Source organism: Sphingomonas naasensis, assembly GCF_004792695.1.
Classification (GTDB): Bacteria; Pseudomonadota; Alphaproteobacteria; order Sphingomonadales; family Sphingomonadaceae; genus Sphingomonas; species Sphingomonas naasensis.
The window spans coordinates 112,354-168,335 of the sequence record NZ_SRXU01000005.1; the positions used below are offsets into that span (position 1 = coordinate 112,354).

Annotated in this window: 57 protein-coding genes (2 of these 57 only partly in view); 22 read left to right on the plus strand and 35 right to left on the minus strand. The window is 67.9% G+C overall.

Translation table 11 applies throughout. The features are described from left to right. The 13 genes from E5A74_RS12465 to E5A74_RS12525 all read right to left on the minus strand — a co-directional run. Positions 1-14, minus strand: the 5' end (the start) of a protein-coding gene (locus E5A74_RS12465) for a tail tape measure protein (protein WP_135985403.1). Its footprint begins 565 nt before the window's first position; 14 of the gene's 579 nt are visible here — the first part of the coding sequence; its start codon is at positions 12-14; its stop codon lies beyond the left edge, outside the window. Then, positions 7-207: a phage tail assembly chaperone gene (locus tag E5A74_RS12470; RefSeq protein ID WP_135985405.1), complete on the minus strand. Its 201-nt coding sequence runs from the start codon at positions 205-207 to the stop codon at positions 7-9. The genes E5A74_RS12465 and E5A74_RS12470 overlap by 8 nt, the downstream gene beginning before the upstream one ends. Then, positions 207-518 carry a gene transfer agent family protein gene (locus tag E5A74_RS12475; RefSeq protein WP_135985407.1) on the minus strand — a complete coding sequence of 104 codons (312 nt, stop codon included), beginning with the start codon at positions 516-518 and terminating at the stop codon, positions 207-209. The genes E5A74_RS12470 and E5A74_RS12475 overlap by 1 nt, the downstream gene beginning before the upstream one ends. Next, entirely contained in the window at positions 515-922 is a 408-nt protein-coding gene (locus E5A74_RS12480; RefSeq protein ID WP_135985409.1) for a phage major tail protein, TP901-1 family, read from the minus strand. Before E5A74_RS12480 ends, E5A74_RS12475 begins: the two co-directional genes overlap by 4 nt. Before the next feature lie 10 nt (positions 923-932). Beyond that, positions 933-1,334 (minus strand): DUF3168 domain-containing protein, encoded by a 402-nt coding sequence (locus tag E5A74_RS12485; RefSeq protein ID WP_135985411.1) that lies wholly within the window; start codon positions 1,332-1,334, stop codon positions 933-935. Then, positions 1,331-1,552, minus strand: a complete 222-nt coding sequence (locus tag E5A74_RS12490; RefSeq protein WP_135985413.1) for a hypothetical protein — start codon at positions 1,550-1,552, stop codon at positions 1,331-1,333. Before E5A74_RS12490 ends, E5A74_RS12485 begins: the two co-directional genes overlap by 4 nt. Beyond that, complete coding sequence (locus tag E5A74_RS12495; RefSeq protein WP_135985415.1) at positions 1,549-2,103, minus strand: head-tail connector protein; 555 nt, start codon at positions 2,101-2,103, stop codon at positions 1,549-1,551. The genes E5A74_RS12490 and E5A74_RS12495 overlap by 4 nt, the downstream gene beginning before the upstream one ends. A 56-nt stretch (positions 2,104-2,159) precedes the next feature. Beyond that, positions 2,160-3,218, minus strand: a complete 1,059-nt coding sequence (locus E5A74_RS12500; RefSeq protein ID WP_135985417.1) for a phage major capsid protein — start codon at positions 3,216-3,218, stop codon at positions 2,160-2,162. A gap of 93 nt (positions 3,219-3,311) precedes the next feature. Further along, positions 3,312-3,686 (minus strand): HK97 family phage prohead protease, encoded by a 375-nt coding sequence (locus E5A74_RS12505; protein ID WP_135985419.1) that lies wholly within the window; start codon positions 3,684-3,686, stop codon positions 3,312-3,314. Beyond that, positions 3,683-3,991 carry a DUF6127 family protein gene (locus E5A74_RS12510; RefSeq protein WP_135985421.1) on the minus strand — a complete coding sequence of 103 codons (309 nt, stop codon included), beginning with the start codon at positions 3,989-3,991 and terminating at the stop codon, positions 3,683-3,685. The genes E5A74_RS12505 and E5A74_RS12510 overlap by 4 nt, the downstream gene beginning before the upstream one ends. A gap of 202 nt (positions 3,992-4,193) precedes the next feature. Next, the gene (locus tag E5A74_RS12515; protein WP_135985423.1) at positions 4,194-5,303 is read right to left on the minus strand and encodes a phage portal protein; all 1,110 of its coding nucleotides are present in this window, start codon (positions 5,301-5,303) and stop codon (positions 4,194-4,196) included. An 85-nt stretch (positions 5,304-5,388) separates the two neighbouring features. Then, complete coding sequence (locus E5A74_RS12520; protein ID WP_135985425.1) at positions 5,389-6,057, minus strand: spermidine synthase; 669 nt, start codon at positions 6,055-6,057, stop codon at positions 5,389-5,391. A 27-nt stretch (positions 6,058-6,084) separates the two neighbouring features. After that, positions 6,085-7,383, minus strand: coding sequence for a DNA-packaging protein (locus tag E5A74_RS12525; RefSeq protein WP_135985427.1), 1,299 nt, complete (start codon positions 7,381-7,383; stop codon positions 6,085-6,087). Positions 7,384-7,627: 244 nt separating this feature from the next. On the opposite strand from E5A74_RS12525, the gene E5A74_RS12530 reads away from it, so the two are divergent. After that, entirely contained in the window at positions 7,628-7,960 is a 333-nt protein-coding gene (locus E5A74_RS12530) for a VanZ family protein (protein ID WP_206365851.1), read from the plus strand. Here the strand turns inward: E5A74_RS12530 and E5A74_RS12535 are convergent. Further along, complete coding sequence (locus tag E5A74_RS12535; RefSeq protein ID WP_240699789.1) at positions 7,915-9,114, minus strand: DUF418 domain-containing protein; 1,200 nt, start codon at positions 9,112-9,114, stop codon at positions 7,915-7,917. The genes E5A74_RS12530 and E5A74_RS12535 overlap by 46 nt on opposite strands. Before the next feature lie 243 nt (positions 9,115-9,357). On the opposite strand from E5A74_RS12535, the gene E5A74_RS12540 reads away from it, so the two are divergent. Genes E5A74_RS12540 through E5A74_RS12555 form a run of 4 tightly spaced genes read left to right on the plus strand, consistent with a single transcriptional unit; the run spans position 9,358 to position 13,272 of the window. After that, positions 9,358-10,905: a GGDEF domain-containing protein gene (locus tag E5A74_RS12540; RefSeq protein ID WP_240699790.1), complete on the plus strand. Its 1,548-nt coding sequence runs from the start codon at positions 9,358-9,360 to the stop codon at positions 10,903-10,905. Between the two features lie 53 nt (positions 10,906-10,958). Further along, entirely contained in the window at positions 10,959-11,162 is a 204-nt protein-coding gene (locus tag E5A74_RS12545; RefSeq protein WP_135985431.1) for a hypothetical protein, read from the plus strand. A gap of 32 nt (positions 11,163-11,194) precedes the next feature. After that, entirely contained in the window at positions 11,195-12,877 is a 1,683-nt protein-coding gene (locus E5A74_RS12550; RefSeq protein ID WP_135985433.1) for an AMP-binding protein, read from the plus strand. A gap of 23 nt (positions 12,878-12,900) precedes the next feature. Then, on the plus strand, positions 12,901-13,272 hold the full coding sequence (locus E5A74_RS12555) for a plastocyanin/azurin family copper-binding protein (protein WP_135985436.1): 372 nt from the start codon (positions 12,901-12,903) through the stop codon (positions 13,270-13,272). 17 nt (positions 13,273-13,289) lie between these two features. Here the strand turns inward: E5A74_RS12555 and E5A74_RS12560 are convergent, their stop codons facing one another. Next, positions 13,290-14,096 carry a DUF6454 family protein gene (locus E5A74_RS12560; protein ID WP_135985438.1) on the minus strand — a complete coding sequence of 269 codons (807 nt, stop codon included), beginning with the start codon at positions 14,094-14,096 and terminating at the stop codon, positions 13,290-13,292. A gap of 172 nt (positions 14,097-14,268) precedes the next feature. Further along, positions 14,269-15,651: an NAD-dependent succinate-semialdehyde dehydrogenase gene (locus tag E5A74_RS12565; RefSeq protein WP_135985440.1), complete on the minus strand. Its 1,383-nt coding sequence runs from the start codon at positions 15,649-15,651 to the stop codon at positions 14,269-14,271. Positions 15,652-15,801: 150 nt separating this feature from the next. Here E5A74_RS12565 and E5A74_RS12570 point away from each other — a divergent pair, with 150 nt between their 5' ends. From E5A74_RS12570 to E5A74_RS12610, 9 genes are all read left to right on the plus strand, one after another. After that, on the plus strand, positions 15,802-16,047 hold the full coding sequence (locus E5A74_RS12570; RefSeq protein ID WP_135985442.1) for an exodeoxyribonuclease VII small subunit: 246 nt from the start codon (positions 15,802-15,804) through the stop codon (positions 16,045-16,047). 4 nt (positions 16,048-16,051) lie between these two features. Next, a complete protein-coding gene (locus tag E5A74_RS12575) occupies positions 16,052-16,960 on the plus strand; it encodes a polyprenyl synthetase family protein (RefSeq protein WP_135985444.1) in 909 nt (302 codons plus the stop codon). Further along, the gene (locus E5A74_RS12580; RefSeq protein ID WP_135985446.1) at positions 16,957-17,346 is read left to right on the plus strand and encodes a hypothetical protein; all 390 of its coding nucleotides are present in this window, start codon (positions 16,957-16,959) and stop codon (positions 17,344-17,346) included. Before E5A74_RS12575 ends, E5A74_RS12580 begins: the two co-directional genes overlap by 4 nt. Positions 17,347-17,350: 4 nt before the next feature. Further along, positions 17,351-17,857 carry a pantetheine-phosphate adenylyltransferase gene (gene coaD / locus E5A74_RS12585; RefSeq protein ID WP_135985448.1) on the plus strand — a complete coding sequence of 169 codons (507 nt, stop codon included), beginning with the start codon at positions 17,351-17,353 and terminating at the stop codon, positions 17,855-17,857. Positions 17,858-17,928: 71 nt separating this feature from the next. Beyond that, positions 17,929-18,624: a peptidylprolyl isomerase gene (locus tag E5A74_RS12590; RefSeq protein WP_135985450.1), complete on the plus strand. Its 696-nt coding sequence runs from the start codon at positions 17,929-17,931 to the stop codon at positions 18,622-18,624. Then, complete coding sequence (gene queA / locus E5A74_RS12595; protein WP_135985452.1) at positions 18,625-19,683, plus strand: tRNA preQ1(34) S-adenosylmethionine ribosyltransferase-isomerase QueA; 1,059 nt, start codon at positions 18,625-18,627, stop codon at positions 19,681-19,683. It begins immediately after the preceding gene. Positions 19,684-19,696: 13 nt separating this feature from the next. After that, positions 19,697-20,206: an EF-hand domain-containing protein gene (locus tag E5A74_RS12600; protein ID WP_135985454.1), complete on the plus strand. Its 510-nt coding sequence runs from the start codon at positions 19,697-19,699 to the stop codon at positions 20,204-20,206. A gap of 42 nt (positions 20,207-20,248) precedes the next feature. Next, a complete protein-coding gene (locus E5A74_RS12605) occupies positions 20,249-21,166 on the plus strand; it encodes a cation diffusion facilitator family transporter (protein ID WP_135985456.1) in 918 nt (305 codons plus the stop codon). Next, positions 21,159-21,833, plus strand: coding sequence for an HAD hydrolase-like protein (locus E5A74_RS12610; protein WP_135985458.1), 675 nt, complete (start codon positions 21,159-21,161; stop codon positions 21,831-21,833). The genes E5A74_RS12605 and E5A74_RS12610 overlap by 8 nt, the downstream gene beginning before the upstream one ends. Before the next feature lie 42 nt (positions 21,834-21,875). Here the strand turns inward: E5A74_RS12610 and E5A74_RS12615 are convergent, their stop codons facing one another. After that, positions 21,876-22,502 carry a cupin domain-containing protein gene (locus E5A74_RS12615; protein ID WP_240699791.1) on the minus strand — a complete coding sequence of 209 codons (627 nt, stop codon included), beginning with the start codon at positions 22,500-22,502 and terminating at the stop codon, positions 21,876-21,878. Positions 22,503-22,546: 44 nt separating this feature from the next. Between E5A74_RS12615 and tgt the strand changes: the two genes are divergently transcribed. Further along, complete coding sequence (tgt, locus tag E5A74_RS12620) at positions 22,547-23,695, plus strand: tRNA guanosine(34) transglycosylase Tgt (protein ID WP_135985462.1); 1,149 nt, start codon at positions 22,547-22,549, stop codon at positions 23,693-23,695. Between the two features lie 139 nt (positions 23,696-23,834). After that, positions 23,835-24,785: a cell wall hydrolase gene (locus E5A74_RS12625; RefSeq protein ID WP_135985466.1), complete on the plus strand. Its 951-nt coding sequence runs from the start codon at positions 23,835-23,837 to the stop codon at positions 24,783-24,785. 223 nt (positions 24,786-25,008) lie between these two features. On the opposite strand, the gene E5A74_RS12630 is transcribed toward E5A74_RS12625, so the two are convergent. The 5 genes from E5A74_RS12630 to E5A74_RS12650 all read right to left on the minus strand — a co-directional run bounded on the left by E5A74_RS12630 (position 25,009) and on the right by E5A74_RS12650 (position 31,052). After that, a complete protein-coding gene (locus tag E5A74_RS12630; protein WP_135985468.1) occupies positions 25,009-25,932 on the minus strand; it encodes a hypothetical protein in 924 nt (307 codons plus the stop codon). 7 nt (positions 25,933-25,939) lie between these two features. Continuing rightward, positions 25,940-28,489: a fimbria/pilus outer membrane usher protein gene (locus E5A74_RS12635; RefSeq protein WP_240699792.1), complete on the minus strand. Its 2,550-nt coding sequence runs from the start codon at positions 28,487-28,489 to the stop codon at positions 25,940-25,942. Positions 28,490-28,560: 71 nt separating this feature from the next. Next, positions 28,561-29,355, minus strand: coding sequence for a fimbrial biogenesis chaperone (locus E5A74_RS12640; RefSeq protein WP_135985471.1), 795 nt, complete (start codon positions 29,353-29,355; stop codon positions 28,561-28,563). 95 nt (positions 29,356-29,450) lie between these two features. Next, positions 29,451-30,161: a hypothetical protein gene (locus E5A74_RS12645; RefSeq protein ID WP_135985473.1), complete on the minus strand. Its 711-nt coding sequence runs from the start codon at positions 30,159-30,161 to the stop codon at positions 29,451-29,453. Positions 30,162-30,380: 219 nt separating this feature from the next. Continuing rightward, positions 30,381-31,052, minus strand: coding sequence for a hypothetical protein (locus tag E5A74_RS12650; RefSeq protein ID WP_240699793.1), 672 nt, complete (start codon positions 31,050-31,052; stop codon positions 30,381-30,383). Between the two features lie 432 nt (positions 31,053-31,484). Here E5A74_RS12650 and E5A74_RS12655 point away from each other — a divergent pair, with 432 nt between their 5' ends. Together E5A74_RS12655 and E5A74_RS12660 are read left to right on the plus strand one after the other, a co-directional pair. Beyond that, complete coding sequence (locus tag E5A74_RS12655) at positions 31,485-31,904, plus strand: hypothetical protein (protein WP_240699794.1); 420 nt, start codon at positions 31,485-31,487, stop codon at positions 31,902-31,904. 105 nt (positions 31,905-32,009) lie between these two features. Further along, positions 32,010-32,315: a hypothetical protein gene (locus E5A74_RS12660; RefSeq protein ID WP_135985475.1), complete on the plus strand. Its 306-nt coding sequence runs from the start codon at positions 32,010-32,012 to the stop codon at positions 32,313-32,315. Positions 32,316-32,318: 3 nt separating this feature from the next. Here E5A74_RS12660 and E5A74_RS12665 read toward each other — a convergent pair whose 3' ends face one another. Continuing rightward, positions 32,319-32,921: a helix-turn-helix domain-containing protein gene (locus E5A74_RS12665; protein WP_135985477.1), complete on the minus strand. Its 603-nt coding sequence runs from the start codon at positions 32,919-32,921 to the stop codon at positions 32,319-32,321. Positions 32,922-33,400: 479 nt separating this feature from the next. On the opposite strand from E5A74_RS12665, the gene E5A74_RS12670 reads away from it, so the two are divergent. Further along, positions 33,401-34,807 (plus strand): M20/M25/M40 family metallo-hydrolase, encoded by a 1,407-nt coding sequence (locus tag E5A74_RS12670; protein WP_135985479.1) that lies wholly within the window; start codon positions 33,401-33,403, stop codon positions 34,805-34,807. A gap of 48 nt (positions 34,808-34,855) precedes the next feature. Then, positions 34,856-35,518 carry a ligase-associated DNA damage response endonuclease PdeM gene (gene pdeM, locus E5A74_RS12675; RefSeq protein ID WP_135985482.1) on the plus strand — a complete coding sequence of 221 codons (663 nt, stop codon included), beginning with the start codon at positions 34,856-34,858 and terminating at the stop codon, positions 35,516-35,518. A gap of 3 nt (positions 35,519-35,521) precedes the next feature. Here pdeM and E5A74_RS12680 read toward each other — a convergent pair whose 3' ends face one another. The 6 genes from E5A74_RS12680 to E5A74_RS12705 all read right to left on the minus strand — a co-directional run bounded on the left by E5A74_RS12680 (position 35,522) and on the right by E5A74_RS12705 (position 41,054). Then, positions 35,522-36,211: a head GIN domain-containing protein gene (locus tag E5A74_RS12680; protein ID WP_135985484.1), complete on the minus strand. Its 690-nt coding sequence runs from the start codon at positions 36,209-36,211 to the stop codon at positions 35,522-35,524. 38 nt (positions 36,212-36,249) lie between these two features. Next, on the minus strand, positions 36,250-36,987 hold the full coding sequence (locus E5A74_RS12685; protein ID WP_135985486.1) for a head GIN domain-containing protein: 738 nt from the start codon (positions 36,985-36,987) through the stop codon (positions 36,250-36,252). A gap of 114 nt (positions 36,988-37,101) precedes the next feature. After that, entirely contained in the window at positions 37,102-37,635 is a 534-nt protein-coding gene (locus E5A74_RS12690; RefSeq protein ID WP_135985488.1) for a CarD family transcriptional regulator, read from the minus strand. A gap of 257 nt (positions 37,636-37,892) precedes the next feature. Continuing rightward, positions 37,893-38,231, minus strand: coding sequence for a ferredoxin FdxA (gene fdxA, locus E5A74_RS12695; RefSeq protein WP_135985490.1), 339 nt, complete (start codon positions 38,229-38,231; stop codon positions 37,893-37,895). A 47-nt stretch (positions 38,232-38,278) separates the two neighbouring features. After that, positions 38,279-38,587: a S4 domain-containing protein gene (locus E5A74_RS12700; protein ID WP_135985492.1), complete on the minus strand. Its 309-nt coding sequence runs from the start codon at positions 38,585-38,587 to the stop codon at positions 38,279-38,281. After that, entirely contained in the window at positions 38,580-41,054 is a 2,475-nt protein-coding gene (locus E5A74_RS12705; protein WP_135985494.1) for a helicase-related protein, read from the minus strand. The genes E5A74_RS12700 and E5A74_RS12705 overlap by 8 nt, the downstream gene beginning before the upstream one ends. Before the next feature lie 253 nt (positions 41,055-41,307). On the opposite strand from E5A74_RS12705, the gene E5A74_RS12710 reads away from it, so the two are divergent. Continuing rightward, on the plus strand, positions 41,308-42,795 hold the full coding sequence (locus E5A74_RS12710) for a M23 family metallopeptidase (RefSeq protein WP_135985872.1): 1,488 nt from the start codon (positions 41,308-41,310) through the stop codon (positions 42,793-42,795). Positions 42,796-42,824: 29 nt separating this feature from the next. On the opposite strand, the gene E5A74_RS12715 is transcribed toward E5A74_RS12710, so the two are convergent. The 6 genes from E5A74_RS12715 to E5A74_RS12740 form a co-directional block, all read right to left on the minus strand. Continuing rightward, positions 42,825-44,234: a metal-dependent hydrolase family protein gene (locus tag E5A74_RS12715; RefSeq protein WP_166745756.1), complete on the minus strand. Its 1,410-nt coding sequence runs from the start codon at positions 44,232-44,234 to the stop codon at positions 42,825-42,827. 187 nt (positions 44,235-44,421) lie between these two features. Further along, positions 44,422-46,092, minus strand: a complete 1,671-nt coding sequence (locus E5A74_RS12720) for an ATP-binding protein (RefSeq protein ID WP_135985496.1) — start codon at positions 46,090-46,092, stop codon at positions 44,422-44,424. A gap of 83 nt (positions 46,093-46,175) precedes the next feature. Next, on the minus strand, positions 46,176-46,946 hold the full coding sequence (locus tag E5A74_RS12725; protein ID WP_135985498.1) for a TIGR02186 family protein: 771 nt from the start codon (positions 46,944-46,946) through the stop codon (positions 46,176-46,178). After that, a complete protein-coding gene (locus E5A74_RS12730; protein WP_135985500.1) occupies positions 46,943-47,857 on the minus strand; it encodes a sulfite exporter TauE/SafE family protein in 915 nt (304 codons plus the stop codon). Before E5A74_RS12730 ends, E5A74_RS12725 begins: the two co-directional genes overlap by 4 nt. A gap of 48 nt (positions 47,858-47,905) precedes the next feature. Beyond that, positions 47,906-48,943: a hypothetical protein gene (locus E5A74_RS21255; RefSeq protein ID WP_240699795.1), complete on the minus strand. Its 1,038-nt coding sequence runs from the start codon at positions 48,941-48,943 to the stop codon at positions 47,906-47,908. Beyond that, a complete protein-coding gene (locus E5A74_RS12740) occupies positions 48,922-50,316 on the minus strand; it encodes a glycosyl transferase family protein (RefSeq protein WP_135985502.1) in 1,395 nt (464 codons plus the stop codon). Before E5A74_RS12740 ends, E5A74_RS21255 begins: the two co-directional genes overlap by 22 nt. Before the next feature lie 185 nt (positions 50,317-50,501). Between E5A74_RS12740 and E5A74_RS12745 the strand changes: the two genes are divergently transcribed. Then, a protein-coding gene (locus E5A74_RS12745) for an alpha-2-macroglobulin family protein (protein ID WP_206365854.1) crosses the window boundary here: on the plus strand, positions 50,502-55,982 show its 5' portion. It continues 279 nt past the right edge of the window; 5,481 of the gene's 5,760 nt are visible here — the first part of the coding sequence; the start codon lies at positions 50,502-50,504; its stop codon lies beyond the right edge, outside the window.

Genomic DNA, 55,982 nt, shown 5'->3' on the forward strand with positions numbered 1-55,982 from the left:
ATCTCTTCATCCATCGGGGAAAAGCTCCTTGAGCCGCGCAATCTCCACAGGGTCCGGCGGCGCCTCGGCTTCGCCCGCCACCGCCCGCACCAGCGCGCCGAGCTCCGCCGGCGTGGCGCGCCAGAAAGTCTCCGGGGTCCAGCCGAAGAGAAGCCCCGCCAGCCCGGCCAGTCGCACGGCTGCGCCGCAAAATTGCGCGCTATCCATCACCGCCCCGCCAGAATCTGCCCGAGCAATATCTTCAGCGCCGGCGTGCTCGCCGCCAGTCCCTGCGCGGCGATCGCTTCGCCGAAATCGTCGCGGCTCAGCCCCGCCGGCCGGTCGCGCAGGCAATGCCAGAACAGCGCGACCATCTCGCCCAGTGCCAGCCGCCCGTCGGCGGCGCGCTCGACCAGCGCGAACAACGGTCCCAATTCGCCCTCGGCGGCGACCAGCGCCGCGAAGCTGGGCCGCAGCACCAGCGTCTCGCCCGCGAGAGACAGCGACGCCTCGCCGCGCGCCGGATTCGCCCCGCTCATGCCGATACCACCGGCCCCGAGCTCTCCAGGCTCAGCGTGTAGCTGCGCTCGCCGTTGAAATCGCCGGCATAGTCGAGCCGCGTGACGAGGAAGCGTCCGGTCATCGTCTCGCCGCTCTCGAAGCTCAGCCGGTAATCGTCGATCGTGCCGGCAAGCGCGTTTGCCTTCACCCGGTTCTCGGCCGCCGATCCGGTGAACACCCCGGCGCCCGAGACGCTCACCGATCGCACCCCGCCGCCCGTCAGCAATTCGCGCCAGCCGCCCGAATCCTTCGAAGTGATCACCACCGCTTCGCCATTGATGCTGAGCTGCGTCGTGCGCAGCCCGGCCACTGTGGTGAAGCTCGCCGGCGATCCGCCATTCCCGACCTTGAGCAGGAACGCACTGCCCTTCTCCGCCGCCATAATCTCTCTCCTAATTTGCCTGCAGCACGCGCACGCGGAACTCGATGATCGCGGCGGTCCGCGCCTCGCCCTCCCGCACGACCCGGCTGCGCACGAAGTCGAGGCTGACGATCCGCCAACCCTCGCCGAGATCGCGCGGCACCGCGGCCAGCGCCGCGCTGACTTCGCCCGTGAGGGCGCGCAGCCTGCTGGTGCGCTCACCGAGATCGAACAGCGCGATCGTCAGCCTGCCCTCGCGCCCCGCCATGTCCTTGGTGCTCCAGTCGGTCAGCACCGCCTCTTCGACCACCGCATAGGGCCGCACCGCGCGCGCCGGCGGCGCGTCGAACACGCCGTTGATCGCCACGCCCAGCGGCGCGTGCGTGCGCAATGCCTGCGCCAGCGCCGTGGCGAGTACTTCGTGCAAGCTCATCGCAGCCACCCTCCCGGCCAGCGGAGCACAGGGTCACGCAGCCAACGCCGCCACAGCCCGCGCCCCGAAATCACCACCCGCCCCGCCCCGGCCTCGGCCTCGGCCTCGACGGCAAGACCCGGCAAGGCGGCGCGCGCGGCCTCGCCGAGCCGCAGCGTCGCCCGTGCCACTGCGCGCGCGCCGGCCAGCCGGGCGCGCGCCTCGAGCTTGCCGCTCATGCCGATCGCCGCGCGATGTTGAGCCGCATCCGACGGAATGGCCGCCACAACGCCGCCACCGCGGCGGGCGGCGTGCCGCCGTTGGCGCGCGCCTCGAACAGATGCGCGGCGAGCAGCACCACTCCCTGCATCAGCGGCGCCGGCAGGCCCGACCAGTCCCCCGCCAGCCCCGCGGCATAACCGATCCGGATCCGCCCCGCCGCGATCGCCGCGCTGCCGCGCACCCAGCCTTCGCCGGCGGCGTCGATATCGATGCCATAGGTCTCGGGTGGCAGCGCGTAGCCGGTGCCCGAAGCGCCCAGCCCCTCGACCGCGTCGATCGTCGTCACCGGCGCGGCGGGAAGCCGCTGCCACGCGCCATGCGCCGGCAGCACCTCGCTCCACGCGCGCACGATCAGCGCCTGGCCGGTGAATGCCTCGCACAGCGCGAGCGCCGTTGCGGCATGCGTCTCGAGCAGCGCGTCCTCCGCCGCTCCCGTTATCCGCAGATGAAGCCTGACGGCATCGCGCGCGGCCGCGATCGCCGCCGCCGGAAAGGGCGGAGCAAGCATCCCAATCTCCTCTTTCGAAAGGCTCCCCTCCCTGCGCGCAGGGAGGGGAAACAGGGTCAGGAAGCCGCGAACTTGAGCAGCTTGATCGCCTCGGAGTTGCTCACCATGCCGCCGACCCGCTTGGTCGCGTAGAAGTGCACGAAGGGCTTGTTGCTGTACGGATCGCGCAACACCTGCGTCTCGCCGCGCTCGGCGATCAGATAGCCGGCCTTGAAGTTGCCGAACGCGATCGACAGGCTGTTGGCCGCGATGTCGGGCATGTCCTCGGCCTCGACCACCGGATAGCCGAGCAGGGTCGCCGGCTGGCCGGCGGCAAGCGCGGGCTGCCAGAGGAATGCGCCGTCGCTGGTCTTGAACTTGCGGATCCGCGCCAGCGTCGCCGAGTTCATCACCCAGCTCGCCCCCTGCCGATAGGGCGCGCGCAGGCTCTGGACAAGGTCGATCAGCTTCTCGTCGGGATTGGCCGCGAACGCCCCCGCCGCGCCGCTCGCCAGATATTGCAGCGTCCCGAAGGCCCGCGTCGCATCGCTCGTCGTGGCGGTCGGCACGGCGAGGAAGCCTTTGGGCTTGTTGACGCCATTGCCCCCGACGAACGCTGCGCCCTCGGCCACGGCGAACTCGCGCGCCACTTCCGCCGCCAGCCATTGCTCGACGTCGAACATCGCGTCGTCGAGCATCGCCTGGCTCGCCGCCGGGTTGGCATAGAGATCGCCCATCGGCGGCGCGACTTCGTTGAACACCGGCGTGTCGGTCTCGGGGCGTGCCACGGTCTCGGCCGCCCAGCCGCTCTCGAAACCGCCGCTGGTCACCAGCTTGCGATAGCCGCTCGATCCGACCTTCACGACATTGGCGATGCCGCGGATCGGCGAAACCGCCTTCAGCGTCGCGTCGATCCGGCTGTCGATCTCCTCGGGCACCGCATAGCCACCTGCGGCGTCGCTCGCGCCCGACAGCGCCTTCATCTCGAAGCCGCCGCTCCCCGAGCGCAGAAAGCCTTCGAACGCCGCGCTGCCGAGCGGCCGCCCGCCCGCCAGCATCGGCCGCGCCGGGGGCAGCCCCGCCGTCTCCATTGCCTCGAAGCTCGCCTCGAGCGCGTCGGTCACCACATCGTCCATGTCCGTCTCCCACAGTAAAGAAACCCTCCTTCCGAAACGGGGAGGGGAACCGCACAGCGCGCGGGGGTGGAGGCTCGCCCGAGGGCAGCCAGGTCAGTCGGCAGCCACGGCGTGCACCCGCGCCAGCGGTTGCATCGGGCTCGCCACGAGGCTGATCTCGAGCAGCTGCAATCCCTTGATCTCGCGATGCGGCCCGGCCTCGGCTTCGGTCACCCGATAGCCGAACGACAGCCCCGTCACCGCGCCCCGGGCGACCGCGGCGGCAAGCTGCGGCTCTTCGACCCGCGCGACCACGCGCAACCCGCGCCGGTCGGCCGCCAGCCGTTCGACCGTGCCGATCGGCTTGCCGCCATGCTGCCAGAGCAACGGCACCGCGCTGACCCGTCCGAACGCCCCGCGTCGAACCACGTCGCCGCCGCGGTCGGGCACGTCGAACACCGCCACATAGCCGGCGAAGCGCACGCTCATTTCAGCCAGCCCGGAAACCCGAGCTTGACCGCCAGCCCGACCAGCAGCAGCGCAGCCGCCATCCGTCCGGCCCAGGAAAAGGCCGCCTTGAGCGCCGAGCGCTTGGCGTCGCGCCACGCCCCCAGCAACTCGCGCAGCTCGGCCATGTCCTTCGCCGCGCCGACGTCCTCGAGCCCCAGACGCGCCAGCGCGCGCTGCGCGCTCGCCTCGCCCGCCTCCTCGGCTATCGCCCGAAGCGTCGCCATGTCGGCGCCGTCCTCTTTCGCCTGCTCGATCAGTTGCGCAAGCAGCGCTTCGTTACGCATGTCACTCTCCCGATTGCCCGGCCGCCCGCTCCGGCCTAGGCAGCGATGATGCCCCGTTGGCTCTTCCCTCTGCTGGTCACGTTGATCGTCGCGCGCGCCGCGCTGCTCGTCTGGGCCTGGTCGACCGATGCCGTCCTCAGGGCAAAATGCGGCAATGTCGGTGGAAACTGGGATAGCGGGACGCGCCGTTGCGCGCTCGTGGTCACACCAGCCCGACCATAGCCCGCTTCTCTTCGTCGCTCAGAAAATCCGCCGCGCTCACCTGACGCCAAAGCCGCTCGCGATCCTCGGCCAGAGCGGTCACGCGATCGAGATCGACCGCCAGCGACGCGCCCTCGAACCAGCCGCGCAACGCCTGTGCGAGCCCCGCGAGGATCGTGTCCGCCACCGGCAGGATCGCGAGCCGCCACAGCGCGCGATTGGCTTCGCGGTAGTTGGCATAGGCAGTGTCGCCGGGCAGCCCGAGCAGCATCGGCGGCACGCCGAAGGCAAGCGCGATCTCGCGCGCCGCCGCGGCCTTCAGCCCCACGAAATCCATGTCGGCCGGCGTCATCCCCATCGCCTGCCATTTGAGCCCGCCCTCGAGCAGCAGCGGGCGTCCGGCATTGGCCGCGCCGGCAAACCCTGCCTCGAGCTCGTTCTTCACCCGCGCGAACTGGTCGGGGCTGAGCACCCCGCCGTCGCCGACGTCGTAGATCAGCGCCCCCGAAGGCCGCGCGGCATTATCGAGCAGCGCCTTGTTCCAGCGTGTCGCGGCATTGTGGATGGCGATCGCTCCCGCCGCCGCGCCGAGGCAGCCGAGCCCGTAATGGTCGTCGACCGGATTGAACGTCTTGAGCTGGACCACCGCGGGGCGTCCTCCGGCATCCTCCGCCGCGAGCCGGCTGACGTGCGCCCCCACCCGATAGCGATAGGCGACCGGCCAGCCATTCGCGTCGGGCTCGACCGTCACGCGTTCGGGTCGAAGCGCGAACAGCTCGCGCACCGCGCCGGCGCTGTCGGTCAAAATCTGTACCCACGCGTTGCCGTGGAGCAGAAGATGCGACGCGATCGTCTCGATCAGCACCTGCCCGCCCGAACGCGCCGTGGCGAGCGCCACCAGCGTCGGATCGCTCGCCGCGAGCGGCACCGATCCCACGCCTTCGCTCACCAGCTTGACTGCGCGCTGCGCCACCGGATTATGGCAATAGCCTTCGCGCACCTGCGCCTCGTAGCTGCGCGGCCATTCGCCGAGGCTGGTGATGGTGCCGCCACGCGCCAGCGCCGGCCGCGCGCGGTCACCCGCGGCGGATTTGCGTCCGAACCACTTCATGCCTGTCTCCCCGATCAGGGTATCGTCCGCCGGCAAACCCCTCCCGCATCCGGAGAGGCAGGGCAGTATGGTCGACCGCCGCGCCTCAGCGCCGCGTCGCGAACCAGATCACGTGCCGCGGCCCTTTGCCGTTGCTGCGCGCCTTCACGCCGACTTCCTCGACGGCAAACCCCGCCTCGCGCAGCCGCCGCGCGAACGCATTATCGGGCGCCGCGGACCACACCGCCAGCACCCCGCCCGGCCGCAGGGCTGCCTTCGCCGCCGCCAGGCCGCGCATCGAATAGAGTCCGTCATTGCCCGGCCGGGTGAGCCCGTCGGGTCCATTGTCGACATCGAGCAGGATCGCGTCATAGCGTCCCTGCCCGCGCGCGATCACCGCGCCGACATCGTCGAGCACCACCGCCACGCGCGGGTCGTCGAGGCATCCCGCCGCCAGCTCCGCCATCGGCCCTTTCGCCCAATCGATGATCTTCGGCACCAGCTCGGCGACGGCGATCCGCGCATCCGCGCCCAGCCGCCGCAGCGCCGCACGCAGCGTGAACCCCATGCCATATCCGCCGATCAGCAGATGCGGCGCCGATAGCGGTAGCCGGTCGATCGTCATGTCGGCCAGCGCTTCCTCGGACCCGCTCATCCGGCTGCTCATCAGCTCGTTGCGGTCTAGAACGATCATGAAGTCGCGCCCGCGGCGGAACAGCCGCAGCGGGTCGCCGCCAGGCACTTCCGCCGTATCGATCAATTCGCGCGGGACCATCTTCGCTCCTCGGGTTGCGCGCCTCGCCTACAGCAAGGTGACCCGCGCCGCACCCCGTTTGCCCAGCATCAATTCGGTCATCGCCCAGACAAGCGCGTCGGCACGGTCGGGCGAGCGGCCCGGGCCCTCATAGCCGCCACCGGCCTGCAACCCGCACAATTCATCCTCGAGCGCGGAGAAGCCGCCGACATGCCATGCGCGGCCCGCCTCATAGAGCAGCGCCACCGGCTCGGCGCGCGATACCTTCCCCCGCGTGGCATGGACCAGCGTCACCGGCAGGCCGCTGTCGGCGCCGCGCAGCACGCTGGCCACCATGTCGCCGCCCTGGTTCTTTTCCGCGACGACGCGCTCGGCGCGATGCCGCGCCGCGCACGCCGCCACGGCGCGCGCCCAGCCTTCGGGCGATGCGCCGTGCACGCTGGCATCTTCGAGCACATAGCCGCGTCGGTCGCGCCCCAGCCCCACCGCGACGATGCCGCAGGCATCCCCTCCCGCGCTCGCCGGGGGGTCGACACCGATCACCACCCGCACCAGTTCGGGCGCCGCGCCGATCCGCGCCCGCTCCACCATGTCGCGCGTCCACAGCGCGTCGGGAACGTCATCGAGCAGCTCGCCATGCAATTCCTGCCGCCCGAGCCGCGTGCCGGCATAAATTCCCATCGCGTCGAAAAACCCCCGGGCAAGGTTGGCCCGATTGACCATCGTCGCGCCGCAGGTCTTGATCACGCTCGCATCGGCGACCAGCCGTCGCACCAGCGCAACCGGGCGCGGTGTGGTCGTGGCGACCACCTGGGCCTTGCCCATGCGCAGCGACATCAACAGATTGTCCCACGTATCCTCGCCGTTCGCCCATTTGCCGATCTCGTCGGCCCAGGCGATGTGGTGCTGCGGCCCGCGGAGCTTGTCTGGCTCGCTTGCCGCGAACACTTCTGCCTGCGCGCCTCCGGGCCATTTCAGCCGCCCGATCGACGGCTCCCAGCTCGGCCGCCGCTGCCACCCGGCAACCGCCAGCAGTCCGCTCTCGCCTTCGATCATCACCCGCCGCACGTCCTCCTGCGTCGCGCCGACCAGCGCGATCCGCAGCTTCGGATTGCGCTCGGCTTGCGCGCGCACCCATTCCGCGCCCATCCGTGTCTTGCCGAACCCGCGTCCGGCCATCACCAGCCAGGCCCGCCATTCTCCCGATGGCGGTGTCTGGTCGGGACGTCGCCACCATGGCCAGTGCTTCTCCAGCACACGCGCATCGATTTCCGAAAGCCCGGAGATGCAATCGCGCCACCGGGGATCGAGCGCGGCCTGTTCGGCTTGCGAATACGCCGCGGCCATGGCCCCTCCCGAACGTCGAAGCGGACTGCCGCCGCACACCGAAGTGCCCGACTCGCAGTTCTTCAGCATTCCTGATTAGTGCCACATCAGCGTTGCGCTGTCAAGAACAAATTACCTATATGGTTCGTTTTGATTTCTGCATATCGCCTCGATTGCGCGGCGCCCGGCTTCCATGGCATGCGCCCCTGCCATGCGCCGAGCTCTTCGCCTCGCTTTCTGGCCCGCGGTTCTCTTCACCTTCGTGATGGCCGTTCTCCCCCATCCTCCGCAGCTTCCCGGCCAGCCGATCGACAAGGTGCAGCACATCCTCGCCTTCACCGTGCTCACCGCGCTCGCGGTCGCGGGCTGGCCCGGAGCGGCCCGCTGGCGGCTGTTTCTCGGCCTGTCCGGCTTCGGCGTGCTGATCGAGATTGTCCAGGCGATCCCCGCGCTCCATCGCAGCGCCGACTGGCGCGACTGGCTCGCCGACACCGCGGCGATCCTCGCCGTTCTCGTGTTCGTCGCGCTGGTCGAGCGGCTTCGCGGTGTCGCTCAGCCGGCAGCGGCGCCGCGGAACGGGATGTCGCGCCGACCATAAGTGAGCGCCCGCCAGACCCATTCGACTGGGCCGTAGCGGAACCGCCGAAGCCACCACCGCGCCAATACCAGCTGCGCCGCGATCGCACCCAGCCCGACGAGCAGCCGGGTGCGCTGGTCCCAGTCGTCATGCAGCCCGAGTCCGAAACCGTAAAAGAGCGGCACGAAGATCAGCGACTGGAGGATGTAGAGCGTCAGCGTCGTGCGGCCGACCCCGGCGAGCGGGTGCAGCACCCTCCGCAGCGGACTCTGGAAAAGCGCGAGCAGCAGCAGCGCCCATAGCGCCGTGCCCGAAAGCTCGAACCAACTGCCGAGCAGCGCCCCGAACAGCCGGTTGGCGGCCTCGCCATGGTCGCCGCGCGCGAATGCGGCCGAAAGATCGTCGCGAAAGAAATAGAGCAGCAGCACCGCCGCCGCGGCGATCGCCAGCGCGATCCAGCGCGCCCGCGCATAGGCGCCCAGCCGCGCAAAGAAACCGATCCGGCCGAGCATCATGCCGACCAGATACAGGCCGAGAATCTGGGTGAGTCGGCCCGATTCGAGCATGAACCACCATTTGGGCAGCTGGCCCTGCCAAAGATTGGCGCGCAGATATTCGCCGAACGTGCCCGACAAATAAGTCGCCATCGCCGGATCGGAATAATGGTTGGGCGGCTGGTTGGCCCAGCTCGCCCCCGCCATCGCCGCGCCGAGCTGGACGAGCAGCAAGGGGCTGAGGAAGCAGAAGGCGGCGACTGCGATCAGCACCCGATTGTCCCGGACGCGGTGGAAGGCGAGGAGCAGGAAGCCCATCAGCGCGAGCAGCTGGATGATGTCGCCGCGATAGACCATCGCGTGGAGAAAGCCGATCCCGAACAGCACGGTAAGCCGCCACGCGAAGCGCGCCGTGAAATCACTGCCACGCCGGGCAGCGCGATCCATCAGGATGAAGAAGCTGAAGCCGAAGCAGAGCGCGAGCAGCGAGAAGCTCTTGCCCATGAACAGAAGATAGATGGTGTCGGCGACAGCGCCGGGGCGCGGATCGGCCCAGTAGAGCTCGTAGCTCTCGATCATGTGCACCAGAAACAACGCCATCAGCGCGAAGCCGCGCACGATGTCGACCGATTCGAGCCGCGTGTCGTTCATCGCCGTTTCCGGCGCCGTCACCTGCTGCATTCCCTCTCCCCTTTTCGCGGCGCGACGCTAGCCGCGGCCGCTCGCGAAATCCAACGCTTGCGTCCCGATCTTTACCGGTTGTTCGTCATGCGGCCCTAGCATCGGGTCATGGCCGGGGGGTTCATCAGATTGGTCCTGGCATTTGCCGGAGGCATCGCGCTGTTTTGCGGTGCGCCCGCGCATGCGCAAAAAGGAGTCGCGGGCACGCCGCTCCGGGTCTGCGTGCTGCGCGATACCGGTGGCATGGATCCGGCCACGCTGATTCGCCAGCCCGCACGCTTCGACTGCGCCACGGCGCAGCATCGGTTCGGCCCCGGCAACTATTGGGTGATCTCGCAGGACATTCATCAACGCTCGCGTTCGCGCGCGCCGCTCAACGTGCGCCTCGCCAGCCTGTGGCAGCAGAGCCTGACGCTGCACGTCCTCTATGCCGACGGCAAGATCGTCTCGCAGACCACCGACGCGCGAGGACTAACGCCGCTGATCCAGCTCGGCGCGATCGCCGAGCAGCCGCTTCCGCGCAGCCAAGCGAATGTTGTGCGCCTGCTCTGGCATGTCGAAGGGGCGGCCAATCTTCGCGGGATCCTTCTCGGCGCGCGGCTGTCGACGGCGAAGGAAAGCGAGCACGCGAATCTCGCGATGGCAGCGCTCTATGCGGGCTTTGCCGGACTCGCGATCGCGCTGATCATCTACAATCTCGCGCTATGGGGCGCGCTGCGGCATCGCTTCCAGCTCTATTACTGCCTGATGGTCGGGCTGCTGCTCGCCTATACCTTCTCCTCCTCCGGCGCGCTGGCCTGGGCGTGGCCCGACATCGCCAACAACAGCCGGCTGCGGATCAACTTCCTGCTGCTCGGCGGCACCGGCACCGCGGCGCTGGTGTTCGCGCGCAGCTTCTTCGAGGAACGCGTCTTCGCCGGCTGGCTGGGGCGCTACGCCACCGGGGTCGGGCTCGCGATGGCCGGGGTCGGTCTGTTCTATTTCCTCACCGCGCCGTTCGCGATCAAGGCGGTCGATCTCGCCTTCACCTGCTCGTTCGTCGCGCTCTCCGCCGCGGTATTGCCGCTGCTCTGGCGCGCGTGGCGGCTGCGCAGCAACTATCTCTGGCTGTTCGCCTTCGCATGGGGCGCGCCGATCCTCACCGCGGCGCTCCGCGCGCTCGCCAATCTGCATTTGCTGCCGTGGAGCTTCTGGATCGACAATTCGACGATCCTCGCGATGATGGTCGAGGCGATCGTCTCGTCGCTGGCGGTCGCCTATCGCATCAAGCTGCTCCGCGCCGAACGCGACGACGCGATCGAACGCGAAGTGATGACCCGCCGCCTCGCCGATACCGATCCGCTCACCGGGCTGCTCAACCGTCGTGCCTTTCTCCACCAGGCGATCGGCCGGGCCGGCGAGCAGCTGCTGCTGATCATCGATCTCGACCATTTCAAGCGCGTCAACGAGACGCTGGGCCATGATGGTGGCGACGAAGTCCTCCGCGTGTTCGCGCGCATGCTGCGCACTTCGGTGCCGCAGGGCACGCTGGTCGCGCGGATTGGCGGCGAGGAGTTCGCCATCCTCACCCCCGCCGATCGCCCGATCGAACCCGAGTCGGTGTTGGCGCGCCTCCGCCAGATGCGGATGCCGTTCGACATCAAGGTGACCGCGAGCATCGGCACCTGCCAGGGCACGCTGGCCAGCGAGGTCGACTGGAAGGCGCTCTACCGCATCGCCGATACCGCGCTGTTCGACGCCAAGTCCGCGGGGCGCGACCGGGTCCGCCATGCGATGCGCGCCGCCGCCTGACCGCCTTGCCGCTCCGCCGCCCCGGGCCTATGCTCGGCGCGGGAGGAACGAGGATGCAGCGCCGCCACAGGATATTGATCGCCGCCGGCGCCGCGCTGATGCTGCTCGCGCTCGCCGCGCCGGGGCACCGCGCCGACATCCGTATCCTCACGCATCGCCCCGGCGATCTCGCCCCGCAAAAGGCGCAGGCCGTGGTCGATCTCGGTCTCGCCTCGATCTCGGTGCTCGTCACCTGGAGCAAGCGGCTCGGCTATTGAACCGCATGCCCGGCTTGCTTACACCCGTGTAAATGAGTGATTTCGAGCACGTCTGGCGTACCGCGTACCGGCATCCCGGCAGGTGGGACGATGTCTTCCCGCCGGTGTCGATGGTCACGCTGTTCGAGGCGAGCACCGCCGCCCATCCGCAGGCGCCGCTGCTCGATTTCATGGGCCGCAAATACAGCTATGCCGAGACGCTCGATGGTGCCCGCCGCGTCGCCTGCGGGCTGAAGGCGCTCGGCTATGGCCCGGGCGACCGCATCGGGCTCTTCCTGCCCAACGTGCCCCATTATGTCGCCGCCTATTACGGCATCCTCATGCTCGGCGCGACGGTGGTCAATTTCTCGCCGCTCTATTCGGTCGACGAGCTCTCGGCGCAGGTCGCCGATTCAGGGACGAAGCTGCTCTTCACCCTCTCGGCCTCGGCGCTGCTGCCGACCGCGCTCAAAGTGCTCGAGGCGAGCGCGCTCGAACGGCTCGTCGTCGGCTCGATCGCCGGCGCGCTCCCTGCCGCCAAGTCGCTCTTTTACCGCTGGTTCCGTGGCAGCGAAGTGACCCCGCGCCCCGAGGAGCCCCGCATCCTCGCCTTCTCGCGGCTGATCGCCAATCCGGGCCAGTGCGAGTCGGTTGCGATCGACCCCGAGCGCGACGTCGCGCTCATCCAATATACCGGCGGCACCACCGGAACGCCCAAGGGCGCGGTGCTCACCCACCAGAATCTGTCGGCCAATGCCCGCCAGGTCGCGCAGCTCGATCCCGACATGGGCAAGACGCAGGACAGCATTCTCGGCGTCCTCCCCTTCTTCCATGTCTTCGCCAATACCTGCGTACTCAACCGCACCGTGCTCACCGGCGGCGAGATCGTCATGCTGCCGCGCTTCAACGCCAAGCAGGCGCTCGCCGAGCTCCGCCGCACCCGGCCCCGCTCGCTCCCCGGCGTGCCGACCATGTATCAGGCGCTGCTCGATGCGCCGGGCATGAAGCCATCCGACTTCAGCTCGCTCAAATTCTGCATCTCGGGCGGCGCCCCGCTCCCTGCCCAGCTCAAGGAGGAATGGGAGCGCATCACCGGCGCGCGGGTGATCGAAGGCTATGGCCTGTCCGAAAGCTCGGGCGTGGTCTCGACCAACCCCTATGACGGCCTCAACAAGCCCGGCACGATCGGCCAGCCGCTCGCCGCCACCCGGGTTCGCCTCGTCGACAAGGAAGACCCGACACGCGCCCCGCCCCAGGGCGAGCCGGGCGAGATCGTCGTCTCGGGCCCGCAGATCATGCAGGGCTATTGGAACCGTCCCGATGCCGACGCGGAGGTGTTCGTCGATGACCACTGGTTGCGCACCGGCGATGTCGGCCTGATCGACGAGGACGGCTATATCCGCATCGTCGACCGGTTGAAGGACATGATCGCGGTCGGCGGCTTCAAGGTCTTTCCGAGCCAGATAGAGGCAGTGCTGTATCGTCACCCGGCGGTGAAGGAGGCCCTCGTGCTCGGCCTCCCCGACGCCTATCATGGCGAGCTGCCCCACGCCTATGTGGTGCTCGACGAGGACGTCGAACCGGTCTCGGGCCCCGAGCTCTGCATTTGGCTCAACGGCCAGCTCGGCAAGCACGAGCGTGTCTCCGAGGTCGTCATCCGCGATAGCCTCCCCAAGACGATGATCGGCAAGCTCAGCCGCAAGGATCTGCTGGCGGAGGTGCGCGGCGAGGCCTAGTCTGGCGCGATCAGGAGGTGCCCATGCCCGTGCGTCTCGCTTTGCCTGTCCTGGCCTTGCTCACCGCCTCGGCGGCGCCCGCCCCGCAGCGTATCGACGTGGCGCTGTCCAACTTCCGGTTCACGCCCGCGACGATCGAGCTCACCCATGGCCGGCCCTACATCCTGCACCTGTCGAGCAAGGGCGGCCACAGCTTCGCCGCGAAGGCATTCTTCGCCGCGGCGGTGATCCCCGCCGCGGATCGCGCCCGGATCAAAGACGGCAAGATCGAGCTGGCGGGCGGCGACAGCGTCGAGATCCACATCACCGCGCCGACAGCGGGCAGCTACCCGATCAAATGCACCCATTTCCTCCATGCCGGCTTCGGCATGACGGGAAAGTTCGTGGTAGGGTGATCCGCGCCGGCGACACGCTAGGCCGGCCGGCTCTCGTCGCGATCCTCGAGCCGGAAATGAAACAGCCGGCTGGGGCCATCTTCGGGGACGACATATAGGTCGCGGCCCTCGATCGCCATTCCTTCGCCGGTATAGGGTCCGCCGCGGCCGAAAGGTCTTACGGGCCCGCTCGCGCCCGCACGCAAGGTCCGTTTGGTCTTCATCGAGGGCCAATCGATCCAGTCCACCGCGCCGCTCCACAAGGTCAGCGATCCGCCCGCGACGAGCTGGCCGTCGACGAACTTCATGTCCTGGTAGCGCGTGGGCGAAGGGTTCGGCACGATCCGCGCCGGCGCATCTTCGCCCAGATCGAAGATGTAGAGCAGTTCGCTGTTCCAATTGCCCGCCACGAGGTGGCGGCCAGAGGCCGCCACGCAGCCCAGATGGTCCGCCACCGGGATTTTGCGGCGTATCGCGAGGCTATCGGCATCGACTTCGACGAGCATCGCCGAACTATTCGGGCGCAATTCCGCCACCGGCACCCAGATCGAACGCCCGGAAAGCGATATCCCACCCGGATGATATCGCGCCCCGTCCGTCAGTTCCAATCGCCGCAGGAACTTGCCCGTGCGCCGGTCGAACTCGTGGATATAGCCCTTCCGAAGATTCTGATCGACGGACGTCACCCAGATGCGCCGGCTATCGAGTTCGAGACCCTGGACGTGAAACAACTCGCCCTTGAGGTCGATCGTGCCCAGCAGGCGCGCATGCTCGATCGCGCCATCGAACTGATCCGGCGCGGCGGCCACCGACAGGCACGACAGCACCAGCAAAAGTCCGGTCAAACCGGATCGCACGGTCTTGCGGATCATGTGACTTGGCCCCGGACTTTGCGTGTCCGGGCCCCATCGCAGACTTGTGTGTCAGAAAAGCTTCGCTCCCGGCCGAGCGGCCGATCGAGAGCCGCCATCCGTCAGGTCGAACCGTCGGTTCTCCGTACGCGGCGCAGAAGCAAGCCTAGTCCCCCGCCTGCGCGCCCTTGCCGTACATCACCGCCTTCAAATTCATGAACTCGTGCATCCCCCACGGGCCCAGCTCGCGGCCATGCCCCGACAGCTTCACCCCGCCGAACGGCGCCGCCGGGGTCGAGGCGAGCAGCGCATTCACCGCGGTCATTCCCGCCTCGATATCGCGCGCGAACCGCTCGATCTCGGCTTCGTCCTGCGTCCACACCGCCGAGCCGAGCCCATAGGGCACGTCGTTGGCCAGCGCGATCGCCGCCTCGATGTCCGCGGCCTTGTAGACCGCCGCGACCGGTCCGAAGATTTCCTCCTTGGCGACATCGCTCTCGGGATCGAGCCCGACCAGCACCCCCGGCGTCATCCACGCGCCCTCGCGCTCGATCTTCTCCGCGCCGAACAGCAATTCGGCCCCCGCAGCCTTGGCACGCTCGACCTGCTCGAGCACGGTATCGCGCTGCTGGACGCTCGAAAGCGGCCCCATCCCGGTGTCGGCCGCCATCGGATCGCCGATCTTCACGGCCTTCATTCCCGCCGAGAACTTCTCGAGGAACGCGTCATAGACCTCGGCGTGGACGATCATTCGCTTGGCGCAGATGCAGCTCTGCCCGGCATTCTGCACGCGTGCGGTCACCGCGGTCTTCGCTGCCTCGTCGAGATCGGCCGAGGGCATCACGATCAGCGGGTCCGAGCCGCCCAGTTCGAGCACCACTTTCTTGAGCGCCTTGCCCGCCGCCTGCGCCACCTTGGCGCCCGCGCCTTCGCTTCCGGTCAGCGTCACCGCCACGACCCGCTTGTCGGCGATGATGTCCGAGACCTTGTCGGACTTGATCGCGAGATTCTGGAACAGTCCGTCGGGCGCTCCGGCCGCGCTCGCCAGTTGCTGCATCAGCGCGGCGCAGCCCTGCACGCTCGATGCGTGCTTCAGCAGCGCGACATTGCCCGCCATGATCGTCGGCGCGAGGAAGCGCACGACCTGCCAATAGGGGAAGTTCCACGGCATCACCGCGAGCACGGGGCCCATCGGCAGCCAGCGCGCCACGGCCCGCCCGCCCGGGGTCTGCACTTCGCTGGGTTCGAGATAGGACGGGCCATGCTCGGCATAATGACGGAAGCCCGAAATGCATTTCTCGACTTCGGCGATCGCGCTGGCGAGCGTCTTGCCCATCTCGCGCACCGCGGTCTCGGCGAGATGCTGCTTGTTGGCTTCCCATTGATCGGCGATCGCGCCGAGCAACTGCGTCCGCTGCTCGGGCGCCGAGTTGCGCCATGCCGAGAACGCAGTCTGCGCGCGGCCCAGCGCCAGCTCGATCCCGTCGGCGTCGAGTTCCTTGATGCCCTCGCCGGCCTCGCCGGTCGCAGGATTGATGCTGGTGAACATGGGCGCGCTCCCTCGAATATCGCCGCCCAAACATGTGGTGTGCGCCGACGGTTGCAACCCAAATCCCGCCCGAGGCCAGCGCGGCGCGGATTTGGCAGCTGCGTCCAGCGCTGTTGCAATCCCCCGCCGCCCTGCCGCATAGCGGTCGCCATGGCAGACGAAGCGCAGATCACCGACCTCTCGTTCGAGGAGGCCCTTCGCGAGCTCGAGCGCATCGTCACGCGGCTCGAGAGCGGCGATGCGCAGCTCCAGGAGGCGATCGACCTGTACGAGCGCGGCGACCAGCTCCGCCGCCAGTGCGCCGCCCGGCTCGATGCCGCGCAGGCGCGCATCGAGGCGATCCGCACCGACGCGCAGGGCCGGCCCGCCGGCACCGCCCCCTTCGCCGCCGGCTGACCGGGTGGCGAGCGTGGCCGATGCGTCTCTCGCGCTCCAGTCGGCGCTTCGGCAGGTCTCCACCGAGATCGATCGTCAGTTCGATCTGCTGCTCGCGATTCCCGATGATCCGCGCAAAGGGCTGTATCGCGCGATGCGGCACGCCGCTATCGGCGGCGGCAAGCGACTGCGGCCCTTGCTCGTGTTCGGCACCGCGCGGCTGTTCGGCGTCGATCGCCACGCCATCGCCCGCGTCGCCACCGCGCTCGAATGCATCCATGTCTATTCGCTGATCCACGACGATCTCCCGGCGATGGACGATGACGACATGCGCCGCGGCAAGCCGACGGTCCACAAGGCGTTCGACGAGGCCACGGCGATCCTCGCCGGCGATTGCCTGCACGCGCTCGCCTTCGAGATCCTCGCCGACGAGGCGACTCATCCCGATCCCTTCGTCCGCATCGAGCTGGTCGGCGCGCTCGCCCATGCCTCAGGGCCCTCGGGCATGGCCGGCGGCCAGATGATGGACCTCGAGGCCGAGAAGGCGAGCTTCGACTTGCCCACCGTCACCCGGCTCCAGGCGATGAAGACCGGCGCGCTGATCAGCTGCGCGGTCGAGAGCGGCGCGATCCTCGGCCGCGTCTCGCCCGAGGGGCGCACCGGGCTGCGCGGCTATGCGCGCGATGTCGGTCTCGCCTTCCAGATCGCCGACGACATTCTCGATGCCGAGGGCGACGAGGCGCTTGCCGGCAAGAAGCTCCGCAAGGACGATCAGGCGGGCAAGGAGACCTTTCTCACGCTGCTCGGGCTCGATCGTGCCCGTGAACAGGCGCGCCTGCTCGTCGATCAGGCGATCGCGCACCTCAAGCCCTTCGGCCCCGAGGCCGATCTGCTCCGCGACATTGCCCGCTACACGCTCGAACGCGATCGGTGAGACGGCTGGCCGCAGCCATCGGGATCGTGCTGCTCCTGCTGGTGGGTGGGGCGCTCGGCTACGATGGCTACCGCAAGTCGTCGCCTGCGTTGCTGGCGCGCGCGAAGGCGCATGCGATGATGCCGTCGTGCCCGGGCGCGCAGGCCCGCTGGCTTCACGAACGGGAGGGCGGCGTCGACGTAATCCAATGGGCGGAGATCCGCGCTGACAACGCGCGCATGACGGCATGGGCAGCCGCGCTCGGACGCGCGAACAGCGGCTTTGATTGCGACACGCAGCAGGGACATCTCAGTTGCTCGAACATCGCCCACCATCGCGCACCTCCAGCGTGGGGGGCCGCCGTCGATTTCCTGCCCGATCGGGCGCAATTGACTCTTTGGAGTTGAACCGATGACCATCCGCACCGGCGTCTATCCCGGCACCTTCGATCCGGTCACTCGCGGCCATATGGACATCATCCGGCGCGGCGCGAAGCTGGTCGACCGGCTGGTGATCGGCGTGACGACCAATCCCTCCAAATCGCCGATGTTCTCGGTCGAGGAGCGGATGGAGATGGTCAAGCGCGAGACCGCGGGGATCGACGGCGAGATCCATGTCGTCAGCTTCGATTCGCTGCTGATGGACTTTGCCGAGCGCGAAGGCGCCAGCGTCATCGTCCGCGGCCTGCGCGCGGTGGCCGACTTCGAATATGAGTATCAGATGGCGGGGATGAACCAGCAGATCAACGACAGGATCGAGACGGTCTTCCTGATGGCCGATGTCTCGCTCCAGCCGATCGCCAGCCGCCTCGTCAAGGAGATCGCTCTCTATGGCGGCGCGATCCGCAAGTTCGTCAGCCCCGCGGTCGAGGCCGATGTCGCGCGCCGGGTCGGCGAACTCGGCCGCAAGGGCAGCTGAGACGCGGCCTTTCCGCCGCCACAGAGTTGCTCTAGACCCTTGCCCGATAAGAATTCCGAGTGGGGAAGTTGATGCGTTTCGTTGCCGCCCTGGCCGCTGGTGCCGCCTTGTTGTTCGCCGTGCCCGCCGCCGCGCAAAAGGGTCCGCCGTCCAAGCCCGAAGTCGAAACGCTCAAGGGCGTCAGCTCGGATCTCAATCACGGCGTCACCACGGCGCTGCCGCCCGATCCCGAGAACACCTGGGTCCTCGATCTCTCGAGCGGCGGCCGCGTCGCGATCCGGCTGCGCCCCGACGTCGCGCCGAAGATGGTGACGCAGGTCAAGACGCTCACCCGTCGTAAATTCTACGACGGCATCGTCTTCCACCGCGTGATCGACGCGCCCGAGAACATGGCGCAGGGCGGCGACCCGACCGGCACCGGCAGCGGCGAGTCCGATCTTCCCGACGTGCCCGCCGAGTTCAACAATCTGCCCCATGTCCGCGGCGCCGTTTCGGCCGCGCGCACGCAGGACGTGAACAGCGCCAACAGCCAGTTCTTCATCATGTTCGGGCCGCGCCTTGGCTTCGATCATGACTATACCGTGTTCGGCCGCGTGGTCGAAGGCATGCAGTGGGTGGACAAGATCGAGCGCGGCGAGCCGCCTGCGAACCCGACCCGAATCCTCCACGCCTATATCGCCGCCGACAATCCGCCGCCCTATCAGGCCGCGCCCGCCGCCGCGCCGGCGCTGCCGGAGGGCGAGACCAAGGTCACGCTGCCCCAATAAGTGAAGGTCGAGCTTTTCGATTTCGAGCTGCCGAACGAGCGGATCGCGCTTCGTCCGGCGAGCCCGCGCGACTCCGCCCGGCTGCTCGTGCTCGAGGGCGCGGCGGAGACGCGTGACGCCTGCGTCGGCGATTTGCCGTCGTTCCTGCGCAAGGGCGATCTGCTCGTCTTCAACGACACCCGCGTCATCCCCGCCCAGCTCGAGGGCAGGCGCGCCGCGCGCGACGACGACGCGGCGGGCGGCTCTGGGGCGAGCATCGGCGCGACGCTCCACAAGCGCGAAGGGCCGCGGCGCTGGCGCGCCTTCATCCGCAACGCCAAGCGGCTGCGCGAAGGCGACAGCATCGATTTCGGCGCGGACGTCACCGCGCTGGCTTCGGATCGCGCCGAAGATGGCAGCTTCGCGCTCGATTTCGCCGGCGACGAGCCGGTCGAGTTGCTGCTCGAACGGTGCGGCCACATGCCGCTGCCGCCCTATATCGCCTCGAAGCGCCCCACCGATGCGCGCGACGCCGACGACTATCAGACGATGTTCGCCAGTGAACCGGGCGCGGTCGCGGCGCCGACCGCCGCGCTCCATTTCACTCCGGCGCTCCTCGCGTCGCTCGACGCCGCGGGCATCGGCCACACCACGCTCACCCTGCACGTCGGTGCCGGTACCTTCCTCCCGGTCAAGGCCGACGACACCGACGCGCACCGGATGCACGCCGAATGGGGCCGGATCGATTCGGCGACCGCCGAGCGGCTCAATGCGGTGCGCGCTGCGGGCGGGCGGGTGATCGCGGTGGGCACGACAAGTTTGCGCCTGATCGAAAGCGCCGCGGACGCGGACGGCTCGATTGCGCCGTTCGAAGGCGATACCGCGATCTTCATCACCCCCGGTTACCGCTTCAAGGGTATCGACGGGCTGGTCACCAACTTCCATCTGCCGCGCTCGACGCTGTTCATGCTGGTATCGGCGCTGATGGGGCTCGAGCGGATGCAGGCGGCCTATGCGCATGCCATTGCCAGCGGCTACCGCTTCTATAGCTATGGCGATGCCAGCCTGTTGCTGCCCTGAGGTGAGAGAGTCGATGCGCCTGTTCCTGCTGCTCGCAACCTTCGCCGCGTCACCCGCACTCGCGCAGCAGACCCCGATCCCCCCCGTGGTGCCGGTGCAGCCCGCCCAGCCGGCGGCGACGGTGATGGCCGAACCGGTCGCGATGATGATCGCCGCCTTCGATCGCGACGGCGATGCGCGGGTGACCCGTGCCGAGTTCGACACCGGGCTGCGCGCCACGTTCGACGCCATCGACACCGGCAAGACCGGCGCGCTCGGCTATATCGCCTTCTCCGACTGGTCCGAGCGCTGGCTCGGCGATCGCAACACGCTGCCCAGCCCTTTCGAGACCGACCGCGATGGCGACAACAAGGTCAGCTGGAACGAGCTGGCGGCGCGCTTCGACCTCTTCTTCGCCCGGTTCGATACCAACAAGGACGGCGTGCTCGTCCGCAGCGAGTTGCTCACCCTGCGCCCGCAGATGTTCGACCGCGATCCGCGCCGTCGCGGCCGCAGCGCGCCGCCGCAACCGTCGCGTAATTGAGGTCCTAGCATCTCATGCGCATGCCCGGCTAAACCAGCTGCAATGGCGGGACATCACGACCACGATCATCACCACGCCCATGCCCCGGCGGATTTCGGCCGGGCCTTCGCGCTGGGCACGATGCTCAATCTCGGTTTCGTCGCGATCGAGGGCGCGGCCGGATTCCTTACCGATTCGGTCGCGCTGCTCGCCGATGCCGGCCACAATCTCTCCGACGTGCTCGGGCTGCTCGTCGCCTGGGCGGGTGCCGAGCTCGCCAAGCGGCCCGCATCGAAGCGCTTCACCTATGGCTTTCGCGGCAGCTCGATTCTCGCCGCGCTGACCAATTCGGTGCTGCTGTTCGTCGCCGTCGGCGCGATCGGCTGGGAAGCGCTCAAACGCTTCGGCGATCCGCCGGCGGTGCCCGGCCAGATCGTGATGATCGTCGCCGCGATCGGGATCGTGGTGAACCTCGCGACCGCGATGCTGTTCGCGCGTGGCCGCAAGGGCGACATCAACATTCGCGGCGCGTGGCTCCACATGGCCGCCGATGCGGCGGTGTCGCTCGGCGTGGTGATCGGCGGCGCGCTGATCCTGTTCACCGGCGCCCGGTGGATCGATCCGGCGATCAGCCTCGTCATCGTCGCGGTGATCCTGTGGAGCAGCTGGGGCCTCGCCCGCGAATCGGTGACAATGGCGCTGCAGGCCGTGCCCGAGCGCATCGACGCCGAGGCCGTCGAACGCGCGCTGCTGGCGCTTCCCGGCGTCGCGCGTGTCCATGATCTCCACATCTGGCCGATGAGCACCACCGAGGCCGCGCTCACCGCGCATCTCGTGATGCCCGAAGGCCATCCCGGCGACGCCTTCCTGATCGATCTCCAGCACCGGCTGGAGCATGATTTCCGGATCGACCACACCACGGTCCAGATCGAGCTCGGCGAAGGCGCCGAATGCCGCATGCATGGGCGCGCGCATGGCTGATACCGGGCCCGAAACCGGAAACGCCGTCGCGCCCATCCGGCTGGTGATCTTCGATTTCGACGGCACCTTGTCCGATAGCGGCGACTGGTTCCTTTCGGTCGTGGACGATCTCGCGCGCAAATTCCGCTTCCGCACCGTCCAGCCCGACGAAGTCGAGATGCTGCGCCATCGCAGCTCGCGGGAGGTCATCAATTTCCTCGGCATAGCGCGGTGGAAGATGCCGCTGATCGCGCGGCATTTGCGCAAGCTCGTCGGCCGCAACGCCCACCGGATCGAGCTCTTCCCGGGCACCCCCGATCTGCTCGAGCAACTCGCCGCGACCGGCGTCAGGATCGCGCTGGTCACCTCGAACTCCGAGGCCAATGCCCGAAAAATCCTGGGGGAGCAGCACGCCGCGCGGATCGATTTCTACGCGTGCGGATCGTCGCTGTTCGGCAAGGCGCCCAAGTTCCGCCGCGTGCTGAAGAAGATGGGTATCCCGGCCGGCGCGGCGCTGGCGATCGGCGACGAGACGCGCGATATCGATGCCGCGCGCGAGGTCGGTATGCGTGCAGGTTCGGTGCTGTGGGGCTACGCCAGCGAGAAGGTGCTCGTCGCGCACGCGCCCGACACGCTGTTCCGCGAGCCGCAGGACATCGTCGCCTATGTCGCAGCGCATCGCTCCTGATCGGGCGCAGCCCTTCGCGCGATCGCCCTCCCTGCCCGCGCCTCAGCCGAGATGTATTGCCAGCCAGACGCTCGGTCGGTCCTTCGCGGTCCACGTCACCCAATGTTTTTGGCCTCGTGCGATCCAGACATGATCGCCGGCACGCAGGCTGACCTCGTCCGAATCCTCGATTCTTAGTCCCGCGGCGCCTTCGAGCAGTAGCACCCATTCGTCCTGCGCCTGCACCATCGGCTCGTTCGCGGGCGTGGATTGCCCGCGCGAGACGATTCGCTCGACGCGCACCCCCGGCCGCGCGAGCAATTCGGTGAACGCCTCGGTGCGTTTCGCCGCCGGCAGCCTCGTGCGCAGATTCTCGACCTTCACCCGGAAACGCGGTTTAGGCTTCGGTGGGGCTTCCGGCTTCGGCTGCGCCCGCGGCTTTGGCCGCGCTTTGGTCGAGCCCGCCGACTTGCTCCACGCATTGCTCGTCGCGCCCCGCAAATAGTCCTCGATCTCTTCGGCGCTCGCGCTGAGCCCCGTCTTCGCGATCCCGAACACGGGCACGCCACTGGCGTCCTTCAGCCCGTATTTGCCGAAGTCCCCACCCGGCTTGCGGCGCCGCGAGGTGACCAGCCTGAACCCGCGATGGGTCGCCATGGCGCGCAGCTTGTCGGTGGTCTCGTTCGGCATGGTCCCTCGACTCGAAGCAATGGAGGTGGCTAGGGCAACGTCCCATGTCGCTCCCGCGTTTCCAGTTCACCATCCACGCCACCGACGGCAAGGCCCGGCTCGGCACCATCGCAATGCAGCGCGGCGAGATTCGCACGCCTGCCTTCATGCCCGTCGGCACCGCCGCCACCGTGAAGGCGGTCAAGCCGCAGGACGTGCGCGCCAGCGGCGCCGACATCCTGCTCGGCAATACCTACCACCTGATGCTCCGCCCCAGCGCCGAGCGGGTCCACCGTCTCGGCGGGCTGCACAAATTCATGGGATGGGATCGCCCGATCCTCACCGATTCGGGCGGCTATCAGGTGATGAGCCTCTCCGAGCTGACCAAGCGCAGCGAGGAAGGCATCGTCTTCAAGTCGCATCTCGACGGCTCGCGCCATATGCTCAGCCCCGAGCGATCGATGGAAATCCAGCGCTTGCTGGGCTCGAACATCGTCATGGCGTTCGACGAACTCGTCCCCACCACCTCCACCCGCGAGGTGCAGGCAGCGGCGATGGAACGCTCGATGCGTTGGGCGAAGCGGAGCCGTGCCGGCTTCGACGCCGGCGGCGCGCACGCAGAAAGCAATGCCCTGTTCGGCATCCAGCAGGGCGCGCTCGACGAGGGCCTTCGGAAAGCCTCGGCCGACGCGCTGCTCGATATCGGCTTCGACGGCTATGCCATCGGCGGGCTCGCGGTGGGCGAAGGGCAGGAGGCGATGTTCGGCGTGCTCGATTACGCCCCCGGCCAGCTCGATGCCGCCAGGCCGCGCTATCTGATGGGAGTCGGCAAGCCCGACGACATCGTCGGCGCGGTCGAGCGCGGGGTCGACATGTTCGATTGCGTGCTCCCCACCCGCTCGGGCCGCACCGGTCAGGCCTTCACCCGCTCGGGGCCGATCAACATCCGCAACGCCAAATTCGCCGAGGATCAGGGCCCGCTCGACCCGGCTTGTGCCTGCCCGACCTGCGCCGGCTGGAGCCGTGCCTATGTCCATCATCTCGTCCGCGCCGGCGAGATTCTCGGCGCGATGCTGATGACCGAGCATAATCTCTATTTCTATCAGCAGCTGATGGCCGATCTGCGCGCGGCGATCGGCGAGGGGCGGCTCGCTGCATTCGCGGACGCCTTCCGCGCCGCCTATCGTGCCGCCGGCGACGCGCCCAAAGCTTGATTTAACCATAAGCTGTTTCGCGACGGGACGGCGCGGAATCGTAGGGCGAAGCCGTAAGCTTTTCGCGATATATGGATTGCCTACCGAGCCTTTGGGCTCGCATGGGGCGACGCGATTGTTCTGGCGGCGATTCACTCGAATGCAGGCGCGGGGCCTCACGGCGGCGGCGATCGTATCGCTGATCGGCGCCGGCTTTTCGGCCAAGGCGCTGAGCCCGGCTGCCCCGCCCGAGCTTCCCAGGACACCTCCGTCGGGCTTCGAGGCCGAGGATCATTTCCCCGGCGCCGCCTGGTACACCGCAGTCTCGGACGAAGCCGCCGTCGCCACCGGGACCACGGGAACCATGGCGCTGCCCGATCTGCCGGTGCCCGAGGGCGCGGTCGTCGATTCCTCGATTCAGCCCGCCGCGCCTTTCCACGTGGCCGGAAGCGCGATCGATCATGCCCGCGCGCTGCAATGCCTGACCCAGGCGGTCTATTACGAAGCCGCGAGCGAGCCCGATGACGGCCAGCGCGCCGTCGCGCAGGTCGTGCTCAATCGCGTGCGCCATCCCGCCTTCCCGGCGACGGTCTGCGGGGTGGTGTTCCAGGGCTCGGAGAAGCGCGGCTGCCAGTTCAGCTTCGCGTGCGACGGCGCGATGGCGCGGATCCCGTCGCGCGTGGCCTGGGCGCGCGCCGCCCGCGTGGCCGAGGCGGCGCTGGCGGGCAGCGTCTTCGCGCCCGTCGGCATGGCGACGCATTACCACACTTATGCGGTCACGCCGTCATGGAACCGCGCGCTGGTGATGACGGGCGTGTTCGGCGCACATTTCTTCCATCGCTGGAAGGGCTGGTGGGGCATGGCGGCAGCGTTCCACCAGGCCTATCGCGGCGGCGAGCCGCTGCCCGCCCCGCACCTCGCGGCGGCGACCGCGATGGCAGCGCTTCCCGCCGACCGCCCCCATCCGGCGCGCCCGCCTGTCGTCGCGCCGGCGGCGATTCAGCCGGCCTATGTCGAGAGCGGAACGCCAACCGCCGACTACGCGGCATCGACGCTGCCGGAGTCGCAAATCCTCGACAAATGGAAGGACAGCGGCAAGCCGCTGCGTTAAGCCGCCGCCGCGGACGCGCGATGGCGCGTCAATCCGCAGTTAAGCAAATAGCGTCAAGGGTAGCGGGCGCTCTCGCTGCGTGCGGCAAAGAGAGCGCCCGCGCTGCCGCGTGGGTCATCCGGGGGGAGATGACGCGGCAGCTATCGGCAAGGCTGTGGCGCGCGGTGCGAATGCCCGGCGCCCGGTACGACGAAACGCTTACAGATGCGGTACGGTCAGCAGGTCACCGCGGCGCGATCGAGACCGTGATGAGATCGCTGTACAAACCCGCGCGCTTGCCCGCGACGCTGCCGATCACGAAGCGCATCGGCAAAGCGTCGCGCGTCGGATCGGTCCCCGACGAACTATAGTTCGCCGTCGATGCCAGCGAGAGCGTGCTCTCGCCGACCATCAGCTGATACGGCACGCTCCAGTCGGCGTCTGCCATCTTGAGCAAACCATTGTTCTTCGATGCGAATTCGAGCCGATAGGCGCGCGTGCTCGCCACCGTCACCTGCAGCGGGATCTGCGCAACGCCCTCGCTGAGCTCGCCGAGATCGACCAGCGCCTGGCCGCCGTTGCGGCGATACTGGCCCGAAAGCCCGAGCACCGCCGAGGGCAGTACATTGACGCCGAGAACCAGCGAGCGCGAGGCGAGCATTTCCCCCTGCCCCCGCTTCTCGGCGATGAGCGTCACGCGTTGGCTGTAGAGGCCGTCGGCGACCAGCCCGTCCTCATCGACGGCGAACTGAAAGCGCACCAACTGCTGGCTGTGCGGGCGAACCACGATCGGCCGCTGGGTCGCGCGCCCGATCGTCCGGCCCGAGGTCGGCGTCGCGTTGCTGTTCGAGAACTGATCGAGCAGCGTGTAGTTTACGCGTCCCTGCCCTCCGTCGTGCGACAGGCCGAACGTCTCCTGGCTGACCACGAAAACGGGATCGAAAACGCAAGCTGCTCCGCCCTCGTTGTTGAACACCGCCTCATAGATCGCGATGGGTTCGCTGCTGGCGAAGGGATCGTAGCCCTGAATGATCCAGTTCGTCGCCCCACCATCAATGCGTAGCGCGCAATCGGATCGCGCGGCGGCGGGCACGGTTTGCGCAGAGGCGGGAACAGCGAAGACGAGCCCCGCAGCGCTGGCCAGAGTGGCGTAAATCAGGTTCTTCATAGTCACCTCAATTCGCCAACTTCAGGACTATCGTTTTGAGATCGACGAGACCGGTGGTGTCGGCGGGCACTCTGAATTCGAACGCCGCCGAACCTGATCCAAGTTCGACCCGATAGTCGATAGCAGGACGCAGATTTTGGATTGCGAAACGACCGACGGAATTGGTGAAGAACGGTATTGGTTCCTTGTCCTTCCCGTCCTTGGCAATCACGCGCCCGCCCGCCAACGCGACCGGGGTTCCATTCGGGAAGGTGAGGACGCCGGCGGCGCTAACGAACGCATCCGTGCCGATCTTGAGCTTGTAGCCGCTGTGATAGGGCGGATTAACCCGAACCGTGCCGGCCCCGATGTCATAGCCGGCCGGCGGATTCTCGATGTCGTACTGGATCGACTGGGTAACGTAGGAGCTAAGATAGCCGTTCACCGCTCCGCCAAAGGTGCCGCTCTTGCTCATATAGTCGTTGTTGGCGAGCGATTGCCCGGCGACCACGCTCCGGCCCTTCAGGTTGTCGTGCGCGTAGAGCACCGCGAAGCTGTCGTTGATGCGCCGCCCGAGGCCGAACGCGCCATCGGCGAACGCCAGCGAGGTGCCGACACGCACGCCCGTCACATTGTCGCTGCCGAACCTGCCGAGGCTCGGTCCGTAGCTGGCGTGGCTCAACGTGGCGTCGAAACGGTTCGCGATATAGTCCGCAAAGCCTTGGGCGCCCAGCGCATCACCGTCGCGATTGACCGTGGCGCCATAGCCGACGCTGCCGATCCGGCTCGAGGAGGTGTGCGTGTAGGATAGCGAACTGCTGTCGAGCGCGCCATCGTGCCTTGCCTCGAACCGGTCGCGATAGTTTGGCTGGAACACGATCGCGACGTTGAAGCCGATTCCCGATCCGCGACCCAGCCCTTGGTCGAAGCGCGAATAGTCGACGCCCCCGCGCACGCTCAGCTCGCGCGTCAGATTGTAGTTCGCCGAAACGCCGATCCGGTAGCTGTCGCGCCGGTCGCGGCTCTTCAGGTAACTGCCGGTGACGAGCGCCCAGATCCGCTGGTTGATCGCGCGCGTATATTGGCCGGTGATGTTGACGGCGTTGTTGTTGTCGGCGTCAGGGGAGGAAATGAAGGCATAGCGACGCGACAGATAGTCCACGCGCAGGGTCGCCGAATCCACGAGGCCGCCGCGATCGATCAGTTGCTCGAATCCCGCGCCGACCGAAACGCCGGCACCCGCCTCGCGTGAATGGCTGACGCCGCCGTCCAGCAGCAGGCGCGAGCCTCCGGAGAGAACGAACTGGGTCTGGCCGGTCAGCGTCTGAACATGCGCAGTCGCCTGCAGGCCGACGCCGACGGCAGGTGCATTCAGGAATGCCTTGCGGAAAAATCCCGAGAACGCGACCGGTCCATTGTATACCGGCGACTGTCCGAACCTCGTACTGATCGGGCCGACATAGGCCGCATATTCGAAATCGCCGGGGACGAGATCGATCGGATCGAGATAGGAGCTGTAGGCGAGCGACTGGACGCCACCGGCGTTGTCCCGCACCTCGATCTGAACGTCGTTGCTGCCGGAAAGCAGCGGCAGCGCGCTGAAATCATAAGCGCCGGCGTCCAGTCTGAGCTCGCGATACAACACGCCGTTACGCAGGATCCGCACGCTCGAATCGCGCTGCAGAATCAGCTGCCGGTTCGACTGCAGCACCGAAGACCGATAGGGGTCGAAGCGCTGGCGCTGCCGGCTGACGCCAATGCCCCCCATCTGGGCAAAGCCCTGCTGCCCGCGGATCTCGGTCGAGAGATCGCCGAGGAACCAGCGACGATATTGTGCCGGTTCGTCATAGACGAAGCGCGCGTAGTTGCGCTCGAAACTATAGTTTCCGGTGTTGGCAAAGCCCTGCTGCGCGAACTGCCCGTCGCCCTCGAACACAATCCCGCCATAGCGGATTGCGCCGTTGAGATTGAGCGCCGGAGGCGGCGCCTCGTTGGTGTTCCAGCGATAGGACTGGAACACATTGATGTTGAGGAACCCCGCGACCGACGCCGGTTCGATGTCCGGCTTGTCGTTGGGCGGGCGTGAAACGTCGAAAAGCTGCTGCGCGGCGCGTTTGCCCGGGTCGATCGTCAGCACGACGACCGCCAGGCTGCTGGGGTCATATTCGAAAGCGATACCAAGGGGAGCGAGATCCTCCGAGGTAACGTGGTCCCGATTCTGAAGCCGCTGGGTCAGCGCGCTACGCGCCTCGTCGTTGAGCAGCGTCTCGACGAGGCTCTGAAATGCCTTGGTGTCGACCAGCAACCGGTCATCGAACGTCAGACGGATCGTCAGATCGCCCAGGCTGCGCCGCTTGAACAGCAGCGGAACCGTCAGGTCGAGATCGCGGTCGTAGGGGTTGATATCCGGTCGGCCATATTTGCCGATGGGCAGCTTGCTTGCCGAATCCTGCCCAACTGTCGGCAGCGCAGCCTCGGGCGCAGGCTTCTTGTCGTTCGGAAGCGGCACCGGCGCGGTCTGCTGCGCAGGCGTCGTCGGCGTCGCGGGAGTTTCGGCTCCACTACGAGGCAGCGGCACCGAGACTTGCGCGCAGGCGGCGCCGCTGACCAAACATAGGCAGGCAGTCGTGCTGAGGAGCGCGTGGCGGCTCACTTCAGAAACTTCACCTGGATCGGTCCGGGCCCGAAGCCCTTCACGAGCGGGAGGCGAAACACGCGCGTGGCGCCACCACCGGCCAAATAGCCCGCGCCCGCATAGCGGTTGAGATCATCCGGCGAGAGAATGATGCGCAGCGGCTTGCCATCGAGGCCGGTGCCGTCGAGTATCCAGCGCAGCGACGACATCATCGCGTGCCGGCGGCCGGTATTCTTCAGCTCGATCTCGATGCCCTGCACCTTCGCGGGTGGCGGATCGCCGGGCTTTGCGGCCGGCATCGGGTAATCTTGCGGCTTGACGTAGACCGTCGAGACGTTCGGCTGTGCTCCGGGCGGCGCCACGACGACGAGCGCCTTCATGTGATAGACGACTTGCACCTGGGCACCCTGAGCCGACCCGTCGACCGCGACCGGAAGCTGGTTCACCGACAGATAATAGGCTTCGGAGGCGGGAAGATCGGCCGCGCCGACCCATTGCAGGCGCACGACCTGGCGCGCGCCCTGCGGCAATATCCCCTGAGGAGGGAATACGATGAAATTCTGATCCGCCGGCGTCTCCTTGACGGTGCCGTCCGGCTGGAAATCGATCTTGGTGATGCGGGTTTCGAAAGGGAGCTGGCCCGGGTTCAGGTTCTGGACCTCGATGCGGGCAACGGCGCCGGTGCCGACCGAGCTCATCTCCACCACCATCGGCGATACCCGCATGGCATAGACGGTCGTCGCGCAAATGCTGGCTGCAACAAGCACGCATGCCGAGCGGCACGCCGCTCGAGAGAGATTCTTCAACACTGGCAGGCCCCCGCCCCAATAAACAGACGCCGCTATACACCGGGCGCCCTCGGTAAAAAAAGGGGGAAGGTCACCCTTCCCCCTTTTCCGATCGATTAGATCGCGGTGGTCAGTTCGACCGTCACCTTGTCGGTGTAGTTGCCCGAGATCAGGGCCTTCTGCGGCTTCGGCGCCGTGATCGTCATGTTGAACGCCGACTTCCAGGCGCCGCCGGTCAGGCTGTCGGAGCCTTCGCCGGTGCTGACGTCCAGAAGGCGGCCGCTCTGCGAACCCGAACCGCTGGTGCTGGCAGTGCCCAGCCAGACGGCAGTGACGCTGTACGGGATCTTGTTCGTGAAATCGGCCGAGTTGAAGCCGTCGGTCGAGTCACTGACGAGGCCGTCCGAACCATTGGTCTTGGTGATGGTGACCGTGTTGTTGGCATTGCAGCCCGCCGTCGTGGTGGTGACGTTGGCAACTGCGGCCGAACGCATGTCGAACGCGTCGTTGAGGCTGGTGTTCGACTGGTTGTTCACACCGAGCACACCGAAGTTGAGCTGGTGGTTCGAGGTCTGACCCTGCGAGTAGAACGAGCAATCCTTCTGGACCTCGCCCGAGATGTCCCAGCTGTGCGAGACGGTCGGGCTGGCAGCTTCGAAATTGCCGGTGTTGAGGCCGAACTGGCCGTAGCCCGGGCCGCCGCCGAGAGCGACCTGGCCTGCGAGCTGGAGCGCGCTGACGTTGCCCGAATAGGCAATGTCGTTAGCCTGCGCGATACCGGCGGTCGAGAGCAGCGCAACAGTGGCTGCCGAGAGAAGCTTCTTCATGTGAAATCCCCACTTCTGGTTCGGCGCCCCCCGGCGTTATTGCCGAGTCGATCACCGAGGTTGGCATTTTAACAAGCAAAAACAAAGTATTCAATGAATATTAAGCTTGCTTGACCATTATTGCCCCGATGACGACGCAATAATGATTTCGTTCGTCAGAATTGATTCAAATCAATAACCGACATATATGCGACCCATTACTTATAGTTATTGTATTTATCAGTTTGGTGCGATCGTTATTTCGATCACTTCGCCATAGTGTCCTGCCAATAGGCCGGCTTCACTCGTGACGTTTTCCAAGCTGAGCTTGAGGAGAAGTCCATCCATGGCGATCCCGCCATTGCTGGAAATGGCCTGGCCGCCGCGGAGCATGCGCCCCTCGAATACCCGGGAGATCATCTCCGGGGTCGGGCGACGCACAGGAAGCTGAACATCCAGACTATAGGGAACCGAACCGGCATAAACGCCCTGGCCATTCGGCAGCTCGGAATGCGCCAACGCGCCGTTCTGCGCCTTGATCTGCATCGTGAACGGTACGTTGCAATCCAGCTGGATGCGCTGCTGCACGCCTTGATTGCCCGTAGTTCCGATACGCCCGAAATCAGTGGCCGCGATCGTCCCCATCTGGCAGCGCTGGGCAATGCTGCCCTGAACCGCGATGTCTACCGATTTCACATTGGCGATTTCCTGCGCAGTAGCCGGCGTGGCCGCAAGACCGACAAGGACCGCGGCACCGATCGCCGCTCCGGCGATACGGGCACGAACCCCATGGTGGGCTCGACGCATGAAGCTGTCTGGAAACGATCGCCGAGCGCCCTCGGGCACGGCATCGACATTATCCGCCGTCGCATCCGCAATACGGATCGCCTGCGCGGCCGACAGGGCACGCAAACGCTCGTTTTGCAGATGGCGCGGGCGGCTCCCCCCGGAGCACATACCCTCAACTCCCCGTCCCATCGTTAAGTCTTTAATAAGATTTTAACGGGTACGGAGTCGATGGAATTAAGTGGTTAACTCGTCCCGGATGCGGACGTTCCGGGGCTTATTGTTTATTAACAAGGACTTATGGCGCGAAAAAAATGCGCCCGGCTGCGCCTTGAACGTCAAAAAGCGGCCTCGGAGCGCCCGTTGGGGACGGCCTGCCACGCTGCGACTCGGCGTCTCGTCGAGTCCCGTTAACGCTTCACCGCAGGGGGTGAGCCTTTTCGGAACAGCAGCTTCGCGCCTTGCGTTGACATATTCTTAGATCATTAACCTTGCGTATCAATCATATTTTCAACGGGACATGAGATCAGGCCTGATCAGTCAGCAACGGGTGTTACGATGCCGATCAGATCTCTCCCCAAAATCACCGCGGGGCTCCTGCTGCTGTGCGGGTCCGCCGCAAGCGCCGAATCCAGCGGTACTGCAACTTTCACGCTGAGCCTCACTGTGCCGCGCGTCTGCACCGTGAGCCATCAGTCCGCGATCAGTCAGGCAGGCACCGGCTTTCGGCTCGGCGAATTGCGCGAATATTGTAACGTGGCCGGCGGCTACGCGCTTGTTGTCAACTACGCCCCCGGCTCCATGAAGGGCGCCGTGGTTGCGGTTGGCGAAGAGCGCGTCGTTCTCGACGGCTCCGGCCGCGCGATTGTCAGCCAGAGCCCGGGCCCGCGAATCCGCGCCCGCGAAGTGTTCGCCGAGCCGGGCGCCGCCGGCTTCGATACCGATCACCTCGAATTCGCCCTTGAGGCCACTTCGTGAACGCCGGCCGGGCGCGACGCAGGCTCTGCGCCGCTGTCCCGGATTGGAGCGCATCCGGATCGAAATCCATTTGCGCCGGTTTCCGAACGCCCCTTAGTTGGACGGATGGAAACCCCGGTCGACTCCGAAGGCCTTGGTGAGGTCGTCGATACGCTCATCGAAGCGCAGGCGCTTCTCGCATCGTCGATCTATGTCGATCTCGTGAACCTCGGCCTGCTCGATGCCGGCGCCGCGGCGCGGCGGCTTCATGCGCTCAGCGATATCGCGGCGAGCCCGTTGCATCGCCATCCCGATGTCGCCAGCGCCCTCGGCGAGCGCATCCGCAGCTATGCCGATGGTTTCGATCGGGCGCACCGCGAAGGCGGGCACGCGCCGGTTCAGCTGCGGGTGGTGCGCGGCGGCAAAGCCTGAATGTCAGGCGCGGTGCCGGCCGGCCTCCGCGTTCAGCTGCTCGTCCCCGCGCGACCGGTGCCGGCATAGCTCGGGCTTGAGCGCCCAGCCCTGGCCGCGGATCGACTGGATGAAGTCGCGGCCTCCGCTGGCGAGCTTGAGCTTCTGCCGCAGGTTGGAGACGAAGACGTCGATCGTCCCGATCGTCGCCTGCTCGCTGCCCGTATAGAGCGCACGGTGAATGTTGCTGCGCGAGACCGGCTGCGGCATCGCCTGCCAGAGCAGATCGAGCACGTGCTTCTCCGATTCGGTGAGCCCCACTTGCCTGCGCCCGACGCGATACTGATTGTCTTCCTCGCGATAGACGAGCGAATTGAGATAGTCGTTGCGGCCGTCGCGCGGCCTCCCGCCCTTCTCCAGCGCCGAAAGGACGAGGCCGACGAGTTCGTCACGATGCGAATCGAGCACCGCCTGCAACGCCGGCGCCTGATCCTCGCCTTCGCCCTGCGCCAGCCCCGAGGCGTGCCGGACGAGTTCGAGCGCATCGTCGACCGAGCGTCGGCTCTCGAGCAGCCGTGCCTCGGCATCTCGCAGGAGCTTCGCCAGGGAGTCATTACCAATGGGCACAGGTACGCAATCCCAAACTTCGCTTGGTTCAGCGGGTTACGACTCAATGGACCAATGTGCTGCCGAACAAAGGCGCGCGCCATAGGGAGCGACCCTGATACAAATTTGATTCAGACCCCACTGCTCGCGGGAAGATCAGCGCATCAATTCCATATCATCTATCGTTATTACGATCGAGCATGAAACGAAATTCTGCAAGCATATAAATAATTAACAAGATATCTCTAATATAATTAATTATTAAATAACTATAGCTTTCGGGGGATTTTCCCCGTGCCGGAAATCAATACGCAGCGGTCTCGCGCTCAACGCACGATACGGCGCTTAGCGCGGATTTGTAGCAAACCCGCCGCGGGAAATCGCAGCTTTGCCCGCTCCCGCGCCAGCCTGCACCGGCTTGCCTCGCCATGCGCGCATCCGGCAGATTCCCGAGGCCGCGCCGCCTTGCCCCATAGCGTGTCGAGGCGTAGCGCTCGGGCATGACCGACTCCACTGCCGCACTCGCCTATGTCGAGGCTCATATCGACGACAGCCTCGATCGCCTGTTCGCGCTGATGCGCGTTCCGTCGATCTCCACCGATCCCGCCTATGCCCAACAATGCCAGGCAGCTGCCCGTCAGCTCGCCGACGAGCTCACCGCGCTCGGTTTCTCGGCACGGGTCGCGCCGACGCCGGGTCACCCCATGGTCGTCGCGCACCATGACGGCGATGGACCCCATGTGCTGTTCTACGGCCATTACGACGTTCAGCCGGTCGACCCGCTCGAGCTGTGGAAGCGCGATCCGTTCGATCCGGTGCTCGAGACGCGGAGCGACGGCACCCGCGCGATCGTCGGCCGCGGCGCCTCGGACGACAAGGGCCAGTTGCGCACCTTCATCGAGGCCTGCCGCGCGTGGAAGGCGACTGCCGGCAGGCTGCCGGTCCGCGTGACCATCCTGTTCGAAGGCGAGGAGGAATCCGGATCCGAGAGCCTCGAGCCCTTCCTTCATGCCAATGCCGACGAGCTCAAGGCCGATTTCGCGCTGATCTGCGACACCTCGATGTGGGATACCGCGACGCCCGGGCTCACCATCGGCCTGCGTGGAATGGCCGGCGGGCAGGTGACGGTGCGTGGGCCTTCGCGCGATCTCCATTCGGGCCTGTATGGCGGCCCGGCGCGCAATCCGATCCAGGTGCTGACCGGCATCCTCGCGGATCTCAAGGACGACGCGGGTCATGTCACGCTTGCCGGCTTCTATGACGGCGTCCATCCGCTGAGCGCCGATGTCGAGGCGAGCTGGAACGCGCTCGGCTTCGACGCCCGGCAGTTCCTCGGCGATGTCGGCCTCAGCGTGCCTGCCGGCGAGGCGGGAGTCGGCGTGCTCGAGCAGAGCTGGGCGCGGCCCACCGCCGAGATCAACGGCATCTGGGGCGGCTATACCGGCGAAGGCTTCAAGACCGTCATCCCCGCCGAGGTGCATGCCAAGGTCAGCTTCCGGCTAGTCGGCGATCAGGATCCCGATCAGGTCTGGGCGGCGTTCGAGGACCATGTCCGTTCGCGCCTTCCCGCCGACTGTGCCGCGGAGTTCAAGGTCCGCGGCGGCTCGCGCGCGATCAGCCTCGCCAGCGACAGCCCGCCGCTCGCGGCGACGCGCGCGGCGCTCGACGCCGAATGGGGCAAGTCGGCGCTGCTCGCCAGCGGCGGCTCGATCCCCGTGGTCAATTCGATCCGCTCGATCCTCGGCATGGACAGCGTCATGGTCGGCTTCGCGCTCAACGACGACAATATCCACTCGCCCAACGAGAAGTACGACCTCAACAGCTTCCACAAGGGCATCCGTTCATGGGTGCGCATTCTCGAACAGCTGGGAGCGATGGCGAACGCGCGCGAGACCGCAACCGTCTGAGCACCTGCGGAGTTGACAGCACCCGTGCGTCGGCCGGATAGGCGGGGCATGGTTCCCCTTTCGTTCGGCGGTCACGAGTTCCAGGCACTCGCCGAGGGCGCGCTCTACTGGCCCGCCCGGTCGGCGCTGCTCGTCGCCGATCTGCACTTCGAAAAGGGCAGCTGGTTCGCGAGCAATGGCCAGATGCTGCCGCCCTATGATTCGCTGGCCACGCTCACGGCGATCGCGGCGCTGGCCGATCGCACCGGCGCGCGCGAGCTATGGTGCCTCGGCGACAGCTTCCACGATTCGGCGGGCTGCGAGCGGCTGCCCGCCGACGCGCGCGCGTTGCTGACCGCGCTGACCGGGCGGCTCGACTGGCGCTGGATCACCGGCAATCACGATGCGCTGCTGGTCGATCATTGCGGCGGCACGATCGTCGAGGAAGCCGAAGTCGACGGGCTGGTGCTGCGCCACGAGGCCGAGCCCGGCGATCCGCGCGCCGAGCTCTCGGGACATTTCCACCCCAAGCTCCGGATCAACATGCGCGGACGCCAGGTGTCGCGCCGCTGCTTCGTCGCCACTGCGCGCAAGCTGATCCTGCCCGCTTTCGGCTCGCTCACCGGCGGGCTCGACGCGCACCATCCCGAGATCGTCCGCGCGGTCGGCCGCGGCGCGCACGCGCTCGTCGCGCTCGAGGACCGGCTGCTGCGCTTCCCGCTCGCCGCCTGAATCCTAACGGCGGATCGTTCCCGTGCAGGTCATCGGGCCTGGCCCGCGCAAGATACATTCGGGCTTGCCGGTGATGCTGATCGCGCCGCTGCCCAGCGCCGATGCCCGCGCGGTGTAGCGCACGTTGACGCCGATATTGCCGCTGCCGTCGGAGGTGACATCCGCGTCGCCGGCGGTCAGCGCCCCCGCATCGATCGATCCGGTGCCATAAGTGCGCATCCGCGTTCGCGCCGCGCTGCCCGCGAGCGTGATCGCGCCGGTTCCGGTCAGGTTGACGAGCAGATCATCGGCGCGCACCGCCCGCACGTCGAGCACGCCGGCACCACTGAGCACCAGCTCGACGCGGCCGCCGCGCATCTCCGCCACCGTCACCCGGGCGCCGCCGTTGAGAGTCACCGCGCGAAGCGACGGCACCGATACGCGCAATCGCGGCATCGAGGCCTGTCCGGCGGGATTGCGCCAGGCGAGCGGTCCGGCGCTCACCACCAGCGTGTCGCCATTGGTCCGTACCGTGACCTGATCGAGCGCCACCCGGGCACCGCTCGCCACCGCGCGCGGCGGCCCGGCGACCACCTCGAGCTCGAAGGGGCCGTCGACGCGGATCCGATCAAAGCTCGAGACCATGAAGCTGCGCTCTTCGACGGGCGCCGCGGCGTTGAGCAGGAGAAGCGGAGCGAGGAGCAGCGATCGCATCGCGCGATTGTCCGCCCCCGCGCCGCTTCAGACAAGCCCTAGATGCAGCGCGCCTCGCCCGAGCCGACCGCGCTCACCGTGCATTTGGCGCCACCGCCGAGCTCGGCATCGCCCGATCCGACGATCGAGACCGACGCCGGCCCCTTCACCGTGCCGCGGACATTGCCCGAACCGGCGATCGAGACCTCGGCATTTGCCGCGGTCAGCCGCGCCGCCTCGATGTCACCCGAACCGGCGATCGAGGCCGAGAGCTTGGTGGTGGTGCCGGCGACGTTGAGGTCGCCCGAGCCGGCGATCGAGAGATCGGCGGCGTTGGCGCGCAGATCGGCGATGTTGAGGTTGCCCGAGCCCGTGATCACGCCCGTGAAATCGCCCTCGCCACGCTCGACGCCCATGTCGCCCGAGCCGGAGACCGCCGCGGCGGTGAGCTTGGGCATCACGACATGGATGCGCGCGCCATGGTCGCTGTTGAACCAGCGGTCCTTCGATTCCTTGCGCCCGACGCGCAGCGAACCGTCGACGACGCGGATGTCGAGCTGATCGAGCACCTTGGGATCGCCCTCGGCGGTCACCGCGAAGTTGGCGCCGGTCTTCACCTCGACATCGTCGGGGCCGCGAAGCTCGACGCCGGTGAAGCCGGTCGCCGCGAAGCTGCGCGTCCCGCCCGCACCGCTGGCCTGCGCCGCCTGGCCTTGACCCTGGCCCTGGCCCTCTTTCTCCCAGTTCGACTGGCATGCGGCCAGCGGCAGCAACGCGAGGATCAGCAACATACGCATTCCCTTCTCCCAAACTCGTGTGTTGTGCATGCAATACACCAGAAGTCCTGCAAGGAAAAGGGGCGGCCGTTGCCGGTCCGCCCCTTCGCGAAAGTCAGCCGATCTGCGCGTGCGTCAGGCCGGGACCTTGTCCTTGTTCCAGATCGCCGCGGCCTTGCGCAGGATCTCGAGGATCTTCTCGAGCGCGGTCGGCTCGTCGACTTCTTCCATCGCCGCGAGCTCGCGGGCGAGGCGGCTGGCGGCCGCTTCGAAGATCTGACGCTCCGAATAGCTCTGCTCGGGCTGGTCGTCCGCGCGGAACAGATCGCGGACCACTTCGGCGATCGACACGAGGTCGCCCGAATTGATCTTCGCTTCATATTCCTGCGCGCGGCGCGACCACATGGTGCGCTTGACCTTGGGCTTGCCCTTGAGCGTCTCGAGCGCTTCCTTGAGCGTCTTGTCGCTCGAGAGCTTGCGCATGCCGACGCTCTCGGCCTTGTTGGTGGGCACGCGCAGCGTCATTTTCTCTTTTTCGAAACGCAGCACGTAGAGTTCGAGCTGCATCCCCGCAATTTCCTGTTTCTGCAGCTCGATAACACGGCCGACACCGTGCTTGGGGTAAACGACATAATCGCCGACATCGAAGGACAGCGCCTTGGCAGCCATGTGCTAGAGACCTTTCCGTGAATAACCGGTCCCGAACGATTGCGGCGTCGGCCCTGGCGCGCGCGGCGCCCGGCAGGCGGTTCGGGACAACAACGTATGCTTCTCCGGGCGGAAGGGCGATTCATCGCCCCCGTCGCGGGCTATTTAACACGGTTGCAATAAAATTACCAGCCGCACGTCATCCCCGCGGTGCATTTATGTGCACTGCGGCGAAGATTTTCCGTGTCGGGTCGGGACGCGCGCGGTGGCGCGCGGGATCAGCTGCCCGTGCCCGGGTTCGCCGAGAAATACTTCTCGAACTTGCCGTCCTCGCCCTTGAGCGCGTCGGCGTCCGCCGGCACGTCGCCCTTCTGGGTGATGTTGGGCCATTCCTCCGAATAGGTGCGGTTGAGCTCGAGCCACTTCTCGAGGCCGCTCTCGGTGTCGGGCAGGATCGCCTCGGCGGGGCATTCGGGCTCGCAGACGCCGCAGTCGATGCATTCATTGGGATTGATGACGAGCATGTTCTCGCCCTCGTAGAAGCAGTCGACCGGACACACCTCGACGCAGTCCATGTACTTGCACCGGATGCAGGCGTCGGTGACGACATAGGTCATGGCAGGTCGGCTCCCCTGAGCGGCAAAAGTCTTGGCTGGCGTCCCTGCTATGCCCCGGATTCTGTGGCGTCAACGTTTCTGGGGGACTGAGTTTCCAGCCGGGTGTAAAGCTGCGCCGCCTCGGCGGGAGGCCCGCGCCGCCTCGGCAACGCCTCGACGCGAAGCGCGAGAACCTTGCCGTAGAGCGGGAAGACGATGATCGCGCCGACGCGCACCGGCACCGCCGAACGCTCGATCCGCCGTCCGTCGAGCCGCAGCGTGCCCTTTTCGGCGATCGCCTGCGCGGCGCTGCGCGTCTTGGCCAGTCGCGCGAACCACAGAAAGCGGTCGAGCCGGATGCTCTCGCCGTCAGCCACCGCGCAATCCCGCCAGCGCGGCAAAGGCATTGTCGTTGGGCGCCGCCTTCGGCCGCGCAATCGGAACGAGCCCCTGCCAGATCCAGCGCTGCGCCTCGCCCTCGGGCGTCCTGGCGGTCTTGAAGCCGAGCTGCGCCATCAGCCGCGCCAATGTCTCCGGCGTCAGGCCTATCGAGGTCGCGAGCGCGGGATCGGGGGTGAAGGGCTTGCGCCCCTGCCGCGCTTCGTGCGCCGCACGCGCGATCCGCTCGACCAGATCGACGCGCACCGCCTGCGCCCCGAGCGGCCGGAAGCCATGCGCGAGATCGGCACCGGGCGTGCCGCGCGCCAGCACCGTCGCGCCTTCGGGGGGCGCCTCGGCCAGCCCCATCAGCTCGCGCCGCCAGCGCGCCGCGTGCGGCTTGAGCAGGTTCGGCGCGAACAGATCGAGCGTTCCGATCCTCATGCCGATCGACCGCAGCCGCTTGCGCGCCTCGCCGTCGAGCCCCTCGGTCAATGCCGCGGCGGCGCGGCGCGGCAGCAGCCCGCCGGCGTCGAGCAGCGCGTTGGCGAGTGCGCGCAGCGCTCCGCCCGCCGCCGGATCGCGGCTCGCCGCGTCGAGCCTCGCCAACGCCGGCAGCTCCCGCGCGACCCGCTCGGCGAACCAGCGTTCCAGCCGCGCCTGCACCGCGCCCCGCGCCGGCGGGTCGAGCACCTCGAGCGCGCGATCGAGCACGATCTTCGGCCGCACCAGCGTCGCGCCCTGCCTGAGCTCGGCCACCGCCACGCCCTGCCAGACGAGCACCGCACCGACCTGCGTCAGATCCGCGTCGGCGGCGTCGATCAGCGCGGCGCCGCGCTTGCGATATTCGCCGGCGAGCCGCTTTTCGGCGGCCGCGAGCAGCATCCGCTTGTCCGCGGCGCGCGCGTCGGGCTGGACCGTGAAACGAAAGCCCTCGAGCTTGCCGAGCGGGTGTTCCTCCACGCTCACCTCGCCCTCGGGGCCGATCGTCACCGGCAGGTTCGAGGCGTCGGCGCCGATCTGGCGGAGCAGCACCGTGGTGCGCTTGTCGACGAAACGCTGGGTCAGGCTCGCGTGGAGCGCGTCGGACAGCTTCTCCTCGATCGCGCGGGTCCGCTCGGCCCAGTGCATCGGATCCTCGAGCCAATCGGCGCGGTGTGCGATATAGGCCCAGCTCCGCGCCGCCGCGATCCGCCCCGCCAGCGTCTCGACATCGCCGCCCATATTGTCGAGCCGCGCGATCTCGTCGGCGAACCACTGGTGCGGGACATGGCCTCGCGCTTCGGAGAGATGGCCGAACAGCCGGCCGACGAAGCGGGCGTGCGGATCGGCACCGAGCTTGCGGAAATCGGGCAGGCCGCATGCCGCCCAGAGCCGCGCCACCATGTTGGGCGAGCGCACCCGTGCGCGCACCCAATCCTGCTCGGCGAGCCGCTTGAGCACCGCGAGGTCGGTCGCCTCGGGCGCGGCGCGCAGCACCGCGTCGCGCGGTTTCGCCTCGAGGCTGGCGATCAGCGCGTCGATACTGGCCAGATCGGGCGCCCCCTCGCGCCAATAGAGCTTCTCGAGCCGCGGCACCTGGTGCGCCTCGAGCGCCAGCACTTCCTCGGGCGTGAATGCGTCGGGGCCGTCCTCGTGCAGCGCGCCGAACGTCCCGTCCTTCTGGTGGCGCCCGGCGCGGCCGGCGATCTGCGCCATCTCGGCGATGGTCAGCCGGCGCTGGCGGCGGCCGTCGAACTTGGCGAGGCTGGCGAAGGCGACATGGTTGACGTCCATGTTGAGCCCCATGCCGATCGCGTCGGTGGCGACGAGATAGTCGACCTCGCCGGCCTGGAACATCGCGACCTGCGCGTTGCGGGTGCGCGGCGACAGCGCGCCCATCACCACCGCGGCGCCACCGCGCAGCCGCCGCAGCGCCTCGGCGACGGCATAGACTTCCTCGGCCGAGAAGGCGACGATCGCCGAGCGCCGCGGCAGCCGCGAGAGTTTCTTCGCGCCGGCATAGCTCAGCGTCGAGAAGCGCGGCCGGCCGATGATCTCGGCATCGGGAACCAGCGCCTTGAGCATCGGCTTCAGCGAATCCGATCCGAGGATCATCGTCTCCTCGCGGCCGCGGGCACGGAGCAGCCGATCAGTGAAGACATGGCCGCGCTCGGGATCGGCGCCGAGCTGCGCCTCGTCGAGCCCGACGAACGCCACCTCGCGATCGATCGGCATGCTCTCGGCGGTGCACAGCAGCCAGCGCGCCTTGGGTGGCAGGATCTTCTCCTCGCCGGTGATCAGCCCAACCGATTCCACCCCCTTCAGCTTGACCACGCGGTCATAGACTTCGCGCGCGAGCAGCCGCAGCGGGAAGCCGATCATGCCGCTGGCATGGCCGCACATCCGCTCGACCGCGAGATGGGTCTTGCCGGTATTGGTGGGGCCGAGCACCGCGGTGATCGGCGAACGTGCGAACTGACTCATGTCGTTCACCAACATCGTTCCGAGTCAGCCCTTAAGCAACACCCCCTGATTGCGAAGCTTCCTTAACCATGTTGATTTATGGGGACATTCGAAGATGAGCATCCCTTTATCCCGGCGCCGGCACAGGTCGCCGCAGGGAGGGGAACGAAACGGGCTGCTTAATTTGACTTTAAACGCTCTATTCCACAGTGATCCGGTGTTCGCCGGGGGTGGCGGCACATTCGACGACGAGGTCTTCGGGGGGCATCGCGCCTTGTTCCTGCGTAACGATCATGGCCTGGAGCTCGGCGGCGGTGCATCCGCCGCGTCGGCGTTCGCGGTCGTGCCGGGAACCGCGCTCAGCACCAAACTCAAGCGCCGCGTCCTCGCCAATCTCGATCTCGCCCCCGATCTCGGCGCCCGCATCGGATCGCTGACCTGGTATCGCGGCGTCGCGACCTGCGTCGGGCTTTGCGCGCTGACCTTCCTGATGGCGCCCGGCTTCGAGACCCCGATCTACGGCACCGTTGCTCCGGCGCTGACCGGCGCCGAATATGACGCCGCCCGCGCGCAGGCGATCGCGCCGCTCGCCAAGGGTGGCACCACCGGCTACCGCGTCGCCGCGACCCGGCTCGTCTCGCCGCTGACCGACACCCCCGAGCGCCCGATCATCAGCCTCGACGCCAAGCTCGCCTCGGGCGACGCGCTGCTCAGCGTGCTGCGCCGCTCGGGCGTGGGCGCCACCGATGCCGAGCAGGTCGGCGCGCTGGTCACCAGGGCGGTGTCGTTCGACCAGATCCAGCCGGGCACGATGCTCGACATCACCCTCGGCCGCCGCACCGACAAGGCGCAGCCGCGGCCGCTCCAGAACATGGCCTTCCGCGCCCGCTTCGATCTCAAGCTCGAAGTCGCGCGCACCGGCAATACGCTCTCGCTCAAGCAGATCCCGATCGCGATCGACAACACCCCGCTGCGCGTCCAGGGCGCGATCGGATCGAGCCTCTACCGCTCGGCACGCGCCGCCGGCGCGCCGGCCAAGGCGGTCGAATCCTTCATCCGCACCGTCGCGACGCGCGTTTCGGTCTCGCGGCTCGGGTCGGACTGCAAGTTCGACATCATCGTCAAGCAGGCCCGCGCCGCCACCGGCGAGGTCCAGCTCGGCAATCTCCTCTATGCCGGGGTCAGCGGCTGCGACGAGAAGGTCCAGATGATGCCGTGGGAATCCGACGGCAAGATCGAGTGGTTCGACGGGCTCGGCAAGGGCAGCAAGACCGGCATGATGACGATGCCGACCAATGGCCGCTTCTCCTCCGCCTTCGGCATGCGCCGCCATCCGATCCTCGGCTATACCCGCATGCACCGCGGCGTCGACATCGCCGCGCCCTACGGGACCGCGGTCTATGCCGCGACCGACGGTGTCGTGCAGTTCGCCGGGCGCAGCTCGGGCTATGGCAATTTCATCAAGATCAACCATGGCGGCGCGTTCGGCACCGGCTATGGCCATCTCAGCCGCATCCTCGTCCGGGGCGGCCAGAGCGTGCGCAAGGGCCAGGTGATCGGCGCGGTGGGCAATACCGGCCTTTCGACCGGCCCGCACCTCCACTATGAGCTCTACAAGAACGGCGTCGCGGTCAATCCGCGCTCGGTGTCGTTCACCTCGATGCGCCAGCTGACCGGCAACGATCTCGGCGCCTTCCGCTCGAAGCTGAGCCAGCTGCTCGCCGTGCCCGTCGGCCGCGGCGCGCAGAAGGACGAGGACTAGGCGACAGCCCTCCCCGGACTATCCGGGCGTCACCGCGCCAGAGTGTTCTTGTAGATTTTCCCGTCCTTCATGATGACGAGGAAATTCCGCGCCGGATCGGCGATGAGCTTGATGTCCTGCAACGGATTGCCGTCGACCAGCAGGAGATCCGCGAACGCCCCCGGCTCCACCACGCCCAGCTTGCCGTGATAAGGATTGCGCTTGCCCGACATCGCCAGCAATTCGGCGTTGGTCGAGGTCGCCATCACCAGCGCTTCGGCCGGGGTGTACCATTGGGTCAGCGAGGCGAGGATGGCGCCCTGTTGCTGCGCGAGCGCGCGCGAGAACAGCACGTCGGTCCCCCAGGCGACCTTGATCTTGTACTTCTTCGCCAGCGCATAGGTGCGCCCGATCCCGGGAAAGACCTCGTCGGCCTTCTCGCGCTGAACCGAGCCGACCGGGAAGCCGGTCCGCAAGGCGTCGGGCAGCGGCTGCAGGCTCAGCCAGATGCCCTTGTCGGCGATCAGCCTCGCGGTGGCGTCGCTCATCAGGAAGCCATGCTCGATGCAGGTCGCGCCTGCGTCGATCGCGATCCGGATGGCCTCGTCGGTAAAGGCATGGACGGCGACATAGGTCCCCCAATTGTGCGCCGCCTCGACCGCGGCCCGCATCTCCGGCTCGGTGAAGGTCACCGCGTCGATCGGGCTGAACGGCGAGGAAACGCCGCCGCCGCCGGTCAGCTTGATCTGCGAGGCACCCTGCATCAATTGCTCGCGCACGCGCATGCGGACCTCGTCCGGGCTATCGGCGATCGCCATGCCCCCGAGGATCTCGCCGCGGGTGAGCTTGCCGGGGCTTCGCGGCAGATCGTTGAAATCGCGGAAATCGCCGTGGCCGCTGGTGATCGTGATCATCGCGCCCGACGGGTAGATGCGCGGCCCCACGACCAGCCCCTGGTCGATTGCCTCCTTGAGCGAGAAGACCGGCCCGCCGACGTCGCGGACCGTGGTGAAGCCGCGCATCAGCGTGTCGGTTGCCTCCGCCCCGGCGAGGAAATTGGTGTGGGCCGGCGGGCTGGACAACATCTCCGCCGGTGTCGGACGGATGAACATCGCGTGCCAATGCGCGTCGATGAGACCGGGCATCAAGGTCCGGCCGCCGCCGTCGATCACCCGCGCGCCAGCATCGGCAGCGATCGGGCTGGTCGAAATCCGCTCGATCCGGTTTCCGCGAACCAGCACGTTGGACGGTGCCGAGAGCGTCGCGCTCTTCCCGTCGAAGACGCGTACATTCTGGAAGAGCGTCGCTTCGATTCGCTCTGCGGGCGTCTGTTGCGCCGTACCCGGCTGCGAGAACGCGATCAGCAGCGCCACCCCCATCAGCATCGCTGCCAGTTGGACGAACAGCTGCAGGCGCGCACGCGCTTCGCGGGGCGGCTCAGTCGGCGGCGCATAAGGCATCACGGTGCTTCTCCCGGTCGACTGCCGAGGCGCCGTGGTTCCGTCGATGGAACGCGCGCGTCGGGGCCCGGGGAGAAGCTAGGCGGAGCTCCCTGATCGCACTATCGGAACAAATCCCGATCCGAAGCCGGATCGGCTACCGACAAGTCCCGATCCGGCGGCGCCCACAGGGGCCGGGCGTCGGCGCTCACTTCCCCTGCGAGCGCCAGCGCTTGATCGTGCGCTCGAGCATCTGCTCCTCGCCGCCGGTCTCGCGCCACAGCTCGGAGAAGAGCGGATCGTCCGAGGCCGGGCGCTTGCCGTCCTCGAGCCCGTCGAACAGCAGGCGGACCGGGGTCGCGACGCCTTCGCCGACCGCGATGCACTCGCGATTGCGCAGCGCCGGGATCGAATCGAGGAAGCCGCGCGCGCCTTCGGGCATCGCCGCCTTCACAAAGGCCTGGTCGCGCTCGTTGTTGAGCCGCATCGACAGGATCGTGCCGCACTGCGACAGCACGCCTTCGGCGAGATCCGACGGACGCTGGGTGATCAGGCCGAGCGAGACGCCGTATTTACGGCCTTCCTTGGCGATGCGGCTGAGGATCCGGCCGACCGACGAGCCATCGGCGTTGCGCTCGTTGGGAACATAGCGGTGCGCCTCTTCGCAGACCAGCAGCACCGGGCGCTTGGCCTCGCCGCGCGACCAGATCGCGAAATCGAACACCATGCGGCTGAGCACCGCAACCACCACCGAGGTGATTTCCGAGGGCACGCCCGACACGTCGATGATCGAGATCGGCTTGCCGTCGCCCGGCAGGCGGAAGATGCGCGCGAGAAAGTTCGCCATCGAATCGGCGACGAGCATGCCCGAGAACATGAAGGCGTAACGCGGGTCGCCCTTGATCTCGTCGATCTTGCTGCGCAGCCGCAGATAGGGCGCCGTGTCGGTCGCCTTGTCCATCTTGCCCATCTCGTTCTGCAGGATCTGGGTGAGGTCCGAGAGCAGATAGGGGATCGGCGCGTCGACGGTGAGCTTGCCGAATTCCTGCGCGAGCCGGTTCTTGCCCTTGGCGAGCAGGATGCACTTCGAAAGGATGTCGGCATCGACCTGGCGGTCCGAGCCCGCCGTGGTGAGGAACACCTCGCAATGCTCCTCGAAGTTCATCAGCCAGTACGGCATCTGCAGGTTCGAGACGTCGTAGAGCGCGCCGGTGGTCCTGAACGCGCTGGCATATTCGCCATGCGGGTCGATCATCACGATATGACCCTGCGGCGAGAGCTCGCAGATCCGGTGGAGGATCAGCGCCGCGGCGGTCGACTTGCCGGTGCCGGTCGAGCCGAGCAGCGCGAAATGCTTGCCGAGCATCGCGTCGACATAGAGCGCGGCGCGGATGTCCTTGGTCGGATAGACATTGCCGATCTCGATATGCGCGCGGTCGTCGGCGGCGTAGATTTGCTTGAGATCGGCAGTCGAGACCGGAAACACCGCGCAGCCCGGGGTCGGATAGCGGGTGACGCCGCGGCGGAATTTGTAGAGCTTGCCGGTGAGCTTCTCCTCGTCGCCCTCGCCGAGGAAATCGACCTGCGCGGCGATACGGTCGCCGGTCACGTCGAGGCGGAGCGAGCGGACATTGGCGATCAGCCACGTTCCGCCGACGCGCATCTTGACCTGGCTGCCGACCTGGCCGGCATTGGCGATCGCGACGTCGCTGCTGGCGCCGAGCGATTCGATCTCGGCAGGGTCGAACATCACCTGGCTCGACGAGCCGGCGATCTCGAGCACCGCGCCGATCGGGCGCGCCTGGGCGCGCGGCGACACGGCGTCTGCCGATGCGGGCGCGGCATTGTCGTAGGCGCGCGCGCCGAACTGACCTTCCATCGGATACTCCCCGGGGTTACCGGGCCATCATAAGGACCGACCGTAAATATTGGGTTGTCTGAGGATTGCCGGCGAACCCCGGCCTAGAAGCGCCGCCACAGCGCGCCGGCGCCCCAGCCGAACAGCACCGAAAGCGCCACCGCGACAAGACCATAGGTGACCGAATAGTCGCGTGCGCTGCTCGCGACGAAGCGCTCGAAGCCCGATTTGCGGATGTCGATCGGGCGGACGGCGGCGGCGAGCACGCGGCCGTTCTGGATCAGGAAGGTCTCGGCGGTGAAGCGCCCCACCGGCACGCGCGCCGGGATGGCGAGCCGCGCGCGATAGAGCACCCCGCCGGTGATCTCCACCGCGCCCGGCGCTTCGTAATAGAGCCCGCTGCGGGTGCGCAGGTCGACCAGCCCGCGATCGAAACGCTGCTGCACCTCGGGAATCGCGCCCGAGGCGGGCGAGAGCTGGAGGCTGTCGACTCCCAGCTCGAAGATCGCGCGGGTGCGTTCGTCGACGATCTGGCGCACCGGCCGCGACGAGGCGATCGCGTAGAAGCTCGGCGCGGAGCGGTAGCGCATCGATTCGGCGTTGAGCCAGATGCCCGCGACCTTCGCCTTTTCGCGCACGAGGATCGCCTGGGTCGGGCCTTTGACCACCACGACGATGTCGACCGGACCGTCCTCGGGATCGGGGGCGCGTCCGCGCGGATAGAGGATCGCGCCGAAGAGGAGCAGCTCGGCGCCGGTGAACGAATAGGCGATCTCGATATCGCGCTGCGAGACGTCGGGCACCAGCACCGGCTTGGCCTGCCCCATCAGCAAGGGCGCGCAGAGCATCAGCAGGGCGGCCGCGGCGCGCTTCACAGCAGCTCGACCGAGAAGATCTCGTCGGGGCGCCACGCCAGCCCGAGCAGCATCCGCGCCGCGACGCAGAGCACCATCACCGCCAGCACCAGCCGCAGATATTCAGGCTTCGCCTTCTGCGCGAGCCGCGCGCCGAGCTGCGCGCCGGCCACCGAGCCGAGCAGCAGCAGCGCGGCGAGGACGATGTCCACCGCCTTGGTGGTGGTGGCATGGACCATCGTCGCCACCGCGGTGACGAAGAGGATCTGGAACAGCGAGGTGCCGACGACGACCTGCGTCCCCATGCCGAGCAGATAGAGCATCGCGGGGACGAGGATGAACCCGCCGCCGATGCCGAGCAGCACGGTGAGGATGCCGGTGACGAGGCCGAGCAGCAGCGGGGCGAGCGGCGAGATGTAGAGACCCGAGCGGTAGAAGCGCCAGCGCAGCGGCAGCATCGCGACCAGCGGATGGTGCCGGCGCTTGCGCGGACGGGGCGGAACCGCGCCGCGTCCGACGCGGACCGCGGTCACCGATTCGTGGAGCATCAGTCCGCCGATCGAGCCGAGCATCACGACATAGAGCACCGCGATCACGGTATCGATGACGCCGCTCGCCTGGAGCAGGCGGAACAGCCCGGCGCCGACCACGCTGCCGATCACGCCGCCGGCGACGAGCACCAGCCCCATATGGACGTCGACGCCGCCGCGCCGGAAATGCGCGAACACCCCCGAGACGCTGGCGCCGGTGACCTGACTCGCCGACGAAGCCGCGGCAACGGTGGGCGGAATGCCGTAGAAGATCAGCAGCGGCGTGGTCAGGAAACCGCCGCCCACGCCGAACATCCCCGAGAGCAGCCCGACGCCGAGCCCGAGGGCCACGATCACCAGCGCGTTCACCGACAGGTTGGCGATGGGGAGGTAGAGATCCATTGCGGGCAGGCGATACCGCGTTTGCGCCGCCTTGCAAAAGCCCGGCGGCTAGAAATCGCTCCCCAGGGTCAGCGCCAGCCCCGAGCCCGGCCGGGCGTCGCCCGCGACACGCTGTCGCCAGTCGAGCGCGAGCCGGACCTTTTGCCGGCCGAGCGGCAGCGCGAGCGTTGCCGAGGGACCGATGTCGAGCCGCGCGGCGTCGCGCTGCGCCGCGCCCCATGCCCCGCCGCCCAGCCCGAGCCGAACGCCGCCGCCCACGGCCAGCGTCCGCGTCGCGCGCACCGCGCCATCGGCATAGGGCTCGGTGCGCCGGCGCCGGATCGCGCCCGCCTGACCATAGGATTCGAGCGCGAAGCCGGGCGCGATCGTTCCGTCGAACCCGGTGATCACGCCGACGCCGGGCCCGCCGGGCGCGCCGTCGAGCCCGAAGCGCTGCTCGACCACGAGCCGCACCGGCGCACGCGTCGGCTGCCAGTCGAGCCCGAGCGAGGCTTCGGCGCCCTTGCCGCGAAGCGGCGTCGCGATCCGCGCGAATGCCGCCAGCCGCCGGTCGGGAACCAGCGCATAGGCGAGACGAAACCCCGCCTGCCCCCCGCCGAGCTGGCTCGCACCTGGCGCGGCGCCGATCCCGGTGCCGGCGCGTGCGACCAGCCAGGCGCCCGCCGACCAGCGCGCAGGCAGATCGGGCATGCGAACCGGTTGTGCCGCGATCGGCAGCGGCGACACCGCGCTGCCCGACATCGCGGGCGCGCCATATTGAACGAGCGCGAGCAGCGCCATCTGGACACGTTCCGGGTCGGATACCGGACGCGCAGCGCGCGCAGGAACGCGCGGATCGATCGACCGCATCGCCCGGGGCCTCGTCACTGCCGACACGGCGTGGACGGGCCCGGCGTGGATCGGCACCTGGGCGGGCGGGCTCCGGTTCGCCGCGAGCGCGGGCGGGGCGAGCGCCTCGATCGCCTCGGGGAGCGAGCCGGTCTGCGACCAGAGCAAGGCGACACGGACTCCGATCCAACCCAGCGCGACCAGCACGAGGAAGCGGATCGGCCGCCCCTGCCCGGTCACGGCGCGGCTTGCCCGCACCGATCGGATCCGGCGAGATCGGGGAATTCATGCGCGGTCTTTTCCCAGCGCGGCGCCGCGCCGAGCAGGATCCGCGCATAGAGCCCGATCGCCCGCCGCGCCGCGAACAGCGCGACGGCGTTCCCGACCAGCACCCGCGGCACCGACCACAGGGCCTCGCGATTGCCATAGGCGTGCCGGACGAACGCCGCACGCACCAGCAACCGCCAGCCGAGCAGCGCGAAATTGGCCCAGAGCAGCAGCTGCACCCGCGGATCGAGCGCCGCCGCCGGGGTATCCGCGACGAGATGGAGCAGCGCCGATGCGCCCCAGAGGAGCAGCGTGGCATAGGCGATCGCGAGCACCGGCAGCGCCAGTGTCGCGCGGCGGTCGCGCATCCGCATCCAGTGATCGCCCGGGTTGAGCGTCGCGCGCCACCCGGTCCGGTCCCAGCCGGCGAGCGCGATGCCGGTCAGCCAGCGCGCCTTTTGACGGACCGCGGCATCGAAGCTGTCGGGGAACCATGCGCGCACCGCCACCGGCGGGCCGCCCGGCGCTTCGGGGACGCGGGCGAGGCACACCTTGCCGCCCATCGCGCTGATCGTCAGGCCCAGCTCATAATCCTCGGTAAGGCTGGTCGCGTCGAAGGGCGCGCCGCCGCGCTGGTCGGCGATGCCGCCGAGCACGTCGCGCCGGATCGCGCAGCCGACTCCGGCCAGCGGCAGTCCGGCACCGAGCGCCTGGCGCACGACCAGTGTTTTCGCGTGCTGCTCGGCGAACTCGTCGCAATAATGGCCGGCTACGAAGCGCGATCGTGGATGCGGCAGCGGCAGCACGGGTAGTTGCACCGTCGCGCAATGCCGAAGCCATGCTGCATAGACCGCGAGCTCGCGCGGATGGACGATGTCCTCGGCGTCGTGCAGCGCGATGCCGAGCGTGGCGAAGCCTTCCGCCGCCTCGTCGTGCACCAGCGTCCGCCACAGCGTGTTGAGGCATCCCGCCTTGGTGGTGGGGCCCGGGACCTCGCCGATCACCAGCCGGACGCGGGCATCCTGCCCGGCAACAGCCGCGACTGCAGCGATCGTCGCCGGGTCATTGGGATAGGTGCCGACATAGATGCGATAATCGTCGTGCTCGAACCGGGCGAGCGCGGCACGCAGCATCTGCCCGATCACGCAGGCTTCGTCCCACGCCGCGACGAAGATGACGATCCGGCCGTCTCCATCGGCGACGGGCGCCGGCTCCGGCGAGGCGCGCGGCCGGAAACGCAGGTTGAACCAGCGGCCGCCGTAGATCAGATCGACCAGAAGATCGTCGATTCCGCCGACGAGAAACCAGATCGCGGCGAACAAGGTCGCCTCGCGCGCAATCGCGTCTATCGCGGTGATCAGCACGGCCGTCCCTGCACCGCGAAATCTCCGATTCGGATGCAGTCATCTTCTGCATTGTTTATTAAATGATCAAGTTGACTTGCACCGCGCGCCGCCGATTCGACTCCGTTTCGGAGTCAGTCAATTCGCCGTTGGCCTGTCATCCGGCCCCGGCTAGGGTGCTGCCGCCACTGGGGGGAACACGTGCCATGAAGCTCATTGCCCGGCTCGGATTGCTGGCGCTGATCGCCGCGCCGCTCGGCGCCACGCTGGCGATGGGCGACAATAGCCCCCAGGTCGAGATGGCCACGCCCGGCATGGGCGGCGGCGCGATCGAGCGCTTCACCGCGCGCTTCAACCAGCCGATGGTGCCGTTGGGCGATCCGCGTGCGGCGGGTCCGTTCACGGTCGAATGCCCGGTTGGCGGCGAAGGGCGCTGGGTCGATCAGCAGACCTTCGTCCACGAGTTCGCCAGCCCGCTCCCCGGCGGCGTGACCTGCACCTTCACCTTGAAGGACAAGCTCAAGAGCCTCGCCGGCTATGCCGTGAGCGGCCAGACCAAATTCACCGTCGACAGCGGCGGCCCGATCGCGCGCGCGGTGCTGCCGAGCCGCTATGGCGGCGAGATCGAGGAGGACCAGACCTTCCTCGTCGCCGCCAATCTCGCGCCCAACCCTTCGTCGGTAACCGCCAATGCCTATTGCGCGGTCGACGGCATCGGCGAGAAGATCCCGGTCGACGTGCTGCCCGCCGATGTCCCTGGCAAGGTGCTCGCCGGGCTCGGCACCGATCGCTGGCAGGTCCAGAGCTTCCTCGAGGAAGCCGGGCTGCCCAAGGCGCTGCCCGCCAACGAGGCGGAGCGGGTAAAGGCCACCGCCAGCGTCGTCGCGCTCAAATGCCGCCGACCGCTGCCGCCGGGCCGCGACGTCGCGCTCGTCTGGGGCAAGGATATCGCCAGCACCTCGGGCCGCGCCGCGGGGACCGACCAGCGCTTCGACTTCACCGTGCGGAAACCCTTCACGGCGCGCTTCGAATGCTCGCGGGTCAATGCGCAGGCCGGGTGCAGCCCGGTACAGGACGCATGGGTGCGCTTCTCGGCCCCGATCCCGCGCGCACAGGCCGAGGCCATCCGCATCACCCTGCCCGACGGCAAGGCGCTGACGCCGGTCTTCTCCGACGAGGAGAAGCGCAAAGCGACGATCGCCGACATCAAGTTCAAGGCGCCGCTGCCCGCCTCGACGACCGCGAAGCTGACGCTTCCCGCCAACCTCGCCGACGAGAGCGGCCGGCCGCTCTCCAACGCGGCGCATTTTCCGCTCGACGTCCGCTTCGACGAGGCGCCGCCGCTGGTGAAGTTCGCCGCCGATTTCGGCATCCTCGAAGCCGCCGAGGGCGGCGTGCTCCCGGTCACCGTCCGCAATGTCGAGCCGCAGCTCGGCGGCAAGCAGATGGCGGTCGGCGGCCAGAGCCTGCGCGTCGCGGGCGGCGACGGCGAGGTCGCCAAATGGCTGCGCGCGATCGACGACGCCGCCGAGACCAAGACCGACGAGGTCCAGCGCGGCGAGGAGACGATCCGGATCAACCAGACCGGCGCCAAGCCGCTGCTCACCCCCGCCACCGGCAAGCCGTTCCAGGTCTCGCTGCCCGGCAAGGGCAAGGAGTTCGAAGTCGTCGGAATCCCGCTGACCAAGCCCGGATTCTATGTCGTCGAGCTCGCCAGCCCGCGGCTCGGCAACGCGTTGCTCGGCCGCAACGCGCCGCGCTATGTCGCGACCGGCGCGCTGGTCACCAACATGAGCGTCCACTTCAAATGGGGCCGCGACCAGTCGCTGGTCTGGGTGACCGCGCTCGACAGCGGCAAGGGCGTCGGCAGCGCCGAGGTGCGCATCACCGACAGCTGCACCGGCCAGCTGCTGGCGAAGGGCACCACCGATGCCTCGGGCCGGCTCGGCGTCCCCGCCGGGCTGCCCGAGCCCGAGACCTATTCGAGCTGCGAGAACGGCAACGCCTCGCCGCTGATGGTCTCGGCGCGCAAGGCCGACGATTTCAGCTTCACGCTCACCCAATGGGGCGAGGGCATCCGCCCCTATGATTTCGACCTGCCCTATGGCTGGCAGAAGCAGGAGCAGATCTTCCACACCGTGCTCGACCGCGCGCTCGTCCGCCAGGGCGAGACGGTGCACATGAAGCACATCGTCCGCCAGCCGATCGCGAGCGGCTTCGGCGCCTCGCCGGCGTTCACCGGCACGCTGCGCCTGTCGCATCGCGGCTCGGACACCAAATATGATCTGCCGCTGAGCATCGACGCCAACGGCATCGGCGAAACCGAATGGGCCGCGCCGCAGGGCGCCAAGATGGGCGATTACGACATCCAGGTGGTCCGCACCGAAAACGGCGACGAGAAGACGCTCTACACCGGCCAGTCGTTCAAGGTGGACGAATACAAGCTGCCGACGATGAAGGCCTCGATCGCGGGGCCGAAAGAGGCGGCGGTGCGCCCGTCGACGCTGCCGCTCGATCTGTTCGTCGGCTATCTCTCGGGCGGCGGCGCCGGCAATCTGCCGGTCGAGCTGCGCGTCGGCTGGTTCGAGGGCGTCAGCGCGCCCGACGGCTATGACAGCTACAGCTTCGGCGGCCGCGCGCTGACCGAAGGCGTGAAGCCGCTCAACGGCGATGACGAGACCGACGAGCAATCGACCCCGCTGCCGCCGACCCAGACCTTGCCCGTCACGCTCGGCGCCGACGGCACCGCGCGCACCTCGATCGAAGTCCCGCAGAGCCTCGATCAATCGACCAACATGCAGATCGAGATGGATTATCAGGACGCCAATGGCGAGATCCTGACCGCCTCGCGCCGCATTCCGATCTACACCAGCGCGGTCCAGCTCGGCATCAAGACCGATGGCTGGCTGATGAAGCACGACGATCTGCGCCTGCGCTTCGTCGCGCTCGACACCTCGGGCAAGCCGCTCGCCAACCAGGACATATCGGTCGAGCTCTACAGCCGCGAGATCCTCACCGCGCGGCGCCGGCTGATCGGCGGCTTCTACGCGTACGACAACCAGATGAAGACGACCAAGCTGAGCGCGACCTGCTCGGCGACGACCGATGCGCAGGGGCTGGCGAGCTGCCAGCTCGATCCCGGCGTGTCGGGCGAGGTCTATGCCGTCGCGACCACCAAGGACGCCAACGGCAATGTCGCCCGCGCGACGCGCTCGACCTGGCTGGTCGGCGACGACGATTGGTGGTTCGGCGGCGACAATGGCGACCGGATGGACGTCATTCCCGAGCAACTCGAATACAAGGCGGGCGAGACCGCCAAATTCCAGGTCCGCATGCCCTTCCGCGAGGCGACCGCGCTGGTGACCGTCGAGCGCGAAGGCGTGCTCTCCAGCTTCGTCGTCGGCCTCTCGGGCAAGGATCCGGTGATCGAAGTGCCGATGCCGGCGAGCTATGCGCCCGACGTCTATGTCTCGGTGATGGCCGTCCGCGGGCGCGTCTCCGGCTGGGCGAACTGGCGCTCGAACCTCGCGCGCGACTGGGGGCTGCCCTTCTCGCAGGACGGCGGCAAGCCGACCGCGACGGTCGATCTCGCCAAGCCCGCCTATCGCATGGGCATCGCAAGGGTGAAGGTCGGCTGGGAAGGCCATCGCCTCGGCGTCGCGGTGAAGGCCGAGAAGGCCAGCTACGCGGCGCGCGACATCGCCAATGTCGACGTGCAGGTGAAGAACCCCGATGGCTCGCCGGCGCGCGAGGCGGACGTGGCGTTCGCCGCGGTCGACGAGGCGCTGCTCCAGCTGGCCCCCAATGAGAGCTGGGACGTGCTCACCGCGATGATGGGCGATCGGCCGATCTCGGTGCTCACCTCGACCGCGCAGACCCAGGTCGTCGGCAAGCGACACTATGGCAAGAAGGCCGTCGAGGCCGGCGGCGGCGGCGGCGGCGATCTCTCGGGGCTCAACCGCGAGAATTTCCAGCCGGTGCTGCTGTGGAAGGGCAAGGTGCCGCTCGACGGCAATGGCCATGCCCGGGTGCAGGTGCCGCTGTCGGACGCGCTGACGTCGTTCAAGCTGGTCGCGATCGCCACCAACGGCGCGCAGCTCTTCGGCACGGGCGAAGCGAGCGTAAGGACGCAGCAGGATCTGAGCATCTATCCGGGCGTGCCGCAGGTCGTGCGCACCGGTGACAGCTTCGGGGCGATGTTCACGCTGCGCAACGGCTCGGACAAGCCGATGCGGGTGACCGCGACCGTCGCGCTCAACCCCGCGGTTGCCACCGGCAAGCCGCTGACCGTCGAGATCCCGGCGGGCGGCGCCGCGCCGGTGAGCTGGAACCTCACCGCGCCGAACCAGGCCGGCAAGCTCAGCTGGACGGTCTCGGCCCGATCGGCCGACGGCAAGGCCGTCGATCGCGTGACCGTGGCGCAGGACGTGATCCCGGCCGTGCCGGTCGAGACCTGGGCGGCGAGCCTCGCCCGGGTCGGCGAAGGCACCAGCTTCTCGATCGCCGCGCCGGCAGGGGCGCTGCCCGGCTTCGGCATGGTCGACGTGACGCTCGCCGACACGCTCGCGCCGCCGCTCCAGGGGGTGCGCGACTACATGGCCGCCTATCCCTATGGCTGCCTCGAGCAACGCACCTCGCGCGCGATCGCGCTCGGCGACGCCGGCATGTGGAACGGCATCGCCGGCGAGCTGCCCGCCTATCAGGACAATGACGGCCTGCTGCGCTACTTCCCCGGCGAATGGGCGGGATCGGAGGCGCTGACCGCGTACATCCTGTCGATCACCGGCGAGGCCGGACTGCCGCTGCCCGAGGCACCGCGCGCCAAGGCGATCGATGCGATGAAGGCAGTGCTCGACGGCCGGCTGCGGCGCGAGGACTATGGCGATGTCCGGCTCCAGCGGATCGCCGCCTTCGCGGCGCTGGCACGACAGGGTGCGGCGAACGCGACCATGCTCGGCCAGCTGGGCATCGCCCCGGCAGAGATGCCGACTGCATCGCTGACCGACTATCTCGCCGCGCTGGGCAAGGTGCCCGGGCTCGCCAATGGCGCGCAGCTGCGTGCCGCGGGCGAGGCGGAGCTGCGCAAGCGACTCGTCTATGAAGGCGCGCGGATCGACCTGAGCGACAAGGGCAACATGCCGTGGTGGCTGATGTCGTCGGACGACGAGGCCGCGATCAAGGCGGTGCTCGTCACGCTCGGTCGTCCCGGCTGGCAGGACGAGACCGCGAAGATGATGGTCGGCGTGGCGATGCGCCAGCAGCGCGGCCATTGGGACACGACCACCGGCAACGCCTGGGGCACGATCGCGGCGCGCAAGTTCATGGCCGCCTATCCGGCCGAAGCGATCGCCGGGATCACCACGGCCAGCCTCGGGTCCGCGACGATCACCCGGCCCTGGCCGCTGATGGAGCCGCAGCGCAGCTTCAGCCTGCCGTTGCCGGCGGCGACCACGCCGCTGGTGCTGCGTCAGGCGGGCGGCGCGGGTCCGTGGGCGTTCGTCCGAGTCAAGGCGGCAGTGCCGCTCACCCAGCCGCTGATGGCCGGGTACAAGATGACCAGGCAGGTCAGCGTGGTGCAGGGGCTGGTGCCCGGGCGCTACACGCGCGGCGACGTGATCAAGGTGACGATCAGCGTCGATGCCTCGACCGAGCGCAACTGGGTGGTGATCAACGATCCGGTGCCGACC

Coding starts and splice junctions, on each gene's coding strand:
- E5A74_RS12470 (WP_135985405.1), bottom strand. CDS start 207: ATGGATAGCGCGCAATTTTGCGGCGCAGCCGTGCGACTGGCCGGGCTG.
- E5A74_RS12475 (WP_135985407.1), bottom strand. CDS start 518: ATGAGCGGGGCGAATCCGGCGCGCGGCGAGGCGTCGCTGTCTCTCGCG.
- E5A74_RS12480 (WP_135985409.1), bottom strand. CDS start 922: ATGGCGGCGGAGAAGGGCAGTGCGTTCCTGCTCAAGGTCGGGAATGGC.
- E5A74_RS12485 (WP_135985411.1), bottom strand. CDS start 1,334: ATGAGCTTGCACGAAGTACTCGCCACGGCGCTGGCGCAGGCATTGCGC.
- E5A74_RS12490 (WP_135985413.1), bottom strand. CDS start 1,552: ATGAGCGGCAAGCTCGAGGCGCGCGCCCGGCTGGCCGGCGCGCGCGCA.
- E5A74_RS12495 (WP_135985415.1), bottom strand. CDS start 2,103: ATGCTTGCTCCGCCCTTTCCGGCGGCGGCGATCGCGGCCGCGCGCGAT.
- E5A74_RS12500 (WP_135985417.1), bottom strand. CDS start 3,218: ATGGACGATGTGGTGACCGACGCGCTCGAGGCGAGCTTCGAGGCAATG.
- E5A74_RS12505 (WP_135985419.1), bottom strand. CDS start 3,686: ATGAGCGTGCGCTTCGCCGGCTATGTGGCGGTGTTCGACGTGCCCGAC.
- E5A74_RS12510 (WP_135985421.1), bottom strand. CDS start 3,991: ATGCGTAACGAAGCGCTGCTTGCGCAACTGATCGAGCAGGCGAAAGAG.
- E5A74_RS12515 (WP_135985423.1), bottom strand. CDS start 5,303: ATGAAGTGGTTCGGACGCAAATCCGCCGCGGGTGACCGCGCGCGGCCG.
- E5A74_RS12520 (WP_135985425.1), bottom strand. CDS start 6,057: ATGGTCCCGCGCGAATTGATCGATACGGCGGAAGTGCCTGGCGGCGAC.
- E5A74_RS12525 (WP_135985427.1), bottom strand. CDS start 7,383: ATGGCCGCGGCGTATTCGCAAGCCGAACAGGCCGCGCTCGATCCCCGG.
- E5A74_RS12530 (WP_206365851.1), top strand. CDS start 7,628: ATGGCCGTTCTCCCCCATCCTCCGCAGCTTCCCGGCCAGCCGATCGAC.
- E5A74_RS12535 (WP_240699789.1), bottom strand. CDS start 9,114: ATGCAGCAGGTGACGGCGCCGGAAACGGCGATGAACGACACGCGGCTC.
- E5A74_RS12540 (WP_240699790.1), top strand. CDS start 9,358: ATGGATCCGGCCACGCTGATTCGCCAGCCCGCACGCTTCGACTGCGCC.
- E5A74_RS12545 (WP_135985431.1), top strand. CDS start 10,959: ATGCAGCGCCGCCACAGGATATTGATCGCCGCCGGCGCCGCGCTGATG.
- E5A74_RS12550 (WP_135985433.1), top strand. CDS start 11,195: ATGAGTGATTTCGAGCACGTCTGGCGTACCGCGTACCGGCATCCCGGC.
- E5A74_RS12555 (WP_135985436.1), top strand. CDS start 12,901: ATGCCCGTGCGTCTCGCTTTGCCTGTCCTGGCCTTGCTCACCGCCTCG.
- E5A74_RS12565 (WP_135985440.1), bottom strand. CDS start 15,651: ATGTTCACCAGCATCAATCCTGCGACCGGCGAGGCCGGCGAGGGCATC.
- E5A74_RS12570 (WP_135985442.1), top strand. CDS start 15,802: ATGGCAGACGAAGCGCAGATCACCGACCTCTCGTTCGAGGAGGCCCTT.
- coaD (WP_135985448.1), top strand. CDS start 17,351: ATGACCATCCGCACCGGCGTCTATCCCGGCACCTTCGATCCGGTCACT.
- E5A74_RS12590 (WP_135985450.1), top strand. CDS start 17,929: ATGCGTTTCGTTGCCGCCCTGGCCGCTGGTGCCGCCTTGTTGTTCGCC.
- E5A74_RS12600 (WP_135985454.1), top strand. CDS start 19,697: ATGCGCCTGTTCCTGCTGCTCGCAACCTTCGCCGCGTCACCCGCACTC.
- E5A74_RS12605 (WP_135985456.1), top strand. CDS start 20,249: ATGGCGGGACATCACGACCACGATCATCACCACGCCCATGCCCCGGCG.
- E5A74_RS12610 (WP_135985458.1), top strand. CDS start 21,159: ATGGCTGATACCGGGCCCGAAACCGGAAACGCCGTCGCGCCCATCCGG.
- E5A74_RS12615 (WP_240699791.1), bottom strand. CDS start 22,502: ATGCCGAACGAGACCACCGACAAGCTGCGCGCCATGGCGACCCATCGC.
- tgt (WP_135985462.1), top strand. CDS start 22,547: ATGTCGCTCCCGCGTTTCCAGTTCACCATCCACGCCACCGACGGCAAG.
- E5A74_RS12625 (WP_135985466.1), top strand. CDS start 23,835: ATGCAGGCGCGGGGCCTCACGGCGGCGGCGATCGTATCGCTGATCGGC.
- E5A74_RS12630 (WP_135985468.1), bottom strand. CDS start 25,932: ATGAAGAACCTGATTTACGCCACTCTGGCCAGCGCTGCGGGGCTCGTC.
- E5A74_RS12645 (WP_135985473.1), bottom strand. CDS start 30,161: ATGAAGAAGCTTCTCTCGGCAGCCACTGTTGCGCTGCTCTCGACCGCC.
- E5A74_RS12655 (WP_240699794.1), top strand. CDS start 31,485: ATGCCGATCAGATCTCTCCCCAAAATCACCGCGGGGCTCCTGCTGCTG.
- E5A74_RS12660 (WP_135985475.1), top strand. CDS start 32,010: ATGGAAACCCCGGTCGACTCCGAAGGCCTTGGTGAGGTCGTCGATACG.
- E5A74_RS12670 (WP_135985479.1), top strand. CDS start 33,401: ATGACCGACTCCACTGCCGCACTCGCCTATGTCGAGGCTCATATCGAC.
- pdeM (WP_135985482.1), top strand. CDS start 34,856: ATGGTTCCCCTTTCGTTCGGCGGTCACGAGTTCCAGGCACTCGCCGAG.
- E5A74_RS12680 (WP_135985484.1), bottom strand. CDS start 36,211: ATGCGATCGCTGCTCCTCGCTCCGCTTCTCCTGCTCAACGCCGCGGCG.
- E5A74_RS12685 (WP_135985486.1), bottom strand. CDS start 36,987: ATGCGTATGTTGCTGATCCTCGCGTTGCTGCCGCTGGCCGCATGCCAG.
- E5A74_RS12690 (WP_135985488.1), bottom strand. CDS start 37,635: ATGGCTGCCAAGGCGCTGTCCTTCGATGTCGGCGATTATGTCGTTTAC.
- fdxA (WP_135985490.1), bottom strand. CDS start 38,231: ATGACCTATGTCGTCACCGACGCCTGCATCCGGTGCAAGTACATGGAC.
- E5A74_RS12705 (WP_135985494.1), bottom strand. CDS start 41,054: ATGAGTCAGTTCGCACGTTCGCCGATCACCGCGGTGCTCGGCCCCACC.
- E5A74_RS12715 (WP_166745756.1), bottom strand. CDS start 44,234: ATGCCTTATGCGCCGCCGACTGAGCCGCCCCGCGAAGCGCGTGCGCGC.
- E5A74_RS12720 (WP_135985496.1), bottom strand. CDS start 46,092: ATGGAAGGTCAGTTCGGCGCGCGCGCCTACGACAATGCCGCGCCCGCA.
- E5A74_RS12730 (WP_135985500.1), bottom strand. CDS start 47,857: ATGGATCTCTACCTCCCCATCGCCAACCTGTCGGTGAACGCGCTGGTG.